The sequence below is a fragment of the Paraburkholderia sediminicola genome (assembly GCF_046027355.1).
GTDB lineage: Bacteria > Pseudomonadota > Gammaproteobacteria > Burkholderiales > Burkholderiaceae > Paraburkholderia > Paraburkholderia sediminicola_B.
The window spans coordinates 112,338-168,327 of sequence record NZ_JAQQEK010000018.1; the positions used below are offsets into that span (position 1 = coordinate 112,338).

56 protein-coding genes, 1 tRNA gene and 2 pseudogenes (1 of these 59 running past the window's edge) are annotated in these 55,990 nt (G+C 61.4%); 23 read left to right on the plus strand and 36 right to left on the minus strand.

Translation table 11 applies throughout. From position 1 onward, the window contains the following. Positions 1-826: the 3' portion of a site-specific integrase gene (locus tag PQR42_RS27660; RefSeq protein WP_408494028.1), read on the plus strand. Its footprint begins 164 nt before the window's first position; the window shows 826 of its 990 coding nt (coding positions 165-990); its start codon lies off the left edge, out of view; the stop codon is at positions 824-826. A 196-nt stretch (positions 827-1,022) separates the two neighbouring features. Here the strand turns inward: PQR42_RS27660 and PQR42_RS27665 are convergent, their stop codons facing one another. The 5 genes from PQR42_RS27665 to PQR42_RS27685 form a co-directional block, all read right to left on the minus strand. Next, complete coding sequence (locus tag PQR42_RS27665; RefSeq protein WP_408494030.1) at positions 1,023-1,199, minus strand: hypothetical protein; 177 nt, start codon at positions 1,197-1,199, stop codon at positions 1,023-1,025. Between the two features lie 32 nt (positions 1,200-1,231). Beyond that, the gene (locus PQR42_RS27670) at positions 1,232-1,795 is read right to left on the minus strand and encodes a hypothetical protein (protein WP_408494032.1); all 564 of its coding nucleotides are present in this window, start codon (positions 1,793-1,795) and stop codon (positions 1,232-1,234) included. Positions 1,796-1,806: 11 nt separating this feature from the next. Continuing rightward, positions 1,807-1,989 carry a hypothetical protein gene (locus tag PQR42_RS27675; protein ID WP_408494034.1) on the minus strand — a complete coding sequence of 61 codons (183 nt, stop codon included), beginning with the start codon at positions 1,987-1,989 and terminating at the stop codon, positions 1,807-1,809. Further along, positions 1,986-2,216 carry a hypothetical protein gene (locus PQR42_RS27680; RefSeq protein WP_408494036.1) on the minus strand — a complete coding sequence of 77 codons (231 nt, stop codon included), beginning with the start codon at positions 2,214-2,216 and terminating at the stop codon, positions 1,986-1,988. The genes PQR42_RS27675 and PQR42_RS27680 overlap by 4 nt, the downstream gene beginning before the upstream one ends. A 78-nt stretch (positions 2,217-2,294) precedes the next feature. Further along, the gene (locus tag PQR42_RS27685; protein ID WP_408494038.1) at positions 2,295-2,921 is read right to left on the minus strand and encodes a hypothetical protein; all 627 of its coding nucleotides are present in this window, start codon (positions 2,919-2,921) and stop codon (positions 2,295-2,297) included. A 140-nt stretch (positions 2,922-3,061) separates the two neighbouring features. Here PQR42_RS27685 and PQR42_RS27690 point away from each other — a divergent pair, with 140 nt between their 5' ends. The 4 genes from PQR42_RS27690 (at position 3,062) to PQR42_RS27705 (ending at position 5,815) form a co-directional block, all read left to right on the plus strand. Continuing rightward, positions 3,062-4,459 (plus strand): hypothetical protein, encoded by a 1,398-nt coding sequence (locus PQR42_RS27690; protein ID WP_408494040.1) that lies wholly within the window; start codon positions 3,062-3,064, stop codon positions 4,457-4,459. Next, positions 4,456-4,668, plus strand: coding sequence for a hypothetical protein (locus PQR42_RS27695; RefSeq protein ID WP_408494041.1), 213 nt, complete (start codon positions 4,456-4,458; stop codon positions 4,666-4,668). Before PQR42_RS27690 ends, PQR42_RS27695 begins: the two co-directional genes overlap by 4 nt. Positions 4,669-5,007: 339 nt before the next feature. Then, positions 5,008-5,319 (plus strand): hypothetical protein, encoded by a 312-nt coding sequence (locus PQR42_RS27700; protein WP_408494043.1) that lies wholly within the window; start codon positions 5,008-5,010, stop codon positions 5,317-5,319. Between the two features lie 193 nt (positions 5,320-5,512). After that, positions 5,513-5,815 carry a hypothetical protein gene (locus PQR42_RS27705; RefSeq protein WP_408494045.1) on the plus strand — a complete coding sequence of 101 codons (303 nt, stop codon included), beginning with the start codon at positions 5,513-5,515 and terminating at the stop codon, positions 5,813-5,815. Here PQR42_RS27705 and PQR42_RS27710 read toward each other — a convergent pair. Then, positions 5,802-6,221 carry a hypothetical protein gene (locus PQR42_RS27710; protein WP_408494047.1) on the minus strand — a complete coding sequence of 140 codons (420 nt, stop codon included), beginning with the start codon at positions 6,219-6,221 and terminating at the stop codon, positions 5,802-5,804. The two genes, PQR42_RS27705 and PQR42_RS27710, sit on opposite strands and share 14 nt — an antisense overlap. 300 nt (positions 6,222-6,521) lie before the next feature. Between PQR42_RS27710 and PQR42_RS27715 the strand changes: the two genes are divergently transcribed. After that, positions 6,522-6,779, plus strand: a complete 258-nt coding sequence (locus tag PQR42_RS27715; protein ID WP_408494049.1) for a YfhL family 4Fe-4S dicluster ferredoxin — start codon at positions 6,522-6,524, stop codon at positions 6,777-6,779. 74 nt (positions 6,780-6,853) lie between these two features. Here the strand turns inward: PQR42_RS27715 and hisC are convergent, their stop codons facing one another. The 8 genes from hisC to PQR42_RS27755 form a co-directional block, all read right to left on the minus strand. Continuing rightward, positions 6,854-7,933 (minus strand): histidinol-phosphate transaminase, encoded by a 1,080-nt coding sequence (gene hisC / locus PQR42_RS27720; RefSeq protein WP_408389053.1) that lies wholly within the window; start codon positions 7,931-7,933, stop codon positions 6,854-6,856. A gap of 154 nt (positions 7,934-8,087) precedes the next feature. After that, on the minus strand, positions 8,088-8,690 hold the full coding sequence (gene pth, locus PQR42_RS27725) for an aminoacyl-tRNA hydrolase (RefSeq protein WP_408213257.1): 603 nt from the start codon (positions 8,688-8,690) through the stop codon (positions 8,088-8,090). A gap of 148 nt (positions 8,691-8,838) precedes the next feature. Continuing rightward, complete coding sequence (locus PQR42_RS27730) at positions 8,839-9,462, minus strand: 50S ribosomal protein L25/general stress protein Ctc (protein ID WP_132376125.1); 624 nt, start codon at positions 9,460-9,462, stop codon at positions 8,839-8,841. A 163-nt stretch (positions 9,463-9,625) separates the two neighbouring features. After that, entirely contained in the window at positions 9,626-10,582 is a 957-nt protein-coding gene (locus PQR42_RS27735) for a ribose-phosphate pyrophosphokinase (RefSeq protein WP_025597839.1), read from the minus strand. A 46-nt stretch (positions 10,583-10,628) separates the two neighbouring features. Then, a tRNA-Gln gene (locus tag PQR42_RS27740) sits at positions 10,629-10,705 on the minus strand. 52 nt (positions 10,706-10,757) lie between these two features. Next, the gene (gene ispE, locus PQR42_RS27745; RefSeq protein ID WP_408389051.1) at positions 10,758-11,639 is read right to left on the minus strand and encodes a 4-(cytidine 5'-diphospho)-2-C-methyl-D-erythritol kinase; all 882 of its coding nucleotides are present in this window, start codon (positions 11,637-11,639) and stop codon (positions 10,758-10,760) included. A 78-nt stretch (positions 11,640-11,717) separates the two neighbouring features. After that, entirely contained in the window at positions 11,718-12,350 is a 633-nt protein-coding gene (gene lolB, locus PQR42_RS27750) for a lipoprotein insertase outer membrane protein LolB (RefSeq protein WP_408389049.1), read from the minus strand. After that, a complete protein-coding gene (locus PQR42_RS27755; RefSeq protein WP_408389047.1) occupies positions 12,350-14,191 on the minus strand; it encodes a tetratricopeptide repeat protein in 1,842 nt (613 codons plus the stop codon). The genes lolB and PQR42_RS27755 overlap by 1 nt, the downstream gene beginning before the upstream one ends. Before the next feature lie 87 nt (positions 14,192-14,278). Here PQR42_RS27755 and mutM point away from each other — a divergent pair, with 87 nt between their 5' ends. Both mutM and mutY read left to right on the plus strand, forming a co-directional pair. Further along, entirely contained in the window at positions 14,279-15,109 is an 831-nt protein-coding gene (gene mutM / locus PQR42_RS27760; protein ID WP_012431652.1) for a bifunctional DNA-formamidopyrimidine glycosylase/DNA-(apurinic or apyrimidinic site) lyase, read from the plus strand. 7 nt (positions 15,110-15,116) lie between these two features. Continuing rightward, a complete protein-coding gene (mutY, locus tag PQR42_RS27765) occupies positions 15,117-16,244 on the plus strand; it encodes an A/G-specific adenine glycosylase (protein ID WP_408389045.1) in 1,128 nt (375 codons plus the stop codon). Positions 16,245-16,270: 26 nt separating this feature from the next. Here the strand turns inward: mutY and PQR42_RS27770 are convergent, their stop codons facing one another. The 11 genes from PQR42_RS27770 to kdsD all read right to left on the minus strand — a co-directional run bounded on the left by PQR42_RS27770 (position 16,271) and on the right by kdsD (position 25,691). Next, positions 16,271-16,906, minus strand: coding sequence for an LON peptidase substrate-binding domain-containing protein (locus tag PQR42_RS27770; protein WP_408213239.1), 636 nt, complete (start codon positions 16,904-16,906; stop codon positions 16,271-16,273). 39 nt (positions 16,907-16,945) lie between these two features. Next, complete coding sequence (rapZ, locus tag PQR42_RS27775; RefSeq protein ID WP_132376119.1) at positions 16,946-17,839, minus strand: RNase adapter RapZ; 894 nt, start codon at positions 17,837-17,839, stop codon at positions 16,946-16,948. Between the two features lie 97 nt (positions 17,840-17,936). Next, positions 17,937-18,905 carry an HPr(Ser) kinase/phosphatase gene (gene hprK / locus PQR42_RS27780; protein WP_012431656.1) on the minus strand — a complete coding sequence of 323 codons (969 nt, stop codon included), beginning with the start codon at positions 18,903-18,905 and terminating at the stop codon, positions 17,937-17,939. A 127-nt stretch (positions 18,906-19,032) separates the two neighbouring features. Continuing rightward, positions 19,033-19,548 (minus strand): PTS sugar transporter subunit IIA, encoded by a 516-nt coding sequence (locus PQR42_RS27785; protein ID WP_074285509.1) that lies wholly within the window; start codon positions 19,546-19,548, stop codon positions 19,033-19,035. Positions 19,549-19,838: 290 nt separating this feature from the next. Next, positions 19,839-20,195, minus strand: a complete 357-nt coding sequence (hpf, locus tag PQR42_RS27790) for a ribosome hibernation-promoting factor, HPF/YfiA family (protein ID WP_106282113.1) — start codon at positions 20,193-20,195, stop codon at positions 19,839-19,841. A gap of 170 nt (positions 20,196-20,365) precedes the next feature. Next, positions 20,366-21,883, minus strand: coding sequence for an RNA polymerase factor sigma-54 (locus PQR42_RS27795; protein ID WP_408389042.1), 1,518 nt, complete (start codon positions 21,881-21,883; stop codon positions 20,366-20,368). A gap of 185 nt (positions 21,884-22,068) precedes the next feature. After that, positions 22,069-22,854, minus strand: coding sequence for an LPS export ABC transporter ATP-binding protein (gene lptB / locus PQR42_RS27800; RefSeq protein ID WP_408213229.1), 786 nt, complete (start codon positions 22,852-22,854; stop codon positions 22,069-22,071). Further along, complete coding sequence (lptA, locus tag PQR42_RS27805) at positions 22,851-23,522, minus strand: lipopolysaccharide transport periplasmic protein LptA (protein ID WP_408213226.1); 672 nt, start codon at positions 23,520-23,522, stop codon at positions 22,851-22,853. Before lptA ends, lptB begins: the two co-directional genes overlap by 4 nt. A 20-nt stretch (positions 23,523-23,542) precedes the next feature. Further along, a complete protein-coding gene (gene lptC / locus PQR42_RS27810) occupies positions 23,543-24,151 on the minus strand; it encodes an LPS export ABC transporter periplasmic protein LptC (protein WP_012431662.1) in 609 nt (202 codons plus the stop codon). Next, entirely contained in the window at positions 24,148-24,708 is a 561-nt protein-coding gene (locus tag PQR42_RS27815; RefSeq protein ID WP_132376114.1) for a KdsC family phosphatase, read from the minus strand. Before PQR42_RS27815 ends, lptC begins: the two co-directional genes overlap by 4 nt. Further along, positions 24,708-25,691: an arabinose 5-phosphate isomerase KdsD gene (kdsD, locus tag PQR42_RS27820; protein ID WP_408213222.1), complete on the minus strand. Its 984-nt coding sequence runs from the start codon at positions 25,689-25,691 to the stop codon at positions 24,708-24,710. The genes PQR42_RS27815 and kdsD overlap by 1 nt, the downstream gene beginning before the upstream one ends. A gap of 161 nt (positions 25,692-25,852) precedes the next feature. On the opposite strand from kdsD, the gene PQR42_RS27825 reads away from it, so the two are divergent. The 5 genes from PQR42_RS27825 to purU all read left to right on the plus strand — a co-directional run bounded on the left by PQR42_RS27825 (position 25,853) and on the right by purU (position 31,046). Then, a complete protein-coding gene (locus PQR42_RS27825) occupies positions 25,853-27,856 on the plus strand; it encodes a monovalent cation:proton antiporter family protein (protein ID WP_408389041.1) in 2,004 nt (667 codons plus the stop codon). Between the two features lie 85 nt (positions 27,857-27,941). Beyond that, entirely contained in the window at positions 27,942-28,508 is a 567-nt protein-coding gene (locus tag PQR42_RS27830) for an adenine phosphoribosyltransferase (RefSeq protein WP_168792510.1), read from the plus strand. Positions 28,509-28,563: 55 nt separating this feature from the next. Beyond that, positions 28,564-29,178 (plus strand): LysE family translocator, encoded by a 615-nt coding sequence (locus tag PQR42_RS27835; protein WP_106282098.1) that lies wholly within the window; start codon positions 28,564-28,566, stop codon positions 29,176-29,178. Between the two features lie 49 nt (positions 29,179-29,227). After that, a complete protein-coding gene (locus tag PQR42_RS27840) occupies positions 29,228-30,076 on the plus strand; it encodes an NUDIX hydrolase (protein ID WP_408389039.1) in 849 nt (282 codons plus the stop codon). A 100-nt stretch (positions 30,077-30,176) separates the two neighbouring features. After that, the gene (purU, locus tag PQR42_RS27845; protein WP_091796790.1) at positions 30,177-31,046 is read left to right on the plus strand and encodes a formyltetrahydrofolate deformylase; all 870 of its coding nucleotides are present in this window, start codon (positions 30,177-30,179) and stop codon (positions 31,044-31,046) included. Between the two features lie 76 nt (positions 31,047-31,122). Here the strand turns inward: purU and PQR42_RS27850 are convergent, their stop codons facing one another. Continuing rightward, a complete protein-coding gene (locus tag PQR42_RS27850; RefSeq protein WP_408389037.1) occupies positions 31,123-32,349 on the minus strand; it encodes a PepSY-associated TM helix domain-containing protein in 1,227 nt (408 codons plus the stop codon). Between the two features lie 373 nt (positions 32,350-32,722). On the opposite strand from PQR42_RS27850, the pseudogene PQR42_RS27855 reads away from it, so the two are divergent. Beyond that, positions 32,723-34,844 (plus strand): annotated as a pseudogene (locus PQR42_RS27855) (TonB-dependent siderophore receptor). 73 nt (positions 34,845-34,917) lie between these two features. Here the strand turns inward: PQR42_RS27855 and PQR42_RS27860 are convergent. Both PQR42_RS27860 and uvrA read right to left on the minus strand, forming a co-directional pair. Further along, a complete protein-coding gene (locus PQR42_RS27860) occupies positions 34,918-36,003 on the minus strand; it encodes an AI-2E family transporter (RefSeq protein WP_408213209.1) in 1,086 nt (361 codons plus the stop codon). 34 nt (positions 36,004-36,037) lie between these two features. After that, positions 36,038-38,911 carry an excinuclease ABC subunit UvrA gene (uvrA, locus tag PQR42_RS27865; RefSeq protein ID WP_408213206.1) on the minus strand — a complete coding sequence of 958 codons (2,874 nt, stop codon included), beginning with the start codon at positions 38,909-38,911 and terminating at the stop codon, positions 36,038-36,040. Positions 38,912-39,279: 368 nt separating this feature from the next. Here uvrA and PQR42_RS27870 point away from each other — a divergent pair. The 4 genes and pseudogenes from PQR42_RS27870 to PQR42_RS27885 form a co-directional block, all read left to right on the plus strand. Continuing rightward, positions 39,280-40,461, plus strand: a pseudogene (locus PQR42_RS27870) (MFS transporter); the annotation flags it as partial. Positions 40,462-40,602: 141 nt separating this feature from the next. Beyond that, positions 40,603-41,139 (plus strand): single-stranded DNA-binding protein, encoded by a 537-nt coding sequence (locus PQR42_RS27875; protein ID WP_106282086.1) that lies wholly within the window; start codon positions 40,603-40,605, stop codon positions 41,137-41,139. Between the two features lie 103 nt (positions 41,140-41,242). Beyond that, positions 41,243-41,494, plus strand: a complete 252-nt coding sequence (locus tag PQR42_RS27880) for a UTRA domain-containing protein (RefSeq protein WP_408389036.1) — start codon at positions 41,243-41,245, stop codon at positions 41,492-41,494. A 34-nt stretch (positions 41,495-41,528) separates the two neighbouring features. Next, entirely contained in the window at positions 41,529-42,341 is an 813-nt protein-coding gene (locus PQR42_RS27885) for an HpcH/HpaI aldolase/citrate lyase family protein (protein ID WP_408389035.1), read from the plus strand. A gap of 3 nt (positions 42,342-42,344) precedes the next feature. Here the strand turns inward: PQR42_RS27885 and PQR42_RS27890 are convergent, their stop codons facing one another. Then, positions 42,345-43,145, minus strand: coding sequence for a bestrophin-like domain (locus PQR42_RS27890; protein ID WP_408213193.1), 801 nt, complete (start codon positions 43,143-43,145; stop codon positions 42,345-42,347). 299 nt (positions 43,146-43,444) lie between these two features. Between PQR42_RS27890 and PQR42_RS27895 the strand changes: the two genes are divergently transcribed. Beyond that, positions 43,445-45,094: a methyl-accepting chemotaxis protein gene (locus tag PQR42_RS27895; protein ID WP_408389033.1), complete on the plus strand. Its 1,650-nt coding sequence runs from the start codon at positions 43,445-43,447 to the stop codon at positions 45,092-45,094. A gap of 162 nt (positions 45,095-45,256) precedes the next feature. On the opposite strand, the gene PQR42_RS27900 is transcribed toward PQR42_RS27895, so the two are convergent. The 7 genes from PQR42_RS27900 to PQR42_RS27930 all read right to left on the minus strand — a co-directional run bounded on the left by PQR42_RS27900 (position 45,257) and on the right by PQR42_RS27930 (position 51,927). Then, entirely contained in the window at positions 45,257-46,066 is an 810-nt protein-coding gene (locus PQR42_RS27900; protein ID WP_408213188.1) for a c-type cytochrome, read from the minus strand. Next, positions 46,063-47,688, minus strand: coding sequence for a b(o/a)3-type cytochrome-c oxidase subunit 1 (locus PQR42_RS27905; RefSeq protein ID WP_408389031.1), 1,626 nt, complete (start codon positions 47,686-47,688; stop codon positions 46,063-46,065). The genes PQR42_RS27900 and PQR42_RS27905 overlap by 4 nt, the downstream gene beginning before the upstream one ends. Further along, positions 47,675-48,247, minus strand: coding sequence for a cupredoxin domain-containing protein (locus PQR42_RS27910; protein WP_408213182.1), 573 nt, complete (start codon positions 48,245-48,247; stop codon positions 47,675-47,677). Before PQR42_RS27910 ends, PQR42_RS27905 begins: the two co-directional genes overlap by 14 nt. Before the next feature lie 2 nt (positions 48,248-48,249). After that, a complete protein-coding gene (locus tag PQR42_RS27915; protein ID WP_165923876.1) occupies positions 48,250-48,426 on the minus strand; it encodes a hypothetical protein in 177 nt (58 codons plus the stop codon). Positions 48,427-48,450: 24 nt separating this feature from the next. After that, on the minus strand, positions 48,451-49,839 hold the full coding sequence (locus PQR42_RS27920; RefSeq protein WP_408389029.1) for a c-type cytochrome: 1,389 nt from the start codon (positions 49,837-49,839) through the stop codon (positions 48,451-48,453). After that, positions 49,836-50,552 carry a c-type cytochrome gene (locus PQR42_RS27925; protein WP_408213176.1) on the minus strand — a complete coding sequence of 239 codons (717 nt, stop codon included), beginning with the start codon at positions 50,550-50,552 and terminating at the stop codon, positions 49,836-49,838. The genes PQR42_RS27920 and PQR42_RS27925 overlap by 4 nt, the downstream gene beginning before the upstream one ends. 487 nt (positions 50,553-51,039) lie before the next feature. Next, the gene (locus PQR42_RS27930) at positions 51,040-51,927 is read right to left on the minus strand and encodes a LysR family transcriptional regulator (RefSeq protein ID WP_408389027.1); all 888 of its coding nucleotides are present in this window, start codon (positions 51,925-51,927) and stop codon (positions 51,040-51,042) included. A 95-nt stretch (positions 51,928-52,022) separates the two neighbouring features. Between PQR42_RS27930 and PQR42_RS27935 the strand changes: the two genes are divergently transcribed. From PQR42_RS27935 to PQR42_RS27950, 4 genes are all read left to right on the plus strand, one after another. Next, complete coding sequence (locus tag PQR42_RS27935) at positions 52,023-53,339, plus strand: MFS transporter (RefSeq protein ID WP_408389025.1); 1,317 nt, start codon at positions 52,023-52,025, stop codon at positions 53,337-53,339. A 303-nt stretch (positions 53,340-53,642) separates the two neighbouring features. After that, positions 53,643-54,347 carry a response regulator gene (locus PQR42_RS27940; protein WP_408389137.1) on the plus strand — a complete coding sequence of 235 codons (705 nt, stop codon included), beginning with the start codon at positions 53,643-53,645 and terminating at the stop codon, positions 54,345-54,347. 141 nt (positions 54,348-54,488) lie between these two features. After that, complete coding sequence (locus PQR42_RS27945; RefSeq protein WP_408213168.1) at positions 54,489-55,178, plus strand: response regulator; 690 nt, start codon at positions 54,489-54,491, stop codon at positions 55,176-55,178. A 107-nt stretch (positions 55,179-55,285) separates the two neighbouring features. Then, positions 55,286-55,930, plus strand: a complete 645-nt coding sequence (locus PQR42_RS27950; protein ID WP_408389023.1) for a response regulator — start codon at positions 55,286-55,288, stop codon at positions 55,928-55,930. The last annotated feature ends 60 nt before the right edge of the window (positions 55,931-55,990 follow it).

The following is a 55,990-nucleotide window of genomic DNA, read 5'->3' on the forward strand; positions in this document are numbered from 1 at the left end:
ACGCAATCTGCTGTTTAAAGACCTTGTTGAACGCTTCCGTGAGGTCGAGATACCCAAACGCAATTACGACAACAAGAGCGAGTGGTATCGACTCGGCAAAATTGCTAACAACTGGATCGGCCAATACAGTGTCTATAATTTGACGCCACTTGTAATTGGCAAGTACCGTGACGAGCGTTTGAAAGAAGTTGGTCCTGCTACTGTTGCACGTGAGTTGATGAACATACAGGGCATCATTACGCACGCTTGCAAGGAATGGGGCTTGCAGATTGAGAATCCCGTTCCCAAGGTCAAAAAGCCCAAACTGCCTCCCGGTCGTGAACGTCTCTTGAACGACACAGAGCTTGCGCTATTACTGCATGAGTTAAATCCTGCTGCTCACGGCTTGCGTAGTCCGTATCTGTTGCCACTTGTAAAGCTTGCTCTTGAAACAGCAATGCGTCGTGGTGAGCTACTTGGTTTGACTTGGACTAATGTAAATCTGGAGGATCGCACAGCACGCTTGCCTATTACTAAGAATGGCAAAGCTCGTACGGTTCCGCTTAGTAGCAAAGCTGTTGAAGTGCTATCTGCAATGCCCCGTTTGGGGAAGCATGTATTCCCAATTACGCGCTTGGTTGTTGATAGCGCATGGTGGAGAGCTTGCAAACGCGCAGGTATTGAAGACTTCCGCTTCCACGACCTACGACACATGGCAACAACACGTCTCGCTAAAAAGCTGCCTAACGTGATCGAGTTGAGCCACGTAACAGGACACAGTAATCCCAAAATGCTCGCGCGCTATTACCACACCACACCGCAGGAACTAGCGTTGAAGATTGGCTAGTCGTAGAAAAGGGGAGCGCTGCTCCCCTTTATGACCCTGACGCCAGGATTCTGTGCAAGTCATCTACAGTCAGTAAACTCTGCTGTGTTAAGGTCCAAAACCACAGCCTAAAACCCAATCAGTAGACGCCCGCGTCAAATCTATTTAGCAGAAGAAAAGGCCGCTACATGCGGCCTTTTTGTTTGCTGCTGCGTGTTTAGTGCAGCACTTTGATCAGTGCGATCGTGATACCGAACACTGCTGACGCAAACGTAGCACCCCAGACAAAAGGCATCCACTGTCGCTCAGTGCGAAGCTTTGCTTGTTCTTCGATCAGCTTGGAGATCGTCGCCCGCTGCAACTCAAGGTCGGCCTCAAACTTGAGAATGTCCATTTGCTCCCTCACGGTGGTAGCTCCCTTATATGTTATAGCACAACCGTGGATGAACTTGCTGCTTGCGTCATCTCAGCAGCAGTGGGCCACTTCCAAGCTGTTTGCCGGGGATCGACAGCAGGTTGGGGCTTGGCAGCGGATTGAGCGACATACGTATCAACCTTGTTATCCGCGAGTGCTTGCTTGTAGCGTGCAAACAGCGCTTCGGACCAGCCTTCACCAAGCAATGCTGTTTGCTCCGATTCAGCTACTTCATCGTGTTTCAGGCGCTTTACGTCCGTACCTGCAAGCTTTTGGCCGTACAGCACAAGTGCAGCGTCCAGCGCACTGATCGGTTCCTGCTTAAAGCGGATAGCGCCTCCACGGCGACCGTAAAACTTCACAAGTACATCGCCGGTTAGCAAAATGCCCCACACTGAATCCTTTTTAGGCTTCGCATTGCCCTTGCCCTTGATGAACGCGTGACCAACTTTGAGTACTGTGAATTCTGGTTGCTGTGGAAGCTCCATTTGCTTTGCTAACTCAGCCATCTTTGCTTGTGCGCGGAGTTCGCGTTTCTTGATTGCGTCCGGGGTCATTGACAGTTCTTTGATCATTTCAGGTCTCCTTAGTAGCCAAGCAGGTTGCGTGCGTCTTGCAGCGTTGCGGGGATAACGTCAGAAATTACGTGTGCGTTTCCAAGAAAGTCGATTTCAACGGAAAAAACAGTTAGCGTGCGGTCGCTGTTGATCAGCGTTGGGTGCGGTCGATCGTGTGTGTCGATCCAGCGAGCGAGGTTGACGAGGTTCATAGCTGTTCCCTGCCATCTGTGTACTGGATGGTTTCGGTGAGTCGCAGTGCAGCGACTTTGGCGTACTCTGTTTTCCCGAACCAAATTACAAACTCACCGGGGTTTGCAGGGGAGCGCTGGACCTTACATTTCTTGCCAGCTTTGTGTGTGCGACCTGCACCAATGCCGATATATTTGCTATCGACTTGGACAAGCAGCTTTGCAGGACGGGGAATCTCGTAGGACACGTTTGGCACTCCTTTGTTGTTGGTATAACCAATGGTAAAACCATGGTTGCCACCATCAAGCGAAGAGTGACGCCGCCATCAGAAATTCGTTGTCTTTGCGAATGTTGGCTGAGAAATGGTCGTTGCCAAGTTTGCTGTGTCACTGGCAACAGACCAACCAAACGCTGCATTGGTGCCACTTGCTACAGAGTCGTAGTAGCTGTTCGTGTGGTTATCTTCTAGTAAGACTGTGATCGACATGCCGTTCGTTATTTTCTTCAACGTTACGGTGATGTAATTGGCCGTATATGCTGCTGTTGTCATGGCTACTGCATTCATGACAGCCGTACCTGCTGCTGTGTATGCAGAATATGCGAGCGAGGTCATTGAGCCATTACCACCTGCTTTTGTGCTACCACTACCACTGAAAACCATCGTTCCGAAGGCGGACAAGGTGCTATTCCAAGCGTTGTCTTGGGTCGTTGATGTTGTGGGATGCGCAAGCCTCAATGTCACATAACCACCAGTGTTAAAGAACGCTGATGCAGAGGCTTCTGAAGCCCATGTAAAGGACGCCACGCAAGTAATGCCCGTTGTGCCAGAACCCCATGCTGTAGCTCTGGTGATTGTTGTGTTGGTCGTTGGCGCGATAATAGTCTGGTTTGCAGCAGCAATCGTGAGCCGGTTTGTGCTGCATTGCGTTGCCAGAGTAGACAGCGTATTCACATCAGCAGCTTTGACTTGAACGGTCGTTGAGGTTGCTGGCACAGTTGGGACGCTACCGTAGATGTGACTATAACGGCAATCAGACAGCGTTCAATGCCGGTCACTTTGTTGGCAATACAGCGCTGTCAACAGCAGCAGCTATGGCAGCACCTGAAATCAAGGTTGCGCAGTCCGCACCTTGGTTGGCACGCGCTGCTGGTTTCATGGGTAATCAAGCAGTACAAGGTGGCACACAGGCAGCAGCTTCAACAGCATTGGACGGTGGTTCAGCTGGCGACATTGCAAAGGCAGCAGCATTAGGCGGTGCTACAAATATGGTGCTTGGTCCTGCTATGCACGGTGTAGCAAGCGCGACAAAGCCAGTTATCTCGCTGATGACAGGCACAGGCAAGAAGCTTGCAGCAGCAGATGCGGCAGCAGCTAACTCAGTTTCAGGAGCACCACTTTCTGATGCAGAGCAGGCAATGGCATCAAAGGTTGCGCAGAACATCAACTTAAACGGTGCAGATGCAAATACGGTAGCAGGAGAGTTGAAGGCAAACGCACAAAGCACAGTACCGGGCTATCAACGCACAGCAGCGGAAGCAACGCAGGATCCAACAGTTCAAGCGATTCAACAGGGCTTAGACAAGAGCGACAACAACGGCGGATTGGCAGCACGCGCCAACGCAAACTCTGATGCTAATACTCAGTTCTTGCGTGGTGCGTCAACTAGCGACGCCGATCTGCAAGCACAGAAAGATGCGTTCGCGCAGTCACAAGATGCACTTGCAGCAAAGGGCAACACTGAGCTTGGTGCTGTTACTCCGCAGCAGGATCAAGCGGTATTCAACACACCAGCAATGCAGAAGAACTTGGCGCGCGCCAATGTTGTTGCGCAGAACGAAGGCGATCCAGCAATCGCAAACGCGTTCAGCGAGCCAAACAACGACCTAGTTGCAGGTTGGAATGGTCTTGCAGGTAACGACGCAAAGACAGCGCTGTTGGAAGGTGAGCGCCACAACGTTACATCACCAATGTATCAAAACGTACTTGAGAATGCCGCGCCAATGCGTGTGCAAGGTGATCTGGAAGACTTGCTGAATACGCCAATCATGCAGAAGGCAGTTGATGCGGTCGGCGTAAACAAGGCAAACGCATTGAACGACGAGCCAGTTATCAAGAACGTGATGACCGGCAATAACACAGGCTATCAGGTGATTTCACCTGCTGACCTGCACATGGCGAAGATGTATTTGGACAACTACATGCAACGCATGGGTAATCCGTCCGACCTAGCATCAGCAGACAGATGGCAGCTTTCCAACTATGCAAGCATCCGCAACCGTCTAAACGGTATGCTGGAAAACAACGTTCATGGCTTTGCGGCTGTCAACAAGGAGTTTGCACAGCGATCCGACCAGATCGCGGAAAGCAAGTTCTTGACCGACCCACAAATGGTGAACGCGTTTGGCAAGCTCCTGCGGCAATGGCCCGTTCACCACGTGCTGGTAGAGGCGTCACGAATGCGATGCCAACTCCTGCACCGCTTCCAATGATGACGAATCCAGCGTCCTCGATCATGGCGATGCCGACAATGGGGACTTCTGCGTTGCCGACTTCGACGAGCAGCTATCAGACGCTTCTGAACAATATGCTTGCGAGCGAAAATTCGAACCCGATGAATGGTCTGGGCGGCGGCTCCAACTTTATGCCCGGTGCTGGCGGCACTATGAATCCTGGCATGATCATCCCCGGTATGTACTGATCGGTAAAACTTGCACGCATACGAAAATAACGCTGTAACTCGCTGATTTGAAACCACCTTTTTCCATCTCGGAAAAGGTGGTTTTTTATTTTAAAGTGATTATGTCGGGGAATAAAAATATTTTACGGAAAGGTGGTTTTCGTCGTTGACACTGATTATCCGCGTGATTAATAATCCGGTCATCGCTTCACGACGCAAGCGACGCCGATAGCAGCGGCAACCCCGATCTTTAAAAATTTAGCCGCGCAAGACTTAAGTCCCCGATCACGCTTTGAAGCGCTCGGGAAGTCCCCACACGGCTATAAAACATTACAATTATTTTCACTGAGGATTTAAAAAATGCAGGTACAGCTTTACAAGTGGTTCGAAGAAACCACAAACCAAAACCGATACGAAGTCGTAATGTTAGGACATAACAAGCGGAAATTAGCGAAATTCGCGCGGGCAGCTAAAGCGCAATTCGGCGACTCTAAGTACGTCAGTGTCAACTTCGGGCATATTGAGGTTCAGCGAACATTTATAGACCTAAAGACATTGAAGCTTGGGCCTTCGTGGCATGAGCAAAATTTTTACCGAGTCGAGGTCGATTTCTATATCAATGATCCTTCTGCGGCAGCAGCGGCAGTCAAGTTCAAGCTGACACATTTTTAAGTAACACCCGTAGTACCCCTGTATCCAGTCTTGGATACTTACAGCACATCAACCTTGGGATTTCAATCATGAAACACCCGCAAGCAGTAACACCGGATCGCTAGCAGAGCAGCGTGCCATATTGCCGTTTAAACGAGCGCCAATACGCCACGCTGTTCGCTAGCTCCTTCAACTCAAACTTCAAAGGAGCAGTATGAACACAGCACGATCACTAGAATGGAAATCTCTTCCCGGGGCGAATGTGTACTTTCCGTTCTGCGCGCAAACAGATAGCGAACAAATCGCGAAAGCTGCTTACACCGACGTCGTGGCGTGGGGCGACGATCAGCAATATGATAAGTCAGCAGGCATCGGTCGCTTTACGACCACTGAGGATTTACTCGATCTGAAGACTGGACAGTATGCGAATGGAACCGTCGTTTCGACGCTATACGCGGTGTATTTCTCGCTTAGAGATTCAGCAGCGGCTGTACAGTTCAAGCTTACATTCTGTTAGTGCGTCGGGTTTCAACCATCTTTTCAAACTGCGCGGGTTTCCGAGTCCATTTACTCTGGCTCGCGCTCATCTTATCCCGCGATGATTTGCTATGTGTCCGGCCAGTATTGGCTTGCGTAGCAGCGTCGCGAGTCTTCTGGCTTATTTTGCGCGGCTTTAGTTTGTTGCCAGTCCGCGCATTTTCAGCAACGGTGCAGCAGTAGATATTCCCAAGCTGATACGGACCGGTGTCGTTAAACCGCGCCATAACGTAGCAGTCTTTTGCTCGTCCGCGTTTGGGGTATTTGCCGGTTGCTTGCCACCAGTCGAACCATTCATCGAAAGTCAGGTTGAAGATAATGCTGCGCTGTTTGGCGTGGGATTTTTGGCTAGCGTATGCGCTGCGGTCTTTTTTGGTTATTGTCATTTTTGACCCTTATTATTTTTGTTATGGGGCCATAATACTGATGCAACGCTAGAATGTCGAAATTCACGTTTCGCTTGATGCCGTTCACCTGCCATGCTAGAAGATGGTTGCGCTGCGAGTGCAGCATGCGATAAGCGCTAGGTGTACAGTGTGTTTTGCACAACCTGGTGTGTTCGCAAGCTGTGCAAACGTGGTGCAACAGAGGTCGAGCATTTTGAGCGGATCGTCGGAAATCGTGACAAGTCACCGTCCGACAGACTTGGCTAAGTTGTTGAAAAGTAATGGAAAGTAGGTGGTAGAGTGGCGCTAATTATTACGTCTGAGTGCATCAATTGCGACGTATGCGAGCCCGAGTGCCCGAACGACGCAATTTCGATGGGCCCGGAAATCTATGTAATCGACCCGAAGAAATGTACCGAGTGCGTCGGGCATTTCGACGAGCCGCAGTGTATTCAGGTGTGCCCGGTCGAGTGTATTCCGCGCGACCCGGAGCATCTGGAGACGCCCGATGGTTTGATGGCGAAGTATCACGCGCTGCAGGCTGCGAAGGGCGCGTGAGGGACGAAGTCTAAAAAAAACGGCGAGGCTTTTTGGCCTCGCCGTTTTCTTTTGCGGCAACGTTTTGCGCCGTGCTAGCCGACGTACGCGCTGAAGATCTCGCGCAACGCGTCCAGCAGAATGTCGCATTCGGCGTCGGTGCCAACCGAGATACGCAGATGCTGATCGATGCGCGGCGCCTTGAAATGGCGCACGAAAATCTCCTTTTCCCTCAGTCGCAGCACGAGCGTTGCGGCGTCGTAGCCTTCGTGGCGAGCGAACAGCAGGTTCGCCGCCGACGGCACCACTTCGAAGCCCAACGCCGTCAGCCCCGAGGCCAGTCGCTCGCGGCTTGCAATGACCTTGGCGCAGGTGTCGCGAAACCACGCGTCGTCTTCGTATGCCGCCGCGGCCGCGACTTGCGCGAGGCGGTCCAGCGGATAGGAGTTGAAACTGTCCTTCACGCGATTCAGCGCGCCGATCAACTCCGGGTTGCCGAACGCGAAGCCGACGCGCATTCCAGCCAGCGAACGCGACTTCGACACGGTCTGAACGACCAGCAGATTCGGATAGCGGTCGATCAAACAGATGGCCGATTGGGCGCCGAAATCCACGTAGGCCTCGTCGATCACCACCACGGAATCGGGGTTGCCGGCCACCAGGCGCTCGATGTCGGCGAGCGGCAGCGGACGGCCGGTCGGCGCATTCGGGTTCGGGAACAGGATGCCGCCGTTCGGCGCCGCGTAATCGTCGACGTTGATCGTAAAGCTTTCGTCGAGCGGGATGGTCCGGTAGTCGACGTCGAAAAGCCGCGCATACGTCGGGTAGAAGCTGTAGGTGATGTCCGGGAACAGCAACGGCTTGTCGTGCTTGAGCAATGCCTGGAATGTGAGTGCAAGCACTTCGTCGGAGCCGTTGCCCGCGAAGACCTGCTCCGCGCGGATGCCGTGGTATGCGGCAACCGTTTCGCGGAGCTTTTGCGCCGTCGGATCGGGATAGCGCCGCAGCGAATCGGCCGTGTCGCCCAGTTCCTGCCGGATCGCCTCGAGCACGCGCGGCGACGGTGGATACGGATTCTCGTTGGTATTCAGCTTCACCGGATGTGCAACCGCGGGCTGTTCGCCCGGCACATACGGCGTCAGACGGTGGACGATGTCACTCCAATAGCGGCTCAATCAATTCTCCTGTGTCGATCGGAGTTAGCGCTTCAGCGCTTACTCCGGTCCCATGCAAGGCGGTCGATCGGAGTTAGCGCTTCAGCGCTTACTCCGATCCCATGCAGCATAGTTGCGCGAAGGCGGTACTGCATACACCTTCCAGCGGCGCAGCCTACGGATTGCGATGCAGTTGCATCATCGCGCGTTCCAGCTCGCCCTTAATGATTTGCGGCATGACGGCGAGCCCGCGCTCGATCGACGCATCGATCACGTCCTGCTCTTCCCGGCGCGGCGGTTTCAGCACGTAATTGGCGACGTCGGGCTTGGCGCCGGCGCGCGCACTCTCGGGAATCAGGTCTCGCGGATGGCCAATGCCGATCCGCAGCCGCCAATACTGCTGCGACGACAGATGCGCGGTGATGTCCTTGAGCCCATTATGGCCGCCGCTGCCGCCGCCGAGCTTCAGCTTGACGCTGCCGGGCGGCATATCAAGTTCGTCGTGCGCGACCAGGATTTCGTCGGGGAGAATCTTGAAGAACTGCGCAACTGCCACGACCGATTGCCCCGAGCGGTTCATATACGTCTGCGGTTCGAGCAGATGCACTTCCTCGCCGTGAAGCCGCGCTTTGGCATAGAAACCGTGGAAACGCCGCTCGTCGCGCAGCGTCGTGCCAGCTTCGCGCGCCAGTTGATCGACCAGCCAGAAGCCGGCGTTGTGGCGCGTCGCGGTGTATTCGGCGCCCGGATTGCCGAGGCCGACGATCAGCTTGATCATGATTGCGTAGGTCCATCTGGCCCGGAAGTCGAACGCAGCCGAGCCGAAAAAAACCGAAAAAAAACCCGCCGGGGCGAACCTCGGCGGGTCACATCGACCGTTTCATTGAAACGGATCGAGAGGATACTTGCTCAGTGCCTTGTGGCTCTTAAGCAGCCGGCGTTTCGCCTTCGCCTTCAGCAGCAGCGGCCTCGCCTTCAGCGATTGCGCCAGCCGGGATCGTTGCAGCTGCGACCACCGGGTTTTCTGCTTCGACGTGAGCAACCAGCGACACACCTGCCGGCAGCTTGATGTCCTTGGCGTGAACCGAGTGACCTGCTTCGATCGTCGCCAGATCAACTTCGAGGAATTCCGGCAGTGCCGACGGCAGGCACTCGATTTCGATTTCGTTGATGACGTGCGAGATCACCGCGCTCGACAGCTTCACTGCCGGGTTCGATTCCTGGTTCATGAAGTGCAGCGGCACCTTGGTGTGCAGCTTCTTCTTCGCGTCGACACGTTGGAAGTCCACGTGCAGCACGAGCTGACGGAACGGGTGGTATTGCACGTCGCGAAGCAGAACCTGTTGCGACTTGCCGGCCACTTCCAGATCGAGAATCGACGAGTGGAAAACTTCTTTCTTCAGCGCGTGCCACAGCGCGTTGTGGTCCAGTTCGACCAATTGCGTTTCAGCACCAGCGCCATATACGATGCCCGGGGTCTTGCCCGAGTTACGCAGGCGGCGGCTCGCACCCGTACCTTGCAAAGAACGCTCGAAAGCGACTACTTTCATTTTGAATCTCCAATGCACTGCCCGCGACCAGGCAGTAAAAACGGGGCCTCCAAGCCAGATGGCTGAGGCCCCAGAGCTGCGGCACGAACCTTCGTTCGTTCATGCCGATTGTGCAAAAGCGCAGTGTGCCGCGTGAAGCGGCGCGCTGCGCCTTCGCAAATGCTTAACTTTCAGCGAACAGCGACATCACCGAATCGCCGCGGCGAATCCGCGAGAACGTTTCGGCAAGCAGGCCGGCGCTGGTCAACGAACGGATCTTTGCGCACGAGCGGGCTTCGTCACCGAGCGGGATCGTGTCCGTCACAACGAGTTCGTCGAGTGCGGAAGCGGCGATACGCTCGCCTGCGCCGCCCGACAGAACCGGGTGCGTAGCGTAAGCGAATACCTGCTTCGCGCCACGTTCCTTCAAAACCTGTGCTGCCTTGCAGAGCGTGCCGGCGGTGTCGACCATGTCGTCCATGATCACGCAGGTACGGCCTTCGACTTCACCGATGATGTTCATCACTTCGGCAACGTTCGCCTTCGGGCGGCGTTTGTCGATGATCGCGAGATCGCAATTCAGTTGCTTGGCCAGAGCCCGGGCACGCACCACGCCGCCGACGTCCGGCGAAACGACCAGCAGGTTCTCGTAGTTCTGCTTGCGCAGATCGCCGAGCAACACGGGCGTCGCGTAGATGTTGTCGACCGGGATGTCGAAGAAGCCTTGAATCTGGTCGGCGTGCAGATCCATTGTAATGATCCGCTCGACGCCGGCGATTTCCAGCATGTTCGCCACGATCTTCGCCGAGATGGCGACACGCGCGGAACGCGGGCGACGATCTTGACGGGCATAACCGAAGTAGGGGATGGCTGCGGTGATCCGGCCGGCGGATGCGCGCTTGAGCGCATCGACCATGATCATCAGTTCCATCAGATTGTCGTTCGCCGGTGCGCACGTGGACTGCAGGACGAAGACATCCTTGCCACGCACGTTTTCCTGAATCTCGACCTGGATTTCACCGTCCGAGAAACGGCTAACCATTGCTTTGCCGAGGGGAATACCGAGGATTTTGACGACTTCCTGTGCAAGCGCGGGATTTGCGTTGCCAGTAAAAACCATCAGGCCGTCATGGCTGCTCATCGTGCACCTACTTCAGGCTGGGGGCGAGGGGAAATGCGAGAAATTTTGGCAGGGGAGAAAGGATTCGAACCTTTGCATGCCGGAATCAAAATCCGGTGCCTTAACCAGCTTGGCGACTCCCCTACACTAACTCTGAGCTCCGCCGAACGTGGAGTTTCGTTCGACGACGCAAAACTTATGACGCGAAAGTAAAGAGTGGATGCTGATCGAGACTTGCGGCCACTGCGCTGTTCCATTCGGCTGGTAGTTTGGCTTGCACCGCTTCTGCTTCAGCTTTACTAAGGAACGCTGCAAAAACACTTGCACCTGATCCAGACATCCGCGCTGGCGCGACGTTTTCAAACCATCGCAACACTTGCGCTACTTCCGTGTACTTTCCGACGACAACCTGCTGCATGTCATTCCGGCCAAAACTTTCTGGCCATTCAGTGTTGCAGCTAAGTTCTGCAGGAAAGTCCGTAATTGTGAGGGGTTTTGAATCTCTTGTCAACGCTTTTTCAGAGAAAATCGCTGCAGTCGGAACATGAACCCTCGGCGTCACTACTAGGAAATGGCGCGGCGGCAATTGTACAACGTCCAAAGCTTCTCCGACACCCTGGGCGAACGCATTTTTTCCGAACACAAAAAATGGCACATCCGCGCCGAGTTTCAACGCCAGCGCCTGCAATTCGAGGCGCGGCAAGTTGAGCTTCCACAGACGGTTCAGTGCTAGCAGTGTCGTCGCTGCATCAGAGCTGCCGCCGCCGAGGCCGGCGCCCATCGGCAGACGCTTGTCGATTTCAATATCGACGCCTTCAGGCGAGCCCGTATGCGTTTTGAGCAGCGTCGCGGCGCGCACGGTCAGGTCATGTTCCGGCGGCACGTCGGCGATCTCGGTGCTGCGCGTGATGAGCCCGTCGTCGCGTCGCGTGAAGTGCAGCGTGTCGCCCCAGTCGAGCAACTGGAAGACCGTTTGCAGCGTGTGATAGCCATCCGGCCGACGGCCGGTAATGTGCAGGAAGAGGTTGAGTTTCGCTGGCGCGAGGCAGTCGCGCAGCGAATCGGTCGTTTCAATCATGAGTCGAGGCTACATGCGCCAGATGGCGCCGAAGAAGCGGCAAGGTCGCGCGCGAAAAAGTGCGTGAAGCGGCGCGGGTTACTGATCCAGCACGAGCTTGATGTCGAGCGGCGGTTCCGAGCGGCTCAGGTTGACGCGCTTCACGCCGGTGGCCGGCGCGTCGGCATAAGCCAGATAGTCGATCGTCCAGCCGTCCTGCGTGATCTGCTTGAGCCGCGACGGTTGCTCCGGATCCTTCTCGGTCTTGGCGCGCGAAGTGGGCGCCGGCGACGGTTGCAGCCAATAACGCAGCCCTTCGACTGGCAGCGCGAAGCCGAGCGCATTCTGCATCAGCGTGGAGACGTTATCCGCGGTGAGCGGCTGGCGATTCGGCAGTTCCAGCGTGGCCGAAGCCGGCGACGACGTCACCACCGCCAGCGTCTGGCCGAGCGGATTGCGCAACTGCAGGGTCACGGTGTCGCCAGTTTCCTGCCACGTGAAGTTGCCGTACGCGTTGCGCTGCTGGCCGTTCTGATCGTTGTACTGGACCGCGAAACGGCCCTGGTAAGCACGGCTCGTCTGCGCGGTGACGGAGGTTGCGGCATTCGACGTGGACGGCCCTTGCGGTTTGACTGATGCACAACCGGCCAATGCGACGACCGCTGCCGCGGCGAATCCGAGCGCCGCGCCACGCGGCGCTCGGGGAAAGGAAATCAGACGGGAAAGACGCATCAAAGATCGTTCACCTGAAGACGTTGGAGCGTTTTGACAAGCGTGTCGTTGTCCGGTTCGAGCTTGCGCGCATCGCGGAAAGCGGCGCGTGCCTGATCCTGATTGCCGGTTTTCCACAACACTTCGCCGAGGTGCGCGCCGATTTCGGCGTTCGGCTGCATGTCGTACGCTTTGCGCAGCAGCTTGATCGCGTCCGACGTATCGCCCATCCGGTATTTGACCCAGCCGACGCTGTCCATGATGAACGCGTCGTTCGGCGCCAATGAGGATGCCTTCTCGACCAGCTTGTCCGCTTCGGCGAGGCGCTGATTGCGATCGGCCAGCGAGTAGCCGAGCGCGTTATACGCTTGCGGGTTGTCAGGCTGCGTCTGGATCAGCTTGCGCAACTGCGCTTCCATGACGTCGTAATGGCCGGTTTTTTCGGCGGACATTGCGTAGTCGTAGGTCAGATCGGGGTCGTCGGGGAACTGCGCCGTGGCTTGCTGCAGACGTGTTTCCGCCTCCGGGTAGCGCTTCGCGTCGAACAGGATCGCCGCGTCGGTGCGAGCGATCAGCGCCTGGTCGCGCGGGTCCGGCGCCGGCAGGTTAGCCAGCAGCTTGCGCGCGTCGTCGGTCTTGCCCTGCTTGGCGAGCAATTGCGCGCGTGTGATCTGCGCCGGCACATATTGCTGGCTCGACGGCGAGATCTTGTTCAGCCAGTCGCTCGCGGCCGCTTCGTTCTTCTGTTCGAGCGACAACTGCGCAAGGTAGATATACGCCTGGCCCGGATCGGCGCCCGGCGTTTTTTCGGCTTGCTGGGCGTACTGGGTCAAGTACGTTTGCGCGTCGTTGAAATTCTTCTGCTGGATCTTGATCAGCGCGAGCGCCATGAGCGGCGTCAGTTCGCTCGCGTTGTTCTTGTGCATGATCTCGAACTGCTTCTGCGCGTCGTCCAGACGGTCGCTCGCGAGATACATCTGCGCGAGCGCGAGACGCGCGTCATGCGATTTCGGATTCTGCTGCACGTACTTTTCGAGCGAGGCGATGCCTTCCTTGCGCTCTTCCGGGCCCATTTGCGACAGCATCAGCGCCGCCGGCAAATAGTCGGGCTTGAGCGTGAGAGCCTGTTCGAGCGACTTGCGTGCGCCCGGCGCGTCGTCCGACACGAGCTGCTGGCGTGCGATCGCCAGTTGCGCTTCGGGCCGGTTCAGGTCGTTCTTGAGCAGATCCTGCAGCACGTGCAGGCCGCCGATCCGGTTCGGGCCGCGCGAGATCAACAGCTGCAGCGCCAGAATCGCGCTGCCGCGATTGTCGGCGGGCACCCGTGCGAGTTCGCGGGCGAGGATCGGCGAAGCGTCGTCAGGTTTGCCGGACAGTACGAGCAGCGACGCGTCGAGTTGCGCGGCGCGTTCCGAGTTTGGCGCATACTGCTGCCACAATTGAGCGGCGGCCAAAGCGTCCGACGGGCTCTGCGCGGCCAGCGCGATCTCGGTGGCGCGCTGCGCCATGCGGGGATCGTGCGTATCGCGCGCGAGGGCGAGGTAGGTCTGATAGGCGGGCGCCGGTTGGTCGCGCTGCAACGCGACTTCGGCGGCGAGTACCTGGAATACGATCTGGCTCGACAGCGGCACGCCGGGCAGGGACTTCTGGTCTTCCGCCGAGGCCGGGCCGAGCGGGTCCGGCAGGGTGACCGAGGTGTCGTCCGAGTCCGGCGATGGGTCCTGCGCGTGGGCGGGCACGGCAGCCAGCGCCCAGACGGCGAGCGCTGCCGCACCGAGCATCCGGCGAGCGGACACGGCGTGCGGTACGCGGAATGCGCTAGCCGGGCGCTTCAAAAACAGCTTCACGAAGGACAAGTTCATGGAAATCCGTTCAATGTTTCGGACGATTGTAACGCGCTCGCTACAATACGCGCACAACCACTCACGCAAGTTGCAGACCAGTTAGACATGCCAGAGTTGCCAGAAGTTGAGGTTACCCGACGGGGAATCGAACCGTATGTGTCCGGGCGCAAGGTTGAACGCGTCGATGTGCGTACGCCCGCATTGCGCTGGCCGATTCCGGCCGACCTTGCGAAAACCTTGCGCGGGCACGTCGTGCGCAAGGTCGAGCGGCGCGGCAAGTATCTGTTGTTCGAGATCGACGCGGGCTGGTTCATCGTGCATCTTGGCATGACTGGGACGCTGCGGGTGCTGCGTCATGTGCCGCATCCGCCGGCCGCGGCGAAACACGATCACATCGACTGGATTTTCGACGAGTTCATTTTGCGCTATCGCGATCCGCGGCGCTTCGGCGCGGTGCTGTGGCATCCGCGCGAAGCCGGCGACGTGCTCGAACATCCCTTGCTCGCGAGCCTTGGCGTCGAACCGTTTTCGCCTGCGTTCTCCGGCGCATTGATGCACCGGCTCACGCGTGGGCGCAAAGTCTCGGTGAAGCAGGCGCTGCTGGCCGGTGAAATCGTGGTCGGCGTGGGCAATATCTACGCATCGGAGAGCCTGTTTCGCGCCGGCATCCGGCCGACTACCGCGGCGGGGCGCGTCTCGCTCGTGCGCTACGAACTGCTGGCGGACGCCGTGCGCGTGACGCTCGCCGCCGCGATCGAGAAGGGCGGCAGCACGCTGCGCGATTTCGTCGGCAGCAATGGCGAAAGCGGTTACTTCCAGCTCGACTATTTCGTCTATGATCGCGCCGGGCTGCCATGCCGCGTGTGTGGAACGCCGATCAAACAGATCGTGCAGGGGCAGCGTTCTACGTATTTCTGTCCCACCTGCCAGCGCTAAATCGTCAATGCCTTCTCGCTTAACTCCGCGTTCCACCTCGTCCGCCGCGCCTCAAGCGCCTGCTTTTCCGGTCATGTCTAATTTTTCCACGCGTCTGATCACGTGGCAGCGTCAGCATGGCCGGCATGATTTGCCGTGGCAGAACACGCGTGATCCTTATCGCATCTGGTTGTCGGAAATCATGCTGCAGCAGACGCAGGTGTCGACGGTGATTCCGTATTACGCGAAATTTCTCGCGCGCTTTCCGACCGTCGCCGCGCTTGCCGCCGCGCCGTCCGACGATGTGATGGCGTTGTGGGCCGGCCTTGGCTATTACACGCGTGCTCGCAATCTGCATCGCTGCGCGCAAGTCGTGGTCGAGCAGCATGGCGGCGCGTTTCCGGCATCGGTCGAGGAGCTGGCGGAGTTGCCGGGCATCGGCCGGTCGACGGCGGCGGCGATCGCGTCCTTCGCGTTCGGCGCGCGCGCGACGATTCTCGACGGCAATGTGAAGCGCGTGCTGGCGCGCGTGTTCGGCGTCGAAGGTTTCCCGGGCGAAAAGAAAGTCGAAAACGCGATGTGGACGTTGGCCGAGTCGCTGCTTCCGTCGAACGCATCGGATGCCGACGTCAGCGCGTACACGCAAGGCTTGATGGATCTCGGCGCGACCCTGTGCGTGCGCGGTAAGCCGGATTGCCTGCGCTGCCCGTTCGCAGCCGACTGCGTCGCCAACGTGACGGGACGTCAGCGCTTGCTGCCCACGGCGCGTCCGAAGAAGACCGTGCCGACGCGCCGCACGTGGATGCTGGTGCTGCGCGACGGCAACGCGGTGATGCTGGAGAAGCGCCCGCCGTCGGGTATCTGGGGCGGCTTGTGGAGCTTGCCCGAAGCCGCCGACGAAGCTGCGCTCGCCGACCGCGCGCGTGCTTTCGGCGGCGACGGTGCGGTCTCGCCGCTTGCGCCGCTCACGCATGTGTTCACGCATTTCAAACTGGACATCGAGCCGCGGCTCGCGGAACTGGATCGTGGCGTGGGCGTCTTGGCCGCTTTGGGCGACGCCGACACCGCGTGGGTCACGCTCAGCGAGCTCGATTCGTTCGGTGTGCCCGCGCCGGTGCGCAAACTGCTGGAAGGTTTGCAGGGCTCGCTGATCTGATCAATCGGGCGGCCGCGCGGCCGCTGTCACAGCAGTTGATGCTGCTGCATGTAGTGATGAACCACGTCGATCCGCGCGCCGGCGTCCTGCAACTCCATCAGTTTCTGGCGAGCACGTAGCGCAATCGGCAGCACTTCGGCAAGACGGTTCGACACCCATGACGGATCTTCGAGCCGGAACGGTTCCGCGAACGGCAGGCTTTCCGGATCGCGCTCGCGAATCGTCTCGATGATCCGTTCGAGCACTTCCGCGCATGCGCCGAACTTGGCCAACTGCTCGTTGCCTTCGAGCGGCATATCCTCGCCGAGTGGCTCCGCCATGCCGACCAGCAAACCGCTCGATTCGACGCGATGCGACAGCAGGCGAAAACGCCGCGTGCCGCGTGCGCGAATCAGCAGCATGCCGAAGGCTTCGACATCGCACTCGTCGATTTCAGCGAGACAGCCGATTGCTTCGGGCACCGAAGGCTCTTCTGCACGCGCCACTTCCGCGCCGCTTTTCAGCAGACACACGCCGAACGGCGTTTTTTCACGTAGACAGTCGCGCGCCATGTCGAGGTAGCGCGCTTCGAAAATCTTCAGCGGCAGCAGTCCATCGGGAAACAGCACCGTATGCAGCGGAAACAGCGGCACATCGGCAAGCACAGTAGAAGTAGAAGACATGGCGCAACGCTTCGAGTTGAGGCCGCGCGATGCGGCCGGTTAAGCCACTAACTTCGATGATTCGCCGGCTTCGACCGGCGCATCGCGGTGCCGCACAATGACATTCGCCGACGATGCGAGACGCGCGGCGAGCGTCTCCGCAATGAATACCGAGCGATGCTGGCCGCCCGTGCAACCGATCGCGACGGTCAGATAGCTGCGGTTGTCGTCGCGGAAATGCGGGAGCCACTTGGCGAGGAAGTTCTCGATGTCGTCGATCATTTCATGCACGACCGGCAGCGCATCGAGAAAATCGATCACCGGTTTGTCCAGGCCCGTGAGCGGCCGCAATTCATGATCGTAGTACGGGTTCGGCAAGGTGCGGACGTCGAACACGAAATCCGCGTCGAGCGGCACACCGCGCTTGAAACCGAACGACTCGAACATCAGCACGAGCCCGGAATCTTTCTGCTCGATGAAGCGTTTGACCCAGGCGCGCAGCACGTTCGCGCGCAGATTGCTGGTGTCGATCTGATGGCCGAATTCGGCCAGCCCGGCCACGAGTTCACGTTCGCGTTCGATCGCTTCGGCGAGCGAGGTGAGCAGGCCGACGTCGGCGTCGTGCGAGGTGGAACCGGACAGCGGATGGCGGCGGCGCGTTTCGGAGAAGCGTTGAATCAGCGACTGCGTGCTCGCATTCAGGAACAGCACGCGCACGTCGTGGGCGCGCGACAGGTCGCGGATCATGGCGGGCATTTCGTCGAGCGAGGCGCTCGAGCGCGCGTCGATCGCGACCGCGAGGCGGTCTTGCCCGTCCTCGGCGAGGTAGGAAGCCAGTTGCGGCAAGAAGCGCGGCGGCAAGTTGTCGACGCAGTAATAGCCTGCGTCTTCAAGCGCGTTCAGGGCAACTGATTTGCCGGAGCCGGATATACCGGTGATCAGGATTATGCGCATGGAGTCGTCAAAACCGTACAGTTCATCATAGCATCTGGTCCCCGTGCGTGTACCCGCGGCCTGCCGTCGGCTGCGGGCACGGCATGGTCTTGCGGACTCAGATCAGTTTGCCGGGAAACTGGCTGTCGGGATCTTGCATCGCCAGGCGCTGGCGATCCATGAAGTCGCGCAGCGTGTCGATGCCGCGCAGTTGCAGGATCGTGTTGCGCACGGCGGCTTCGACCAGCACGGCGAGATTTCGGCCGGCAGCCACCTGAATCGTGACCTTGCTAATCGGCAGGCCGAGCACGTCGACGGTCTGGCTTTCCAGCGGCAGTCGCTGGAACTCGCCATCAGGACGGCGGACCAGTTGCACGATCAGCTTGAGCTTCATTTTCCGGCGTACCGCGGTTTCACCGAAAATCGTCTTGATATCGAGCAGGCCGAGGCCGCGCACTTCCAGCAGGTTTTGCAGCAGCGGCGGACAACGTCCTTCGACGAAGTCAGGACCGAGGCGCACGAAATCCACCGCGTCGTCGGCCACGAGGCCGTGGCCGCGGCTGATCAGTTCCAGCCCGAGTTCGCTCTTGCCGAGGCCCGAGTCGCCGGTGAGCAGCACGCCCATGCCGAGGATGTCGAGAAACACGCCGTGCAGCGTGGCGCGCGGCGCGAGAATGCGCGACATGTAGAGACGCAGGCTGTCGATCACCGCGGCGGCGGACATCGGCGTGGTGAATAGCGGTGTGGACGAGCGCGTGCAGCGCAGGACCAGTTCCGGCGGCGCGGCGACGCCGCCCGCCACCACCAGAAACGGCGGTTCCAACGCGATCAGCTCGGCCATGTGGCGCGAGCGGTCTTCGTCGGTTTGGCGTTTGTAGTAGTCGATTTCGGCGTCGCCGAGCACCTGGATCCGGTTCGGGTGGATCAGGTTCAAGTGGCCGACGAGGTCGGCGCTCGACGTGGCATTGGCGACCGATTCCGAAGAAAAGCCGCGCTCCCAGCCTTCATGCCCCGTCAGCCAGCTGAGCTTCAGCATGGCGGCGTTATCGTCGAAAATGCTTTGGGCGTTGATGCTGGACGTATCCATGAGTCAGTGACTCCAGTGTGGGCCGCTTGCCGGACAAAGCAACGGCCGCGCTAGCGCGAGCCGCTTACCTTGCCAGACGGTATCCGCACGCGGGCGGATCACCGGCGTGCGGATAACCGCCGATACATCAAGGTTGCCACTGAGTGAGCAGGCGATGCAATGATTCGCGGTCTTCTTCCGTGTGCAGGCGCTCGCGTGCTTCGCGATCGGACAGCAACTGGGCGATTTCCGAAAGGATTTCGAGGTGCTGTTGAGTGGCCTGTTCGGGCACGAGCAGGAAGATGAGCAGCGAGACCGGCTGACCGTCGGGCGATTCGAAGGGGATGGGTTCGGCAAGACGGACGAATGCGGCGAGCGGCTGCTTCAAGCCTTTGATCCGGCCATGCGGAATCGCCACGCCTTCACCAAGGCCAGTCGATCCGAGGCGCTCGCGCGCGAACAGATTGTCAGTGACCGTGCTACGGGCGATGCCGTTCTGGTTCTCGAAGATCAGGCCCGCTTGCTCGAACACGCGTTTCTTGCTGGTGACCGATAGTCCGACGACGACGTTCTCGAGGGGAAGAAATTTGGCTAAACGATTCATGTTGACAGGCGAAAACGTGGCCTGGGTTCTCCTCGCTGGGGCGTTTGAGTGGTGTTCCATTCGTTTGATGCTCGCGGCGACGTGCGTTGGAGTCCGAAAGCGCTGGACTCCGGCCGACCGACTTCCGCTTGAGCTTACCTGACCCCGATGGTAACCGGAACATTATAGAACAGGGTAGCCACGGATGGTGCGGCGCGCCATCAATGCGTATTGAGTTCGTTTAAAGCCGCCGGAACATGCTGCGCCGCCGCGCGAGAAGCGGTGTCCGGAAACAAAAAACCGCCCGGTTCCGGGCGGTTTCGCTGGTAAGAGAAAACGAAGATCTAACGAAGAAAACCCTCTAATTTCCCCTATTGCGGCGGCACATCTAGTTGCGGCGCCGGTTGATACTTGATCGCCTCATGCGCATGGCCTTGCAGGCGGTCCTTATGGCGGATGACTTGCCGGTCAAGCTTGTCGATCATCAGATCGATCGCAGCGTACAGGTCGCTGTCACAGCTCTCGACAAAGATGTCCTTGCCCTTGAGATGCAGGTTGATTTCAACCTTTTGACGCTTTTCCTTTTCCTTGTGGTTGTCGACCGAGAGGACCACACTGCCGTCGATTACCTGATCGAAATGTCTTAGCACCCTATCCAGTTTGGTGATCACGTATTCGCGCAACGCAGGCGTTACTTCGAGGTGGTGTCCACTGATCTGCAGATTCATAGTGCTTCTCCAAGCTAATGGCCGCTTGGTCCGCACGATGACGAAGGTCCGGTCGATCTGTCGGCTTGCCTGAGTCGCCCCCCGGTGACTGACTTCTGGCAGGTCGCATCGGCCGGCCTGTCCGCCAACTGCGGAGCGGCCGGTAAATGCCCGCCACGGAAGGCGACGGGCTACAGAGACTTGCGCAGGTTGACTGCCGGGATCTTGAGCGCTTCACGGTACTTCGCAACGGTACGCCGTGCGACCACGAAGCCCTGTTCCGCCAGCAGTTCGGCTATGCGACTGTCTGAAAGAGGAGATTTCGGGTTTTCCGCTCCTATCAGTTGCTTGATGAGCGCGCGGATCGCCGTTGAAGACGCCGCGCCGCCCGTGTCAGTCGAAACGTGTGATCCGAAGAAGTACTTAAATTCAAGCGTCCCGAATGGGGTCAGCATGTATTTACCGGTTGTCACACGCGAGACAGTTGACTCGTGTAGGCCCAGCGTATCAGCAATTTCCCGCAAAACCAAGGGGCGCATGGCAATTTCGCCGTGCACAAAAAAGCTCTTTTGACGCTCGACAATAGCCTGCGCCACGCGGAGGATGGTCTCGAAACGTTGCTGGATATTTTTGATCAGCCAGCGCGCTTCCTGCAGTTGCTGGCGCAACGAACCACTGCCCGGATCGCCCCGGTTATTACGCAGAATATTCGCGTATAGATGGTTAATACGCAGCTTCGGCACGACTTCCGGGTTCAGCTCGGCCTGCCAGCCCTGTGCCGTTTTGCGCACCATGATGTCCGGCACGACGTAGTCCGCTTCGGCCTTGCCGTAGGCGGCGCCGGGAAACGGCTCGAGCGAGCGGATCAGCACATGCGCATCGCGCAGGTCGTCGTCGTTGGCCTTCAGATGCTTGCGCAGACGCGTGAAATCGCGCGCCGCAAGCAGTTCCAGATGGTGTGCGACGATGTCCAGCGCGAGTGTGCGCGTCGGTGAGGCATCAAGCCGCAGCAATTGCAGCTTGAGACATTCCGACGCGGAGCGTGCGCCGACTCCGGCCGGGTCGAAGCTATGCAGCAGCGCAAGCGCGGCGTTCATTTCGTCGAGGTCGACTTCGAGCTCTTCGGGCAGATCGGCCAGCACTTCTTCGAGCGTGGCGGCCAGGTAGCCGTCGTCGTCGAGCGATTCGATCAGGAAGGTGATCAGCGCCCGGTCGCGCTGACCCGCCTGGGTGACGCGCAATTGCGCCATCAGGTGGTCGCGCAGCGAGGTGCTCGATTCATGGATTTGCAGCGGCGGCAGATCGTCGTCGTCCGAGGCGTTGCCCGAGCGGCCGTAATCGTCGAGATTCCATTGCGCCGCGTCGCCGTTACCGTCGCCGGCCAGCCCGTTGTATTCGTCCACGCCCTGCGGCTCGCCGTTTTCGGCGCGCTCGCTGCTGCTGCTCGACGAGGACGACGTATTGCCGCCCATCTGGTCGGGCGGCGCGGAAGAGTTGGGCGCCTGGGCGATCAGCGAGCCGTCGGCCGCCACGCGCAACGGGCTCGCGATCCAGTCGTCCTCGTTTTCGAGGAGCGGATTCTGCGAGATCGCCATTGCGACTTCCTGCTGCAATTCGAGCGTAGACAACTGAAGCAGCCGGATGGACTGCTGCAGTTGCGGCGTCAGCGCAAGATGCTGCGATAGGCGGAGTTGGAGGCTGGCTTTCATGGCAAGTTGAGATTCATTGTAGAGAGTTTGCCACGACCGCGATACCTTGCGACATTCGCAATTACGCGTGCGCCTGTTTTAGGCGGCGATGGGCGCGAGACGGCCCAGGTCAAAAAACCGGGTGTGCGGTTGCCGCATAGGGGCCGGCGGGTGCGCGCTCGCACTGCCGGTAATCCCTCATGCACTTACATGCGGAAGTGCTCGCCCAGATAGACGCGCCGCACGCTTTCGTTTTCGATGATGTCGCTCGGTGCGCCGGCGGCCAGCACGCTGCCGTCGCTGATGATGTAGGCGTGATCGCAGATGCCGAGCGTTTCGCGCACGTTGTGGTCGGTGATCAGCACGCCGATATTGCGCTGCTTCAGAAATTTAACGATCTTCTGAATTTCCAGCACGGCGATCGGGTCGACGCCGGCGAACGGTTCGTCGAGCAGAATAAAGCTTGGATTGGTGGCCAGCGCCCGGGCGATCTCAACCCGGCGGCGCTCGCCGCCCGACAGCGACAGCGCCGGATTCTCACGCAAGTGCGCAATCTGCAACTCGTCGAGCAAGGCTTCCGTGCGGTTCGTGATGGTGTCCTTGCTGAGCCGCTTGCCGTTGTCTTCGTGCTGCAATTCCAGCACCGCACGAATGTTTTCTTCGACGCTGAGCTTGCGGAATACCGAAGCTTCCTGCGGCAGATACGACAAACCCAGCGAAGCGCGCTTGTGGATCGGCAGCAGGCTGATCGACTTGCCGTCCAGGTCGATTTCACCCGCGTCGAGCGGCACGAGGCCGACGATCATATAGAACGAGGTGGTCTTGCCCGCGCCGTTGGGGCCGAGCAGACCGACCACTTCGCCGCTTTTCACGTCGAGCGACACGTCTTTGACGACCGTGCGCGAACCGTAACGCTTCTTCAGGTTGCGCACCGCCAGCGAACTGCTGGTGCCGGCCGGCTTGCGATTGGGGAGGGACGCTGAGGTGCTCACTGGTTCGGCGCTCCGGGAATCGTCGTGGACGGCGCGAGCGTGGCCGACGCGCCGTTCAGCGGCGCGGCGCCGCCGTTGCGCGGCGCCAGCATGGCGCGCACGCGGCCAGTCGGGTTGCCCGGGCCGGCGACGTCCTTGCCTGCCTTCGCGGTGTAGAAGTCGTTCTGGCCGTCATACGTAATGACGCTGCCGTGCACCTGGTCCATCACCGCGGAGAGGCCTTGCAGGCGCTTCACGGTGGCGTTGGTGGTGAGTGTGGTCAGATCCTGCTTGCCGTCGTAGTCGATCCGGATGGCCGTGCCTTCAATGTATTCGTCGAGGCCTTCGCGCTTCTGGCGGAAATACGACAGATTGCCGCCGCTCGAGGTGCCGGTGGCGTACTGATAGCCCTGCGGGTCTTGCGTCACTTCGACACGGTCGGCCTTGATCACGATCGTGCCTTTGGTGGCGACCACATGGCCGGTAAAGATGTTGACCTGCTTGAGGTCGTCGTAAGTCATGTTGTCCGCTTCGATGTTCAGCGGCTTGTCCTTGTCGGCACGATCCGCGTGCGCGAGCGGCGCGAAGCCGGCGAGCGGCAACGCGACGATCAGCGCAGCGAGTCCGGCGCGGCACGCGGACAGGGTGCGCGCGCGGCCGGTATCAAAACGGGGGAACGATTCGTTCATGCAGTCACGCCTGGAATGGATTACCCGGGTTGCTTGGGCGAGCTGCCGCCTGCTTCGGACGGGGCAATGTTGCCTTTCACGTTGCCGAACAGCTGCATCACCCGGGTGACGTTGTTGTAGTTCATGCCGCTGGCAGTCATCACCGACATGCCGCGCTGAAGTTTAACCGGCTTTTCGGTCTCGATCACATCGTCGTTGACCAGCACCCTAAAATGCTGCGAATCCGCTTGCATCTGCGGATCTCCGTAGCCTGGCGCCCGCACGATGCGCGCGTTGTCGTACAGATCGACGATGGATGCGTCGCCGTTCACCTTGCCGGTGTCGCCGGTGGCGGTGACGATCGGCTTGCCCGGCTGGAACGCGCGCATGGCCGGCTTGACCAGGTCGCTCAACTCGTCGTCTTCGTAATGGATCAGCGACTGGGCGGTCAGCCGGTATTGCGTGGAGCCCGACTGATCGAGTTCGGACACCGAGAAGTTGTCGGCGAAGTAATCCGGCGTGTGTTCCTTGGGACGCACCACGCCTTCGTTCTGCCGGGGCAGGGTGGCTTGCAGCAGCCACCACGTGATACCGGCGAGCGCGGCCATCGCGACCAGCGGAATCAGTGAAGTCAGGCGAAACTGATTCATCCGACGAGGCCCCGCTGTTCGCCGCTACAGGCGGCCGCGAGCAGCGCCTCGTACTTGTGCTGCGCGCGCAGCAGGGTGTCGCAGACTTCGCGCGCCGCGCCGTGGCCGCCGCGCGCCTCGCTGACCCAGTGGGCCCGCGCGATCACTTCAGGATGCGAATTGGCCGGCGCCGCCGCGAAGCCGACCTTCAGCATCACGCCGAGATCGACCCAGTCGTCGCCCATGTAGCCGCATTCTTCGGCCGTCATGCCGGTTTGCTGCAGCAGGTCCGCGAACGCCTGGGGTTTGTCCTGCACGCCCTGATAGACGTGCGTGATGTTCATTTCCTTCGCCCGCGCCGCCACGATGCCCGACTTGCGCCCGGTGATGATCGCTGTTTCGATGCCGGCCTGGCGCAGCAGCTTCATGCCGTGGCCGTCCATCGAGTTGAAGCCCTTCATCGTGTCGCCTTCCGCCGTGAACAGCAGACCGCCGTCGGTCAGCACGCCGTCGACGTCGAAAATCATCAGCTTGACGCGGCTTGCGCGTTCGGTCGCGGTGGGAGGAGCGATGGCCATCAGATCACCTTCTTCGAGAACAGGTCGTGCATGTTGAGTGCGCCGATCAGCTTGCCTGCTTCGTCGACGACCAGCATCTGATTGATGCGGTAGCGCTCCATCAGTTCCACGGCTTCGACCGCGAGTTGATCCGGACCGATGGTGCGCGGGCCGGCGGTCATGACCGAGGCGATCGACAGTTCGCGGAAATCGCCATCGCGTTCGAGCACGCGGCGCAAGTCGCCGTCGGTGAAGATGCCGGTCACGCGCTCGTCCTGATCGACGATCGCGGTCATGCCCATGCGCTTGGCGGTCAACTGGAACAGCGCGTCGCGCACGGTGGCGTCGGGCGTGACCTTCGGCACTTGATCGCCGGTGCGCATCACGTCGCGTACATAAGTGAGCAGGCGCCGGCCGAGCGCGCCACCCGGATGCGAGCGGGCGAAGTCGTCGCGGCCGAAGCCACGCGCGTCGAGCACCGCGACCGCGAGCGCGTCGCCGAGCGCGAGCGCGGCGGTGGTGCTGGCGGTGGGCGCAAGATTCATCGGGCAGGCTTCTTTCGACACGCCGGAATTCAGGTGCACGTCGGCCAGTTGTGCGAGACTCGATGACGGACGGCCCGTCATGGCGATCAGCTTCGCGCCGAGCCGCTTGATGAGCGGCAGGATCGCCACGAGTTCTTCGGTTTCACCGGAATTCGACAGCGCGAGGAACACGTCGTCGGCGGTGACCATGCCGAGGTCGCCATGACTGGCTTCCGCGGGATGCACGAAGAACGCCGGCGTGCCGGTGCTGGCGAGCGTGGCCGCGAGCTTGCGGGCCACATGGCCGGATTTGCCGATGCCGGAAACGACCACGCGCCCACGGCAACCCAGGATGAAGTCGACCGCCCCGACGAAACCATCGTCGAGTTGATCGCGAAGCGCGCGCACGGCGTCCGCTTCGATGTCGAGCACGTCGCGAGCGAGCGCGAGTGCCCGGTCGCCATTGATTTTCGCTATCATTCGCGAAGTATAGCAAAGGCGCTTGTTCGCCGCGCCGGGCCTGCTGTGCCAAGCCGCTGCCTCTATCGCTGCCTTTACCGGCCCCTCAACCTTGTCGCACGGCGTTTCGCGTGCGCGGTTCCGCTGACGAACGAGGACGCTTTGCCGATGCGTTTTTGCCGATGATTTCCCCCCTCGAAATGACGCTGTTCCTGCTGCTGGCATCGGTAGCGGGTGTGGTGGTCTTTCGCTTTCTGAATCTTCCGCCGATGCTCGGCTATCTGACGGTGGGCATCGTCGTTGGTCCGCATGCGTTCGGTCTGATTCCCGACTCGGCGGGCGCGCAGAACCTCGCCGAGTTCGGCGTGGTGTTCCTGATGTTTTCGATCGGCCTGGAGTTTTCGCTCGCCAAGCTGCGCTCAATGCGCCGTCTCGTGTTCGGCCTCGGTCTGTTGCAGGTGATCGGCACGATCGCGGTGGCGGTCACGCTCGGCTTCGTGCTGGAGCGCTGGGTGCACATCAGGTGGCAAGCGAGTGTGGCGCTGGGCGGTGCGCTCGCCATGTCGTCGACGGCGATCGTCAGCAAGATGCTGGCGGAGCGGCTCGAGATCGAGACGGAGCATGGCCGCAATATCTTCGGCGTGCTGCTGTTCCAGGATCTGGCGGTGGTGCCGCTGCTCATCATCATCGCTGCGCTGGGCGGCAACTCCGAAGATCTCGTCAGCTCGCTCGGCGTGGCGGCCATCAAGATCGTCGTGGCGCTGTCGCTGCTATTGATCGTGGGTCAGCGCTTCATGACGCGCTGGTTCAACGTGGTGGCTCGGCGCCGCTCGCAGGAACTGTTCATTCTCAATCTGTTGCTGGTGACGCTGGGTTGCGCGTTCATCACGGACAAATTCGGGTTGTCGCTCGCGCTCGGCGCGTTCATCGCCGGCATGTTGATCGCCGAGACGCCTTATCGGCATCAGGTTGAAGAGGACATCAAGCCGTTTCGCGACGTGCTGCTCGGGCTCTTCTTCATCACCACCGGCATGTTGCTCAATCCGCGGGTGATCTGGGAGCATCCGCTGATCGTGCTCGGCTTTCTGGTCGGGCCGATTCTGCTGAAGGCGATCATGGTGACCGGTCTTTCGCGCCTGTTCGGCGCGTCGCCGGGCGTCGCGATGCGCACCGGTATCGGCCTCGCGCAAGCGGGCGAGTTCGGCTTCGTGCTGCTGAACCTGATTCTCGACAAACATCTCGTCGACGCCACCATGCTGCAGGCGATTCTCGCGGCCATGCTGCTGTCGATGCTCGCTGCGCCGTTCATGATCCAGAACGCGGACCGGATCGTGCTGCGGCTGTCGTCGACTGAATGGATGATGCAGTCGTTGCAGATGACGCGCATCGCCACGCAGAGCCTGAAACAAAGCGGCCACGTGATCATTTGCGGCTATGGCCGGGCCGGGCAGAATCTGGCGCGCATGCTGGAGCATGAAGGTTTGTCGTATGTCGCGCTCGACCTCGATCCCGACCGTGTCGCGGCGGCCGCGGCGGCGGGCGAGTCGGTGGTGTTCGGCGATGCCGGGCGGCGCGAGTCGCTGCTTGCCGCCGGTATCCATCGCGCGGCCACGATTGCGATCACTTATGCGAATACGCCGTCGGCATTGCGCGTGTTGCACAACATTCACGAGCTGGAACCTACGCTGCCGGTCATCGTTCGTACCGTCGACGACTCCGATCTGGAAAAGCTGCTGGCAGCGGGCGCGACCGAGGTGATTCCGGAAATCGTCGAAGGCAGTCTGATGCTTGCCTCGCACACGCTCGTGGTGATGGGCGTGCCGATGCGGCGCGTGGTGCGCCGGGTCGAGGAAATGCGCGATGAACGCTACGCGCTGCTGCGCGGCTATTTCCACGGCGCCGACGACGTGGATGACGACGACGGCCACGAACAGGTGCGGCTACAATCGGTGCCGGTCGACGAAAACGCGGACGCGGTGGGCCGTACCCTCGCGGAACTCGGTCTGTTCGATGTGGGCGTCGAAGTGACGGCGATTCGCCGGCACGGCATTCGCGGCGTCGAGCCGGATCCGTCCACCAAGCTGCGCGCGAGCGACATCGTGGTGCTGCGCGGTCTGCCCGAACAGTTGGCGGAGGCTGAGGAGCGGCTCTCGAAGCACCGGCGCGCGGGCGCCGCCGCGGCCTGACGCCTGCGCCCGGCCAGGCGCGCGCCTTGCGCGCTGCGCTGGTTTAGTTTTTCATCGGACCTGTCGAGGTCCATCCGGAGACATCATGTCCAACGCGCTCGCGAGCGCGCCGCTCGATGCGGCCGATTACATCAAAAGCCACATTCGCACGGTGCCGGATTGGCCGCAGCCGGGCGTGCAGTTTCGCGATATCACGCCGCTCCTGCAGGAGCCGAAGTCATTGCGCGTGCTGATCGATCTGTTCGTGCAGCGTTATATCGACGCCAAGCTCGACTACATTGCCGGCCTGGACGCGCGCGGTTTCATCATCGGGCCGATTCTCGCGTATGAGCTGAACCTCGGCTTCATTCCGATCCGCAAGGCGGGCAAGCTGCCCTACAAGCGGGTCGCGCAATCGTATGAGCTCGAGTATGGCACCGCGACCGTCGAGATTCACGAGGACGCCTGCAAGCCGGGCGACCGCGTCGTGATCATCGACGATCTGATCGCGACTGGCGGCACGATGATGGCCGGCAAGATTCTGCTCGAGCGTCTCGGCGCGGTCGTGGTGGAAGGCGCGGCGATCATCGATCTGCCCGAACTCGGCGGCTCGAAGCTGCTGCGCGAGGGTGGCCTGGCGCTCTATACGGTGACGGGATTCGACGGTCACTGATCACTTGCAGCCAAGCCGCTGTGAACTTCTTTCTGGTCACAAGAAGGTAAGAACGATGCCCAACTTCCTGCTGTTTCTCGCCACCTCGATCGCCATCACCATGGCGCCTGGCCCGGACAATCTGCAAGTGCTCGCGCGCGGTATCTCGCAGGGCCGCGCGGCGGGGCTTGTCGCGGCGCTCGGCTTTGCAGCGGGCATCACGTTTCACACGACCTTGGCCGCGCTCGGTGTGGCCGCGTTGCTGCGCTCGTCGCCGGTGGCCTTTGAAGTGATCAAACTTGCCGGTGCCGCGTATCTGATCTGGATCGGCATCAAGGCGCTGCGCAGCCAGGGTCTCGCGACCGCGCACGAACGCGCGCCGCAGCCGTTGATGGCGGTGTTTCGCCAGAGCGTGCTCGGCAATCTGCTGAACCCGAAGGTGACGTTGTTCTTCGTCGTGTTCCTGCCGCAGTTCGTGCAGCCGCACGGCACGCAAAGCGTCACGCTGCAGATGCTCGAACTCGGCGTGCTGTTCATGCTGCAGACGGTGGTGGTGTTTTCGCTGTTCGGCGTCTGCGCGGGGATGATCGGCGGTTGGTTGAAACGCCGGCCGCGCGTGGGTGTATGGCTCGATCGCCTGGCTGGTGCTACGTTCATCGCAATCGGGATTCGTGTCGCGTTACGTGATTGATTGGATTCGATTGGGGCAGCGACCGCCGACAGTTAGTTTGGAGCTTTAAATGACTTTGCCATGCATCACCGCCGCGCGCCGCTTCGACGTGCAGGCGCATGTGCCGTTCTGGATCGACGCCGAACAGGTCGGCTGGATCCGCGTGAGCGATGTGCCGCTGCTCGCGCGCTGGCCCGATGTGTTCGACATCGACAGCGCCCGTGTGACGCTGGCGGCCCCGTTCAACACCGTGGATTTGCGCAGCGCCGCGCTCGGTTCCGTGATCGGCGCGCTGGCCGCCGAAGACCGCATTCCGGGCTGGCGCAACGAGACCTACGCGATCCGCAATGCGTTCGATGCGCCGCCGCTCGCGTATATCGAACGCGCGGCGTCGCGCTTCTTCGGCACGATGACCTACGCGGTGCATCTGAACGGCGTCGTAGAATACGCGGATCGCGCGCCGCAATTGTGGATCGCGCGCCGCAGCGACACCAAGGCGACCGACCCGGGCATGCTCGACAATGTCGTCGCAGGCGGCATCGGCTGGGGTTTCGGCATCGAGGCGACGCTCATCAAGGAGTGCTGGGAAGAAGCCGGCATTCCCGAGGAGATCGCCGCCCACGCCGTAGCGGGCCGCACCGCGCATGTGCTGCAATCGTTGCCGGAAGGCACGCAGGCCGAACAGATTTTCATCTACGACCTCGCGCTGCCGGCCGATTTCGCGCCGCGCAATCAGGACGGCGAAGTGGGTGAACACCGGCTCGCGCGCATCGACGAAGCGGCGCGCTGGATCGAGGAGGGCGTCATGACCGTCGATGCGAGCCTGGCCACGCTGGATTGCCTGCTGCGCCGCCGCTGGATCGATGAAGACGCGTGTGCGGGCATCGAGGCCTTGTTCGTGCCGCCGGTATTCGCCTGAGCGCCGTACCGGTGCGCGTGCAACGACCATGCCGAAACACGCTGCACCGAACCAGACACACCGAACAAACCACGCATTGAAGAAGGGAGTCACCCAGGTCATGTCGACCGATCACAGCTTTATCCTCAAACTGTCGTGCGCCGACCGGCCCGGCATCGTTCACGCCGTGTCGGGCTTTCTGTTCGAGCGTGGCAGCAATATTCTCGACTCCGCGCAGTTCGGCGACAGCCGCACCGGCGAGTTCTTCATGCGCGTGCATTTCCAGCAGGTAGGCGGCGATCCGGGTCTGGAAGCGCTGCGCACGTCGTTCGCGACGCTCGCCGAGCAGTTCGGCATGCGTTGGGAGTTGCACGATGCGTCGGTGAAGCCGCGCGTGGTGATCATGGTGTCGAAGATCGGCCATTGCCTGAACGATCTGCTGTTCCGCTACCGCACCGGCCAGTTGGGCATCGAGATTCCGGCGATCATCTCGAACCACAAGGAGTTCTACCAGCTCGCCGCCAGCTACGACATTCCGTTCCATCATTTCCCGCTGCTGGGCGCCACGCCCGACGCGAAGGCCGCGCAAGAAGCGCGCGTGCTGGAAGTGATCGACGAACATCAAGCCGACCTGGTGGTGCTCGCGCGCTACATGCAGATTCTGTCGCCGAAGCTGTGCGAAGCGCTGGCGGGCCGCGCGATCAACATTCACCACTCGTTCCTGCCGAGCTTCAAGGGCGCGAAGCCGTATTACCAGGCGTTCGACCGGGGCGTGAAGCTGATCGGCGCGACCGCCCATTACGTGACGACGGATCTCGACGAAGGTCCGATCATCGAGCAGGAAGTGGAGCGTGTCGACCACAGCATGACGCCGGAGCAGCTCACGGCGATCGGCCGCGACGTCGAATGCGTGACGCTGGCGCGTGCGGTGAAGTGGCACGTGGAGCATCGCGTCGTGTTGAACGGCAGCAAGACGGTGGTGTTTCGCTAAGAGCCGTTGCTAGCAGGCTTGCAGTAGAAGGCGGTGCCCGGATGATTCCGGCGCCGCCTTTTTTGTTTATTTATGTCTATGAGCGCGCCGCGGACTGGCCCGCGTCACGCGCGACATTGGCGTTTTGCGCCGAACGGCGGCGCGCGTTCAGCTTCTTCAGCCAGATCAGCAGCCCCGTCGCGCTCAGCACCGCGACCGCGATGCCGACTGCGCTGATCAGAATCCGTCCGCCGAGACCGAGGATGCGGCCCGAATGCAGCGGGAATTGCACCTGCACGAAGATGTCGCCCGCCGTGCCCTTGCCGGGAATCTGCGCGCCGAGCTGCTTGCCGGTGGCCGCGTCCCAATACATCCACGGATTGCCGAGGCCGAAATCGCCGTGATCGTTGCCGGTCGCGTAGAAACCGACGCCGTAGGCATGCAGGAATTCCGCGTAGTAGATACCGCCAGGCGCGACGCTGAGGTTGCGTGCCTTGCCGGCCTGCTCGGCCAGTTGCACGATGCGTTCACGGCTCAACACCGTATCGCCCGGTTGCGGGGCGCGCAGGATTTCAGGATTGTTGATCGGGTCCGGCGTGAGCTTGGAGAACAGCGACACGATCGGGCGCACCACCGGCGCTGACAGATTCATCGACACCGACGTCAGCGCGGCGATCATCAGCAAGCCCCAGATCCATACGCCACCTGAGCGGTGCAAATCGAATGTGAGCGCATAGCCGCCACGCCCGAGGCGGAACGCGAACGACTTGCGCCAAGCCTTGAAACTCGGAAACGACAGCCACAGCGCGATCACGCTGTCGAACAGCCAGATGATGCCGACGATCCCCATCAACCATGTGCCGATGTCGACACCGCCCGTGAACGGCAGTTGCAGCGTGTAGTGGAGCTTGTAGATGAAGGGGATCAGATTGAGCCGCGCGAGCGAGACGACGCCCCATTCGCGGCGTCCCTGGATCTCGCCGGTGGCGGGGTCGACGGCGATCTGATTGAAATCGAGCGGGTAGGGCTTCTGCGTGGCGGGGTTGGTCCGCGGCAGCACCATCATTTGCAGCGTATGGCCGGGCTCGGCCGCCAGCGGCAGATACGTCACCTGGAGACGCGGATCGGCGGCTTCCACGCGGCGCGCGAGTTCCAGGCCGGACAACGCCGGGCCGGCGGTGCGAGCGTTGAAGAAGGATGGGTTCAACGCCGCGTCGAGCTCATGGTCCCACGCGATAATCGCGCCCGTCAGGCCGGCGACGAACAGAAACAGCGCCGTGGCGACACCGAACCAACGGTGCAGACGGACGAGCTGGCGCCTCATGGGCGGGCCATCGCGACGGAGCAGGACTTCGAATGGGGTGTCACGACAGAGGCTTAGCGTAAATGGGAATTGTTCGCATCTTAAGGAATCATGCCACGCGCCGCAAGTTTGTCGTAAGTGTGGCGTGGAACCGCAATAGCCGCATGTCTGCGCGCGCTCCCGAGAGCCCTAGCCAGCAAGGTTTACAGCCGGGCTAAGCGCGGCTCATGCGACAAAATGTCGCATCTCAAAGCTTACAATTCGCATAAATCTTCGGCATCATCGCGGCCGTGTTAAATGGGAATCATTCTCATTTGGCGGGGCAAATCAGAAACTGCGGAATCAGACGATGAACGTAAGAAACGGGGTAGCAGAGCCGAAGAAAAAACCGGCGATGCGGCCGCTGCATTTGGCGGTGTGTCTGGCGTTGGCAACGAGTCACGCGGCGTGGGCACAGCAGGCGTCGGCCACGGCAGCGTCAACGGATAACAGCGAAAAAGCGCTGCCGGCCGTCAAGGTCACGGCGGCGCAAGACACCGAGCAGCATCTGAAGGAAGACGTCAGCAGCGGCGCGCTCGGCACACGCTCGCAACTCGACACGCCGTTCTCGACCACCGTGGTCACGAGCGAAGAGCTGCAGGATCGCCAGCCGTCCAAACTCGGCGACGTGTTCGCCACCGACGCCTCCGTCTCCGACAACGGCAACGCCTACAACGCATGGGCCACCTATCTGACGGTGCGCGGTATGCAGCTCGACTGGCAGTCGGGTTTCAAGATCGACGGCATGCCGTTTAACAGCTACGGCATCACGATGCCGTACGAGCAACTCGAGAAAGTGGAATTGCTCAAGGGGCTGACCGGTTTCATGTACGGCTTCGGCGCGCCGGGCGGCGTGGTCAACTACGTGACGAAAAAGCCGCCGGTCTCGACGACGCCCGTGCGCAGCGTCGACATCGGCTACTACACCGACGGCGTGTGGGCCGAGCATGCGGATCTCGGCGGCCGGGTCGGTCCGAACGGCATGTTCGGCTATCGCCTGAACGCCACGCACGAAGAAGGCAAGACCTATAACGACGGCAACGTGCGACGCGACTCGGTGTCGGTCGCGCTCGATGCGCGCATCACCCGCGACCTCAAGGCTACGTTCGCCGCGCTGTATCAGGAGCGCCATTCGAGCGGCATCACCGGCGCGATCTCGACGGCGGAATATCCGGGCACGGTGTTGCCGCCTACGATGAGCGGCGGCACCGGCAACCTCTCCGGTCCCGACCAGCATCTGAACACGAACCTCCAGCTCTACACTGCGGGCGTGCAGTACAACCTCGGCCCGGACTGGACGCTGAACGCGACCTACAGCTACAGCAAAAGCTCGCGCGATCGCAACGAGAGCACCTACTACCTGCAGAACAGCGCCGGCGATTACACCGACAGCCGCTTTGCCGGTAAGGAAGGGCATCAGTTGAGTTTGTGGCAGGTGTCGGCGGAAGGCAGTGTGAAGACGGGGCCGTTGCAGCACCAGTTCGTGATCGGCGCGGCGTATCAGCGTCAAACGAACGACTACGGCGCGAACAGTTTCTTCGGCCAGATCGGTACCGGCAACCTACCAGCCGAACACCAACACGTTCTACAGCGCATCGAACTACTACACCTACCGCGACAGCGATATCACGCAAAAAGCGTTGTTCGCGAACGATACGATCCAGTTGACGCAGCGCTGGTCGGTACTCGGCGGCGTGCGTTACACGAACTACGAGCAGCACGGCTACTCGACCACCGGCGCGACCACGTCGACCTATAGCCAGAACGGCGTCGTGACGCCGACGGTGGCGCTGATGTTCAAGCTCGCCCCAACCACGACGCTGTACGCGAGCTACGTCGAGTCGCTCGAAGCGGGCACCGTAGTGGGCGACACCTACGCGAACCGCGGCGAACTGCTCAAGCCGTTGCGCAGCAAGCAGTACGAAGTCGGGATCAAGAGCGAGCATGAGCGCTGGAGCGCGACGGCCGCGTTGTTCCGGATCGAGCGAGGCTCGGCCTACGCGAATAGCGCGAACGTCTACACGCAGGACGGCGAGTCGATTTTCCAGGGCGTGGAGTTCGGCGGCGACGTTCGTCTGGGCGCGAGCTGGAACGTCGGCGGCGACCTCATGTGGATCAACACGAAGTACGAGAAGGGCGCGGCCAATAACGGCAACCGCGTGGCCGGAGCGCCGCAGTTCGTCGTGGCGGGCCATGCGACGTACTCGGTGCCGTATGTGCCGGGGCTGCGCATCGGCGCCGACGCGAAGTTCACGGGCAATACGGGAGTGCGCCCATCCGGCAATCTGGATGCGCCGGGCTACATGCTGGTCAATCTCGGCGTGAGCTATGCGACGCGCATAGTCGGCTACGATGTGACGTTCCGCGCGGCGATCGACAACCTGCTCAACCGCCGCTACTGGGAGTATCAGTACGCGGACTATGTGACGCCGGGCGACCCGCGCACGTTGTCACTGAACGCACGCATCGACTTCTAAGCATGAAAAAAGCGGCACCGAGGTGCCGCTTTTCCGTTCCTGCCTATCTGCTTTCGGGCCGCTCGCCACAGCCTCAAACCAACCGCAAATAAATCAATTCACGCTTGATGTACGCATAAAAAATCGGCGCCGCGATCACACCGGGAAGACCGAACGCGGCTTCCATGATGAGCATGGCGATCAGCAATTCCCACGCGCGCGCCTCGATCTGTCCGCCGACGATGCGCGCGTTCAGGAAGTACTCGAGCTTGTGAATCAGGATCAGGAACACGAGCGACATGACCGCCGCCGGAAAGCTCACCGAGAGCGCCACCGCGACGATGATCGTGTTCGAGATCAGATTGCCGATCACCGGCAGCAAGCCGACGATGAACGTGACCAGCACCAGCGTCTTCGACAACGGCAGCGTGTCGTGGAAGATCGGCAGGACCACCAGCAGGAAGATGCCCGTGAAGACCGCGTTGATCGCGGAAATCTTCACCTGGGCGAACACGATGCGGCGAAACGCGTCGGCGAAACGTGTCACCCGTGTGACGAATGCCGTGGACAGCGGCAGCCGCTGCATATGCTTTTGCGCGCCGACCGCGATGATCGCGCCAATGATCATGCCGATCAGGATATGCGTGAAAGCGCGCGCCGCGGTCTTGCCGCTTTGCTGCAGCATGTTGGCGTGCGTCTGCATCAACTCGGCTGCCTTGGTCTTCATCTGTTCGGTGTCGACCGGCAGATAGTTGGCGACGAATTGCGGAATCCGGCCGCGCGCCTGGTCGATCAGCTGCATGGCCTGGTCGAGCAGCTTCTGCACGCTCGGCACGTCGTTCTCGAAATGCTCGATGATGCCGAGCGTGAGCCCCGTCAGCGCGCCCACGATCACCGTGGCCAGGATCACCACCGCGAGCCAGCGCGCCCGCTTGCTCGACATGTGGCGCTCGATGCGCGGCGCGATCGTGTGGACCAGTTGGAACACCAGCAGCCCGGCGAGCAACGCGCCGAGCAGCCGCAGTTCGATCACCGCCCACATGCCGAACAGCGTCACGATATAACTGCCGATTTCGACCGCCGACAGCTTCGGCAGGCTCATGTCGCTCGTCAGCCTGACCGGGCGTGGGCGTAGGTCCTGCACTTGCCCGTCGTCGCGCGCCTGATTCCGCTTGGCCATGGCTTATTCCGTCCCCAACCCGAGTTGTGCAGCGTTACTTTTTACTGGCCGCGCGTTTCAGCAGAGGCGCCAGGTACTTACCGGTAAAACTTGCCTTCGACTTCGCTACCTGCTCCGGCGTGCCCTGGGCAATGATCTGCCCACCGCCGGCTCCGCCTTCCGGACCAAGGTCGATGACCCAGTCCGCAGTTTTTATTACATCGAGATTATGCTCGATGATCACGACGGTATTACCCTGGTCGCGTAATCGATGAATCACTTCGAGCAACAAAGCGATGTCATGAAAGTGCAGGCCGGTGGTCGGCTCGTCAAGTATGTATAGCGTGCGACCCGTGTCACGCTTGCTCAGTTCCAAAGATAGTTTGACGCGCTGTGCCTCGCCGCCCGACAGCGTGGTGGCCGACTGACCCAGGCGGATGTAGCCCAGACCCACGTCCAGCAAGGTTTTCAGCTTGCGCGCGACGACCGGCACCGGCTTGAAGAACTCATAGGCGTTCTCCACCGTCATGTCGAGCACTTCGCTGATGTTCTTGCCTTTGTACTGCACGTCCAGCGTTTCGCGGTTGTAGCGCTTGCCGTGACAGACGTCGCATGGCACGTAGACGTCCGGCAAGAAGTGCATCTCGACCTTCAGCACGCCGTCGCCCTGACAGGATTCGCAGCGGCCGCCCTTCACGTTGAACGAGAAGCGGCCGGCTTCGTAGCCGCGTTCTTTCGCCGCGGGTACGCCCGCGAACAGCTCGCGGATCGGCGTGAAGAGGCCGGTGTAGGTGGCCGGGTTCGAGCGCGGCGTGCGGCCGATCGGCGACTGGTCGACGTTGATGACCTTGTCGAAGTGCTCGAGGCCCTCGATCGATTCGTACGGCGCCGGCTCCGTGGCCGAGCCGTACAGGTGATGCGCGACCGCGTGGTACAGCGTGTCGTTGATGAGCGTGGACTTGCCCGAACCGGACACGCCGGTCACGCAGGTGAGCAAGCCGACCGGCAGATCCAGCGACACGTGCTGCAGATTGTTGCCGTACGCCTCGACGATACGCAGGCGCTTATCGTCGGGCTCCTTGCGTTCGTCCGGGAACTCGATGTTGCGCGCGCCGGACATGTACTGCCCGGTCATCGACGCCGCGTTCGCCTGCACCTGTTTGGGCGTGCCCTCGGCGATCACCATGCCGCCGTGTTCGCCCGCGCCCGGCCCCATGTCGACCACGTAGTCGGCCATGCGGATCATGTCTTCGTCGTGTTCGACGACGATCACCGAGTTGCCGAGATCGCGCAGATGCTTGAGCGTGGCGATCAGCCGGTCGTTATCGCGTTGATGCAGGCCGATGGACGGCTCGTCCAGCACGTACATCACGCCGGTCAGGCCCGAGCCGATTTGCGACGCGAGGCGAATCCGCTGCGCCTCGCCGCCGGACAGCGTCTCCGCGCTGCGCTCCAGCGACAGATAGTCCAGCCCGACGTTATTCAGGAACATCAGCCGCGCGACGATTTCCTTGACTACCTTGTCGGCGATCTCGCGCTTCGAGCCTTCCAGGCGCAGCGTCTGGAAATAACCGAGCGCGTCGCGCAGCGGCCAGCCGCTGATTTCGAAGATGCCGCGCGCGTCGCCGTCCGTGCCGATCCGCACGAAGCGCGCCTCGCGGCGCAGTCGCGTGCCGGCGCAGGCCGGGCAGGGCTGGTTGTTCTGATACTTGGCGAGTTCTTCGCGCACCGCGACCGAATCGGTTTCGCGGTAACGCCTCTCCAGATTCGGGATGATCCCTTCGAATACATGCTCGCGCACCGAAGTGCGGCCACGTTCGTTGATGTACGAGAACGGGATCTCCTGCTTGCCCGAGCCGAACAGCAGGATCTTGCGAACCTTCTCCGGCAGGTCTTCGACCGCGGTGTCGATGTCGAACTCGTAGAACGCCGCGAGACTCTGCAGCATCTGGAAGTAGAACTGATTGCGCCGGTCCCAGCCCTTCACCGCGCCGGCCGCGAGCGACAGCGACGGATGCGCGACCACCCGCTTCGGATCGAAGAAAGTGATCTGGCCGAGGCCGTCGCATTCCGGGCACGCGCCCATCGGATTGTTGAACGAGAAGAGGCGCGGCTCCAGTTCCTGCAGCGAGTACGAGCAGATCGGGCAAGCGAACTTCGAGCTGAACAGATGCTCCTTGTCCGTGTCCATTTCGAGCGCGATCGCGCGGCCGTCGGCGAGACGCAGTGCCGTTTCGAACGATTCGGCGAGACGCTGCTTCATGTCGGGGCGCACTTTCAGACGGTCCACGACCACGTCGATGGTGTGCTTGTCGTTCTTCTTCAGCTTCGGCAGCGAATCGACTTCATAGATCTTCGCCACGCCTTCATTGGCGGTGCCGCCGCCCGAGCACACGCGGAAGCGGATAAAGCCTTGCGCCTGCATTTCCTCGAACAGTTCGACGTGTTCGCCCTTGCGGTTCGCCACCACGGGCGCGAGGATCATCAGCTTGGTTTCTTCCGGCAGGGCGAGCGCCGCGTCGACCATCTGCGAGACGCTTTGCGCTTCCAGCGGAATTTCGTGGTCCGGACAGTAAGGCGTGCCGACCCGTGCGAACAATAGCCGCAGGTAGTCGTGAATCTCGGTGACGGTGCCGACCGTGGAACGCGGATTGTGCGAGGTCGCCTTCTGTTCGATCGAGATTGCCGGCGACAGCCCTTCGATCAGATCGACGTCCGGTTTTTCCATCAATTGCAGGAACTGGCGAGCGTAGGCGGAGAGACTTTCGACGTAGCGCCGTTGTCCTTCCGCATAAAGCGTGTCGAACGCCAGCGACGATTTGCCCGAGCCTGAAAGGCCCGTGATGACAACGAGCTTGTGACGGGGTAAGTCGAGGTTGACGTTCTTCAGGTTGTGGGTGCGAGCCCCACGAATACGGATTTGTTCCACGGATTTATTCCATGAACTGGCGGAAAGAGGAAGAGGCTAAACCTGCTACTATAACGACTTTTCAAGACCGCCGTTACGGCTTCCTGACAGCCTGAAGAGGCGTTGAGGCGTGCTGTAAGGCAGCAGTCCAGCGCCGCGGGGAAGAGGTCTAACTGGGGCCGTTTTCCGCGAGTACAAGGCAACCGCGAGGCAACCGCGAGGCAACCGCGAGGCACCGCGAGGCGCCAACGGGCATGCAGCAAGGCCGTCGGCTCGAACGCCGCGCCGCCTGCCGGCCCGCTGTCTTGCGGTAAGCCGCGCGGTCGTGGCCGCTCCGCTGCTGTGCCCGCCCGCGGTGTGCCGCCCAGCTCAATCAAAGAACGCTCCCGATGTCCAATCCGTCCGCCACCTCCACACGCATGAGCGCGCCTGAACTGCGCGCGACCGTGTCGCTTGCCGCCATCTTCGCGCTGCGCATGCTCGGTCTCTTCATGATCATGCCGGTGTTCTCGATCTACGCGAAGACCATCCCGGGCGGCGACAACGTGCTGCTGGTGGGTATCGCACTCGGCGCGTACGGCGTGACGCAGTCCATGCTGTACATCTTCTACGGCTGGGTCTCCGACAAGGTCGGCCGCAAACCGGTCATTGCGACCGGTCTGCTGATTTTCGCGCTCGGCAGCTTCGTGGCGGCAGGCGCGCACGACATGACGTGGATCATCGTCGGCCGGGTGATTCAGGGCATGGGCGCGGTGTCGTCGGCGGTGATCGCGTTTATCGCCGACCTGACCGCCGAGGAACATCGCACCAAGGCCATGGCGATGGTGGGCGGCAGCATCGGTGTCTCGTTCGCGGTGGCGATTGTCGGTGCGCCGATCGTGTTCCAGTGGGTCGGCATGAGCGGGCTGTTTACGCTGGTCGGCATCTTCTCGATTCTGGCGATCGGCGTGGTGCTGTGGATCGTGCCCGATGCGCCGAAGCCGGTGCATGTACGCGCGCCATTCGCCGAAGTGCTGCACAACGTCGAACTGCTGCGTCTGAACTTCGGCGTGCTCGTGCTGCATGCCACGCAGACCGCACTGTTCCTCGTCGTGCCGCGTATTCTCGAAGCGGGCGGCCTGCCGGTCGCGTCGCATTGGAAGGTGTATTTGCCGGTCATGGGCCTCTCATTCGTGATGATGGTGCCCGCTATCATCGCCGCCGAAAAGCGCGGCAGGATGAAAATCGTGCTGCTGTCCGCGATCGGTCTTATCCTGATCGGACAGTTGTTATTGGGCGTCGCTCCGCATACGATTCTGAGTGTGGCGGCGATCCTCTTTGTGTACTTTTTGGGCTTCAATATTCTTGAGGCTTCGCAGCCTTCGCTGGTGTCGAAACTGGCGCCCGGCACCCGCAAGGGCGCGGCCGCCGGCGTCTACAACACCACGCAGTCGATCGGTCTTGCGCTGGGCGGAGTGGTCGGCGGTTGGCTGCTGAAAGTGGACGGTCAGAGCGCGGTATTTTTCACTTGCTCGGGGCTTGTCTTTTGCTGGCTTATAATCGCCGCAAAGATGAAACAGCCGCCGCGCAAGCGTAATACGGCGCATCCCGAACTTACCCAGAACTCACCCGGCGGCGGGCAGAGGCGCAGTTCCGGTCTCGGGCCTGCCGGCCCTGAAACGCGAAAACGTGTATTGCCGCGCCGCCCGTAACGGAATCAACAGGAGAAACTCATGGCATCCGTGAACAAGGTCATTCTCGTCGGCAATCTCGGAGCCGATCCGGAAGTCCGTTATCTTCCGAGCGGCGACGCAGTGGCGAACATCCGCCTTGCAACGACGGATCGGTACAAGGACAAGGCGTCCGGCGAAATGAAGGAAGCGACCGAGTGGCACCGCGTGTCGTTCTTCGGCCGCCTCGCGGAAATCGTGTCCGAATATCTGAAGAAGGGCTCATCGGTGTACCTGGAAGGGCGCATCCGTACCCGTAAGTGGCAGGCGCAAGACGGCACCGACCGTTACTCGACGGAAATCGTCGCCGAGCAGATGCAAATGCTGGGTGGCCGCGGCGGTTCGATGGGTGGCGGTGGTGACGAAGGCGGCTACAGCCGTGGCGAGCCGTCGGAGCGTAGCGGCGGCGGTGGTGGCGGCCGCGCGGTGTCGGGTGGTGGTGCGCGTGGCGGCAGCGGTGGTGGCGGTGGCGGTGCAAGCCGTCCGAGCGCGCCGGCCGGCGGCGGGTTTGATGAGATGGATGACGATATTCCGTTCTAAATCGTCCGCACTCGCACCGAATCGATGCAAGGAACCCCGCTCAACCAGCGGGGTTTTTTTATTGGCGCGTTGATAAGACAGGGGCCTGAGCGGCCGGACGCACGTGCCGATCTACACGATGATCGAAAAGCAGTTCGGTGAGCAGATCGCCGAGGTGCAGCAGGAAATCCGCGCGGTCGCGCTGCCGGCGAAGCTGGCGCAGCGTTTGAATGCGAAGCCGCGTTCGCCCGCGCTGTGGTTGTGCCGCCGCTATCTGAACCGGCGCGCGCAGGTGGTCGAGCTGACGATCAGCGTGCATCCGGCGGATCGCTACAGTTATTCCGAAACGTTTCAACGCGACTGGCACGCGAACTAGCAACACGGCGCCGCGTGCCGTTCAGGAGAAGAACATGGACGCACGCAGTTATCTGTTCGTGCCGGGCGACCGCCCCGAGCGCTTCACAAAGGCGCTCGACACCGGCGCCGACGCGGTGGTGATCGATCTCGAGGACGCGGTCGCGCCGGCGGCGAAGCAAGCCGCGCGCGAGGGCCTGCAACGCTGGCTGTCGACGGCGGACCTTACGCGGCTGATCGTCCGCGTGAATGCGGTGGGCACGCCTTGGCATGTCGATGACGTCGACATGGTGCGCGCGTCCGGCGTTTCCGTGATGATGCTGCCGAAGTCGGACAGCGCGCAGCAACTCGCCGATGTCGCCGCGCGGCTGCCGTCGCGGATGCGAATCGTGGCGCTCATTGAAACCGTAGCGGGCGTGGTGGCGATGCGGGAAATTGCCGGCGCGCCGTCGGTTATGCGGCTCGCCTTCGGCACGGTGGATTTTTGCGGCGATGCCGGCATCGAAGGGCTCGGCGTCGAACTGGATTACGTGCGCTCGCAGATGGTGATCGAATCGCGCTATGCGGGTCTCGCCGCGCCGATTGACGGGGTGACGCTGGAGCTCGATAACCTCGCGCGCCTGACGGAGCATGTGGCCACTGCGCGACGCTTCGGCTTCGGCGGCAAGCTGTGCATTCACCCGCGACAGGTGGACCCGGTCAACAGCGGCTTCGCACCGAGCGAGGACGAGCGGCGCTGGGCGTCACGCGTTCTGGCGGCCTGTGCCGAACTTCCGGAGGGCGCGTTCGCGGTCGATGGCAAATTGGTCGACCGGCCGGTCATCGAGCGGGCGCGAAGGATCGCGGAGTTCGACGCGCTCATCCCGTGACGCTCACCGCCTCAAATGATCCAACGCGTCTCTCATCGGTGCACTGGAGATAACAATCGGCCCCGTGAACGGCGTATCCAGATCGACAATGACATAGATCGCCGAAGCAATCGACACCGCGCCCAGCGAAATCGTGACCAACGCCAGCGCATTGCGCGGCGCGATCAAGCCGAAACTCAGAAAGATCACGCCCAGCCAGAACGTCAATGTCGTGAGGAAAGGTTGGGAAATGGAACTGTGCGCTTCCTCGATGAGCTTCCACCGCGCATCCACGACGCGGCGGTATTGCTTCAACCCATCGTCGAGCGCGCGCTGTTGTAACGGGTCGCGCGTCCGCAGCGTCCGCAACTCTCGGCCCACGGCGGTCAGCATGTCGCCGAGCCGCACGCTCTCCAGTTTCTGCGAGTTGTCCTGCGTGCCGATGTCTTTCGGATAGTCGCCGCTCGGCGGCGTTTCGGCGGGCCACGTCGAGGCGATCGCCGCCGCGGTGTACTGACGCAACAACTGCCGGGCCGGCTCGGTATCCGTGCCGTATTCGCGCAGGGTCGTGTCGAACTCGATCAGATCGGCCGCGTAGGTGCGCAAATCATTCGAGGCGGTGTCGAAGCTGGATTTCGCGGACGCCGTCATCAAGCCGAGTACCAGCGCGGCGAACGTCACCAGCATGCCGATCACCAGCTGGATCAACTGCACGGTCTCATGCGCCTTGTGCTCCTCGGGCAGGAGTGGGCGCACGCACACACCGATTCCGGTCACGACGAGCAGGAGAACGAAAACCACCAGCGCCGAGCCTATTTCCGACATCGCAATGCTCCGTAGACACATCCTCGTCACTTTCCATCAACCGCCGCCCGCCGAGAACCCGGGTAGTCCCGCAACGCCCGGCGCGCATCGCCCTTCATATGCGCTCGTATGTTGATGTATCGCAAGCACATGCGCCATCTACCATAAAGTTTTTCGTTATTGAGCCGTAGTCCTTATATGTGGCGTTCGCTTAAATTTAGACAAGAGTTGCGAACCTGGCCGAACGGGCTTGGGCGCAGCACGCGTGGCCGAGGCTTTTACTGAACATTCGGTCAGGCAGCCCAACGGAGACAAGCCCGATGTTGAAAAATCTGTCGATTCGCACCTGCCTTACCCTGATGATCGTATTCTTCGGCGTCGTGCTGCTGTTCGGCGCCGCCGCCGGCTTGCTGTCGCTACGCTCGAGCAACGCCTCGCTGCAGCAGATGTACACCGTCGACACGCCGGCTGTCGCCGACCTCGAAGGCAGCGCCGGACAGTTGCTGCGCCTGCGTCTCGCGCTGGCGACGTACGCATCGCTCGTCGACTTGAACGATCAGGACGGCGCGAATGCCGTGCTCAAGCGTTTTGATCAGTACCAGAAAGCTTCCAACGACCGTCTTGCCCACTATGTGAGCCGCGCGAGCACGGACGCCGACGAACAGCGCCTCATCAAGGACATGCAGGACAAGCGCGACACCTTCCTGCACGAAGGCGTCGATCCGGCTCTCGCCGCGCTCAAGTCCGGCGACAAGACGACCTTCCAGCAATTGCAGGCGCACAAGCTGCCGTCGCTCTACAGCGCGTACGAAAAGGCGATGCTCACGCTCGAACAGTTGCAGCTCGATCACGGCGCGCAACGCTACCAAGACGCGCAGGACCTGTTCTATGCAATCTGTATCGCGGTGGCGATCGGCATGGTCGCGTCGCTGCTGGGTGCGTGGATCGGCCGCGCGGTGCTGGTGCGCGCGATCGTCCGTCCGGTCGACGCCACCATCGCGCAGTTTCAGCGGATCGCCAACGGCGACCTGACTGGCCAGATCGTCGTGGCCAGCAATAACGAAATGGGCCGTCTCGCGGCCGCGTTGCGCAAGATGCAGGAATCGCTGATCACGACGGTGAACTCGGTGCGTCAAGGCACGGAATCCATCGATACCGGCGTGAGCGAGATTGCCGCGGGCAATACCGATCTGTCGCAACGTACAGAGGAACAGGCCGCGTCGCTCGAGGAAACGGCGGCAAGCATCGAACAGCTCACCTCGACGGTCAAGCAGACAGCGGACAACGCGAAACAGGCCAGCTCGCTCGCGCAGGGCGCATCCACGCTGGCCGCGCAAGGCGGCGATCTCACCGAGCAGGTGGTGGGCACGATGCATGGCATCGTCGACGACTCGCGGCGGATTGCCGACATTGTCGGCGTGATCGAAGGGATCGCGTTTCAGACCAACATCCTGGCGCTGAACGCCGCGGTCGAAGCCGCGCGCGCCGGCGAGCAGGGACGCGGCTTCGCGGTGGTGGCGAGCGAGGTGCGCTCGCTCGCGCAACGCAGCGCGGCAGCGGCCAAGGAGATCAAGGGTTTGATCGACGAATCGACAGCGCGGGTGCAGGCCGGCTCGCAACTGGTTCAACGCTCGGGCTCGACGATGACCGAGATCGTCGACGCGATTGCGCGTGTGAGTTCGATCATGGGTGAGATTGCGGCAGCCGCAACCGAACAGAGTACCGGCATCGATCAGGTCAATCTCGCGGTCGCGCAGATGGACGAGGTGACGCAGCAGAATGCCGCGCTGGTGGAGCAGGCTGCGGCTGCCGCGAGTTCGCTGGAAGAGCAGGCGCGGCGGTTGACGTCGGCTGTGTCGGTGTTCCAGACCGGGAGCGGGGCGGCGTCTTCGTCTTCGTTTGCCGGGCGGCGCGGCGGTTCGGCTGCTACGCCGAAGACGGCCGATGCAGGCCAGTTTGCGACGGCTTAGCATCAGCGGTTGTTTTACGCTGCGGCGTGTTATGTCTTCGGGACAAGCCGCACCGAGGATGGCAGATGTAAGCGAGTTCGCGACGGCTTAACGTCGGTGTTGTTTTGCGCGACGGCGTGCTGAGTCTTCGCGACAAACCGCGTCTCGCGGACAAAGCGACCGTTACTGGATGGCCGCATAGTATTTCGCCACGCTGTCGATCTCCGCCGGCGTCATTTGCCGCGCCACGTTGCGCATCTGTTCATTGATGTCGTTGTGCCGCGCGCCGGAAGCGAAGGCGCGCATCTGCGCCGCGAGATAAATCGACGACTGTCCGCCCAGCCACGGCGCCGCGCCCTTGCGATCGAGCTGCCCGTGGCACGCGGCGCAAGGCGCGATATTGCGCTGCGGATCGCCCTGCATGGCAAGTTTCACCGCGTTCGCATCCGGTCCCACGCCGGTGGGCAGTGTCTCCGCCGCGGGCGCTCTCGGCAGCGACGCGTAGTAAGCCGCCAGATCGTGCAGATCCTGGTCGCTGCGCGCGGCGATAATCGGTTGCATGATCGCGTTCTGGCGCACGCCGTTCTGGTAGTCGCGCAACTCTTTGTAGACCACATCGGCATATTGCCCAGCCAACGCCGGCGCCGTCACCTGTACCGTGCCGAGCACGCCATGACACATCGAGCAATTTTGCGTCGCGATCGTGGCGCCGCGGCCGATCGAATTGGCGTCGGCCCGCACGCGCCTCAATGGCGGCAAGACCACGACGTCGCTAGGCGCCGGGCCAGTGAGATTGGCGCCGCCGTACCAGCTCGACGGCGCACCCGCGGCGCTGCAGATCGTCGCCCATAAGCCGCGCCCGCTGAACGCGCTGTTCGCCGAAGGCAGCCAGATGAAGCCGATCAGTATCCCCACGACGGCAATCGCAACCGTGCCGCCCACGCTCACCGTGAACCACGGGTTACGCAAGCTGAAGACGCGTTCCTGATTCATCGCTGCGCTCCGACGACGACTGCCGGCACGGAGGTCTGCGGCAATCTGAGCAACTGCACGATCGGCACACTGTAGTTGACGACCGTGAGTCCGATCATCAGCGCCACCCACAAGCCGAAGCTATTGAGCGCGGCCGGCACGTGCTCCACCGGATGCGCCGCGCTCGCAAAGCGAAAGCCTTGCTGCTGAACCACCGGGCCGAATTGCGACTTCGCGAGGATGTAGATGAACAGCACGCCGGACACCACGAGGATCAATCCGCCGACCGCCGACATGCCGACCCAGAACGCCTGCGACTGCATGCCCGGCATGTTGTAGTCGTAATAGGCCATGCGGCGCGGCGCGCCGAGCAGGCCGACGTAGTGCCACGGCAGCGTCACCACCATCATGCCGATGAACCACAGCCACAGTTGCGTGCGCACCAGCTTCACCGACGCGATCGCGCGGCCGGTCAGTTGCGGCCACAGTTCATAGGCGATCGCGAAGTACATGATGACGATCGCGCCGCCGAAGATCAGATGAAAGTGCCCGGTTACCCACTGCGTGTTGTGCACGGTCGAATTCAACTGATAGCTCATGTTGATCAACCCGCCCGCGCCGCCGAGACCAAGCATCACGAACGAAAACGCGATCACGAGCATCATCGGATTCTGCCAGGGCAGAGCGGTGAGCCAGCCGAACGCGCCCTTGCCGCCGCGCAGTCTGCCGGCGATTTCGACCGACGCGCAAATCGTGAACACCGTCAGCAGCGTCGGCACCGACACCATGCCGGTGAACACCGCATGCAGGAACTTGAAGCCGGAGCCGACCTGCGGATCGGCGAACAGATGGTGGATGCCGATCGGCATCGCGAAGACGAGGAACAGGATGAACGACACGCGCGCCATCGAGTCGCTATAGAGTCGTCCGCCGATCGCGCGCGGCACCAGCGTGTAGTAGGCGATATACGCGGGAATCAACCAGAAGTAGACGATCGCGTGCAGCGTCCAGGAGAACAGGATGCGCGAGAGGCCGGCGTCGATCGTGTTGGTGAGGCCGAACGCGACCGGCAGGATCTGGAACAGGATCTCCAGCGCCGCGCCGACGGCGGTCCATGCCCACAGATACGCGCCCGCCACGTTGGCGAACATCGCGAGCGGCACCGGCTTGCCGGGGTTGGCGCGCTTCCAGATGCGCAGATTGACGTGCATCAGCGCGACCCAGATCCACGAGCCGACCACCACCAGCACCACGCCGAGATAATAGAACGGACTACCGATCATGGGCGGATAGAAGGTGTAGAGCACCGAGGCCTGGCCGAGCGCCACCGGCACCATCGCCATCACGGCGCCGACCGCCAGCATGATGAACGCGGTCCACGCCCATTTGAGACCCACTAGGCGCTGCGCGAGCGCGAGTTCGACGATCGCGTAGCCGAAGCCCATCGACACCAGCGTCGGCAGCACGTACGCCATCACCGAGCCGTGCGCGGTCACCGAACGATAGTAGAGCTCGGGGTCGCCGACCCACGGCACGAGCGGGCTGCGCACCAGCATCTGCCAGGCGCCGAGCAGCAGCGCGATCAGAAACGCAATGAAGGCGAGCCAGAAATGCGCGAGAACGAGTCGCTTAGCGTGAAACACAGCTCAGCCTCCGTGATTGTCGGGCTTGCTCGAAGAAGGTGGCTTTGTCGATGACTTTCACGTGCGCCCACATGGTCTGGTGGCCGAAGCCGCAGAACTCATGACACGGCATGGTGTGATCGGCTGGCGTGTCGAAGCGCGTGTTCAGCGTGGCGACGTAGCCGGGCACGACCATCGTGTTGATGTTGGTGTCGGTGACGAGCAGGCCGTGCACGACATCGGCGCTGGTGGTGCGGATCGTGATCGGCGTGTCGGCGGGCACCAGCAGACATTGCGGCGTGAACGAGTACTGCTGCGCGATGAAGCGTACGACCACCGAACCGTCCGGTTCGACCGCGCTACCGAGGTTGTCTTCGACGAATTCGCCGGACAGTTGCAGGCGTGACGGATCGATCGTCTCGACGCGCGACGGCGGCATCATTGCCCAATGCAGTCCCGAGAATACGATGACCGCCAGCATCAGCACGATCAGCGCGACGGCGAAGATGGCCCAGCGACGCTCGGCGCGTAAGGCGACCGCGTGGCCGCCGCCCGGTTGATGATTGGAATCGGTCGACATGATCAGTGAACGACGCCGCGCGGCAGAAACACAACGAAGTAGAAGCCGAACCAGATCGCCATCACGATCAGCGTGGCGACGCCGGCCACGGCGATCGCGCCATGCGGGCCGGCTGCGACGACGCGTTCCACTTCGTCATCCGTAGGCGGTGTCGCGCTGCGGGTATCGTTCGCTTCCATCTAGAGTTTCTCCGGTGCGGCGCTTCAGTGCAGCGGCGCCTTGCGCAACTCGTTGACCTCGCGGGACGTCACGGGCTGGCCGTGATTGCCCCACGCAGTGCGGATATAGGTGACCACGGCAGCGGCGTCGGTGTCGTTCAGTTCCTGGCCGAAAGGCGGCATGCCGTACGGTTCCGGATTACGCCTCGTGCCCGGCGGGAATCCGCCGTTGAGCACGATGCGGATCGGATTGACCGCGGAGTCCATCTCGATCGACTGGTTGCCGGCGAGAGGCGGGTAATGCTGCAACTGTCCTTCGCCCTTCGCGCCGTGGCAGAGCGCGCACTTGTCGGCGTAGATTTTTTCGCCGAGCGCGAACACGTTGGTGTTGGTCGGCGCCGACGGCCCGGACTTGCGGCCGCTCTTGTCCGGCAAGGTCTTGAGATAAACGGCCATCGCCTTGATGTCTTCTTCCGTCATGTACTGCAGGCTGTGATACGTGACTTCGGCCATTGGACCGTACACGGCGCCGCGATCGGAAATGCCTGCTTGCAGCAGGTCGACGATGTCCTTGATGCTCCAGTCGCCGAGGCCGCCGTCCTTGTCCGAGGTCAGCGACGGCGCGTACCAGTTCTGCACCGGAATCAGGCCGCCCGCGAACTGTTCGCTCTGCGACGAGCCGCCCAGCATGTTGATCTTGGTGTGGCACATCGTGCAGTGCCCGAGTCCTTCGACCAGATACGCGCCGCGGTTCCATTCGACCGATTTGGTCGGATCGGGCTGGAACTCGCCCTCGCGGAAATACAGCGTGCGCCAGCCGTACAGCAGCTTGCGCTGGTTGAACGGGAAGCGCAGCGTGTGCTTGTGGTTCGGTACGCGTACCGGCGCGACCGTCTTCAGATAGGCGAAGATCGCATCCGAGTCTTCGCGCGTGACCTTGGTGTATTGCGCGATCGGCATCGCCGGGTAGATCAGCGTGCCGTCCGGCGTGCGGCCGGTGCGCATCATCTTGAAGAACGCGTCCTGACTCCAGGTGCCGATGCCGTACTGTGCGTCGGGTGTGATGTTCGGCGAATACAGTGTGCCGAACGGCGTTTCCATCGCTAGGCCGCCGGCGAACAGTTTGCCGCGCGGCGCGGTATGGCACGCGACGCAGTCGCCGGCGCGCGCCAGATATTCGCCGCGTTTGACGATATCGGGACGCGTGTCGGCGTTGCCGCCCGGCGCGGCTGCTGGCGTGGTTTCGGCGGCGCGTCCTTCGGCGATCAGCGGCGTGTGCGATGCGCGCAGAAGCGCGGCGCTGCCGGCTACGATCAGGCCGCCAACCAGCAGACTGGATACGAGCGACGCCGGCGCGCAACGGCGCTTCATCGTGATGATCAAAGCGGCGCGCACTGCGCGGAAGGAGCCCAAAGAGCGCAGTGTCGGCTTCATTGCGGTTGGCTCCCGCAGGCGAGAGGCAGGCGCTCCGCGGACGACGGTGCGGGCCGCGGATCGGCGGGACGCGGCTGGCGCGCGAGCCAGCTCGACACCGCGGTGATGTCCTTGTCGGTCAGTTTGACCGCGATCGAATGCATGCAGTCCGGCGCGAGCGCGTGCCGCGTGCCCGAGCGCCAGGTGCCCATCTGCCCGGCGATATAACTCGCGTGCAGACCGAGCAGGCCGGGAATGCCCGGCTGCATGCCGGTCATGCGCGCGCCGTGGCACGCAATGCACGCCGGTATCTTGCGGGCCGGGTCGCCCTGTGTGACGAGGCGCTGTCCGGCGGCGAGCACGGCGGGCGCGACGTCGCTGTGATCGGCGTTGGGGTAGGGCGGTTGCAGATCGGCGAAATACTGGCTGATCTTGCGCAGATAGTCGTCAGGCAGGAAGGCGAGCAGATAGCCCATCGGCGGATAGGTGCGGCCGCCGTCACGGAACGCGGTCAACTGATTGAACAGATAGTCGGCCGGTTTGCCGGCAATGCGCGGGAAGTAATCGTTGTTCAGACCTTGGCCCTGCACGCCATGACACGAGGTGCAAGCGCGCACGCGCTCGTCCATGGCCGAGGGCATGGCGCTCGACGCGTCGGTGGCGGCTAGCGCCACGCCGCTCCACACGACGTAAAGCACAAACAGAATCGACGATCCGATAGTTCGACGATGCACGCCAGGCCTCGATTAGGGAACGTTCTTTGTTCTCGATTATCTCTCGCGCATTCGCACGTGGATTCGCTTATGAAGCCGACGGTTGACGCATGTCAACTCTGCCGGTTTTTCTCGTATAACGACCGCAAGAACAGCAAATCGAAACGGACTTATTCTGGATGGCGAGTGGTGATTCGCTACGGCGATGCGATTGCTTTATAAAAACAATGATCGGCCTGAATGCGCCGGTGGGTGGCGGCTTTCGGGCTGCGGGAATTAACGCTTGAAACGTTCAGCAGCGTGTACGAGGTTGCAGGAATTTAGTCGACGCGTCAATAGCAAACAAAAGCTCATTCGGCGGGACACCTGATCATGATAGGCGTCGATTAGGGGGCTTTCAATATTTCCATTGAGAATCGTCTCGCGCGCCGACGTTATCGCGCGAATGTGATCGTTTGATGATGAGTCACGGGCTTTGGCGAGGCGGCGTGAGCCCATCATCCGTGAATCAACTGAAGAGCCGCATCAAGGCCGTGCGAGCGTTGCTGACAAGTTCGGTTTCGCCGATTCGCCCGGGCAACAAATGAAACTCGACAGCAGGCAACGCGGGCAAACCCACGCTCGCCGGACAAGCCACGACACCGCCGCCAATCGACGATTCGTTCAGACAGGAAATGCCGAGCCCCGCCTTCAGCGCGAGTTGCAATCCGGCGACGCCGGAAGCGGAGTGCGACACCACATATGGCACCTTGTGCTCGTCCAGCAGCTTCACGACGAAACGCTGCAACTGGCAGCTCGACGGCAGCAATACGAGCGGATAGGGCGTGGCCGGCCGCGGACCTGAATCGGCCGCGCTGACCCACAGCAGTTTCTCGCGGCGCACAACCGTGCTTTGCGCGCCGGTGCGCCGGCTCGCGGCGCGCGTGTTGTCGGTGACGAGCCGCAGCGAGAGACCGATGTCGAACGACGCATCGTCGCCCGCATTGCTGTCGATCACCGCGCTCGGCTGCACGGTGACGTGCAGCTTCAGGCGTGGGTGCTGTTCCGAGAACGTTTTGAGAATGCGCGCGATGTCGTGCGGACGATAGTAGTCCGTGATGGCGATGCGCAACTCGCCGTCGAGCGAGCGGCCTTGCAGGTCTTCGAACGCGGCTTCGCTCATTGCGATGATGCGCCGCGCGTGGTCGAGCAGCCGGCTGCCGGCGGGCGTGGCGCTCACGCCCTGCTTGCTGCGAACGAAGAGCGGCTGGCCGGCGCGCTCCTCGAGTTTCTTCAACTGTTCGCTGACCGAGGACTGCGACAGGAACACACGCTCCGCGCCCGCCGAGACGCTGCCCGATTCGGCGACGGCGACAAAGGTCCGCAACTGCGTCAGGTCAAATCCACGTTGGCTCATGATTCGGTATATCCGATGGAAGTCATCTGAATTTCCGGCTTTTCCGATGGAAGCCTCAGCCGTAGGATACCCCCAGATTCTTTGCGGAGGGTGTCATGGGAAGCGAATCAATTACGGGCTTAGGGTTATCCAGCGGTCGAACGGCAAGCCATCGGTGGAAGGTGTTGGGCGTCGGGTTCGCCGCCAACGCGAGCTTCTCGGCGGCGTTCTCGGGGATTCCGACGACGGCGGTGTTCTTACGCTCGGGCTATCACCTGGGCAATGACGGGCTGGGCCTCGTACTCGGCATGCTCGGCCTCGGCATCGCGGTCAGCGAATTGCCGTGGGGGCTGCTGACCGACCGCTGGGGCGACCGGCGCGTCTTGCTGCTCGGGCTGCTTTCGACCGCGGCCGCGCTGGCCGGCTTGGCGCTGTTCGTCGTGCCGTCCGGTGCGCACGTGCCGAGCGTGACGATGCTCGCGCTCGGCCTGTTGCTGGTCGGACTGCTCGGCGGCAGCGTCAACGGATCGAGCGGCCGCGCAGTGATGGCCTGGTTTCGCGAGGGTGAGCGCGGGCTGGCCATGAGTATTCGCCAGACCGCGGTGCCCGCCGGCGGAGGCCTTGGCGCATTGCTGCTGCCGGTGCTCGCGTCCCGTTTCGGCTTTGCGAGCGCCTATACCGTGCTGGCGCTCGCCTGCGCGATCACGGCGGCGTTCGCATGGCGCTGGCTGCACGAACCTTCTCATACCGAGGCGGACGACGCGCGTGAAGTCCGCGACACGGCGGCGGCGAGCGGCGTGCCCGCCAGGGTTTCGCCGTTGCGCGACATCGGTATCTGGCGCGTGGCGCTCGGCGCCGGCGCGCTGTGCGTGCCGCAACTCGCCGTTGTGACGTTCGGCACGGTGTTTCTTCACGATTTCAGCCGCGCCGGCGTGCTGGCGATCAGCGTGACGATGGCCGCGGTGCAAACGGGCGCCGCGATCGCGCGGGTCTGGAGCGGCGGTTGGACCGACCGGCGTGGCAATCGCCGGGCTTACATGCGCGCCTGTAGTCTGCTGACGGCGGTGCTGTTCGCTTCGCTCGCACTGCTGACGGGTCTCGCCGGCATGCATCACGCGGCGATGACAGCGGTATTCGCGTTGATGGTCGTGCTGGGCGGCGTGAGCGCGTCGGCATGGCACGGCGTGGCCTTCACGGAACTGGCCACGCTGGCAGGGACGAGCCGCGCGGGCACGGCGCTGGCGATCGGCAACACCTGTGTGTTTCTTACGCTGTTCCTGACGCCGCTCGCGATTCCGCCGCTGTTGTCGGTCGGTTCGTGGCCGATGGTGTGGGCCGTGGCCAGCGTGTGCGCATTGATCGCGTTGCCGGTGTTTCCGCGCGCCGCGCGTGAGGGCAAGGTGAGCGCGGCGCGCGCTTGTGATGCAACTTGATATGGATCACGGTGCCCGTTGCTAACAATGCTGCGGGCGCCGCGTCGGAACTTCTGCGACGAATGGTCGAGTCGCTGAGTTTCCGCCGAAAATGCGCTGTTCGAGAAACTCGAAAATATCCATTCCGCGTAATTATATTTTCTATTTCTAATCAATCCGCAATGGACTATTAGTTTCTCTGCAGGATTCGGAGCGCTCCGATTTTCGTGAGGTTGTGGCGGTGATTTTATGGGCGCCTTGGCACATTGAACGTTGCCGAGGGGCCGTTAAAGCATGCGCAGAGTGGTTCAGATTTTTCTGCGTATGCGCATTCACTCCTACAACAAACGAGAGAAAATCCCGGTGAATCTTCGAATTATCCTGGCGGACGATCATCCATTCGTTATCCTTGGCGTCCGCGCCGCGCTGGAAATGCACGCCGGCGTCACTGTCGTCGATGAGGCGACGAATCCCGTTTCGCTGATTGAACGCCTGCACAGCACGCCCTGCGATGTGCTCGTCACCGACCTCGCGATGCCGGAACGTTCTGGCGCGATCGAGGACGGTCTTAACCTCGTCCGACGCATCCGAATTGGCTGGCCGCAATTGCGCGTCGTGGTGATGACAACTCTGGCAAACGCCGCGATTCTTCGCGCGCTTGTGTCGGACGGCGCCGTGAGCATGGTCGGCAAGGCGGAGTCGATGGACGAACTGTGGCAGGCGATCGACGCAGCTCGGCACGGTGAAATCTACTTCGGCCGTTCCATCATCGAAGCGCTGGCGCATCCGCAGGATCCCGACTGCGAACGGCCGCCGGCACCGCGTTTAACAGGCAAACAAGCTGAAGTCATCAGGCTGCTGGTAAGTGGCCGGTCGATCTCGGACATTGCGGCGGCGCTCGGCTGCGATCGCCGCACGGTCACGCGGCAAAAACGCGAAGCGATGGCCAAACTCGGTGTCACCAACGATCCCGGTCTTTTCTCTTACGTGCGGGCTTATGGAATTCTTAATTTTGAATCGTATATCTAAGCAATTTACTTTTTGAATTGGCTGAGGTTGTTTCGGAGCGATCTTATGTTTATTCTCGCGAAAATATTTAATCATCGCGATAGGAGCAGGGTTGACGGAAAAATGGCGGCAATCATTCAAGGTACGGAGGAGAAATAGAAGATGCGCGACACCGCTGAGGTAAGCACCCCCGTTCGCGCGATTATCGCGGACGATCATCCGCTCGTGCTGCTGGCGATCGAAAACCTGATGAGCGGCTATCCGAATATGGAGATCGTCGGCCGTGCAGCCGACGCCACCGAGCTCTTCGCGGAAGTCGATCGCGGTTCATGCGACCTGGTGCTCATGGACCTCTATATGCCGGGCGGTTCGGATGGCAGCGGACTGGAAGTCGTCAGGCAGTTCAAGACGCGCTACCCCGACATCGCGCTCGTCGTGCTCACCATGGAAACCGAGGCGGCCGAACTTCAGAAGGTCATTTCGCTCGGCGTCGAGGGACTGGTGAGCAAGCGGGACCGGATCGACCTGATTCATGTGGCCGTCATCACGGCGCTGGCACGCGAGTGCTATGTCGGGCCGGCGGTGCGCGCATTGATCGCCGACGCAACGGCGACCCAGCGGCTCGATTATGTCCGGAAGATTCTCTCGCGCCGCGAACTTGAGGTGTTCACCCAGTATGCGTCAGGATACGGCGTGACCGAGATCGCTGCGCGTCTGGAACGCAGCGTCAAAACGATCAGCGCACAGAAGTGCACAGCCATGCGCAAGCTCGCGCTGCACAGCGACGCGGAACTGTTTCGTTTCGCCGTCGAGTACGGTGTGATTCCTGAGGAGCGCATACCGAAGCGGTGATGAGCCGGCGACGCGTCGCGCCGTCGCGCGACGAATAGAAGATGTATTGGCACCGCCCGGGGAAGCACACCGTGTGCAGGGCATACCAATCGATAAGACAACAGAAAATGAGACAGAAGATCCGCGTCATCATCGCAGACGATCACGACTGCGTTCGCGTCGGCATCAAGCGCCTGTTGCAATCCGCGCCGCACATCGAATGTGTCGGCGAGGCGGCCGACACCCACGGACTGGCGGAACTACTCGACGCCTGCGCGTGCGACGTCGTCGTTTCCGATATCAATATGCCGGGCATTCATGGCGGCAGCAACGCGGTGTCGTTTCTGCGCCGCCTGTTGCGAGGGCAGTCGCGTCCTTGCGTCGTCGTCCTCACCATGATCTGCCATGCCCACATGCTCTCCGGTCTTCTGCATATCGGCGTGGGCGGAATCGTCGATAAACGTGAGACCGTCACGGCGTTGATCGACGCGATCGAGGCCGCTTTTGCCGGGCGCGTCTATCTGTCGCAACACGCGCGTGTCGCGATGGAGGCGGCCGACACGCCGCTGCAGTTGCGTGCCGGCATGCTGAGCGCGCGCGAGTGGGAAGTCTTCCAGCTTTATGTGCAAGGTCTTGCCGTCCATGAAATCGCGGCGCGTTTGCAGCGCAGCGGCAAGACGATCAGTACCCAGAAACGTAGTGCGATGCGCAAGCTCGGGCTGGAAACGGAAGCTGACCTGATCGACTATGCGCGGCAGATCGGATTGGCTTGATCTGACAGCCGATGGACATATTGCATTGCGCCGTCGGTAGATGACTTTGAAGAACTAGGA

Bases quoted from the DNA above. Each gene is read 5' to 3' on its own strand.
- PQR42_RS27665 (WP_408494030.1), bottom strand. From the start codon at position 1,199: ATGGACATTCTCAAGTTTGAGGCCGACCTTGAGTTGCAGCGGGCGACG.
- PQR42_RS27670 (WP_408494032.1), bottom strand. From the start codon at position 1,795: ATGATCAAAGAACTGTCAATGACCCCGGACGCAATCAAGAAACGCGAA.
- PQR42_RS27675 (WP_408494034.1), bottom strand. From the start codon at position 1,989: ATGAACCTCGTCAACCTCGCTCGCTGGATCGACACACACGATCGACCG.
- PQR42_RS27690 (WP_408494040.1), top strand. From the start codon at position 3,062: ATGGCAGCACCTGAAATCAAGGTTGCGCAGTCCGCACCTTGGTTGGCA.
- PQR42_RS27695 (WP_408494041.1), top strand. From the start codon at position 4,456: ATGATGACGAATCCAGCGTCCTCGATCATGGCGATGCCGACAATGGGG.
- PQR42_RS27700 (WP_408494043.1), top strand. From the start codon at position 5,008: ATGCAGGTACAGCTTTACAAGTGGTTCGAAGAAACCACAAACCAAAAC.
- PQR42_RS27705 (WP_408494045.1), top strand. From the start codon at position 5,513: ATGAACACAGCACGATCACTAGAATGGAAATCTCTTCCCGGGGCGAAT.
- PQR42_RS27710 (WP_408494047.1), bottom strand. From the start codon at position 6,221: ATGACAATAACCAAAAAAGACCGCAGCGCATACGCTAGCCAAAAATCC.
- pth (WP_408213257.1), bottom strand. From the start codon at position 8,690: ATGATCAAGCTGATCGTCGGCCTCGGCAATCCGGGCGCCGAATACACC.
- PQR42_RS27730 (WP_132376125.1), bottom strand. From the start codon at position 9,462: ATGAAAGTAGTCGCTTTCGAGCGTTCTTTGCAAGGTACGGGTGCGAGC.
- PQR42_RS27735 (WP_025597839.1), bottom strand. From the start codon at position 10,582: ATGAGCAGCCATGACGGCCTGATGGTTTTTACTGGCAACGCAAATCCC.
- ispE (WP_408389051.1), bottom strand. From the start codon at position 11,639: ATGATTGAAACGACCGATTCGCTGCGCGACTGCCTCGCGCCAGCGAAA.
- lolB (WP_408389049.1), bottom strand. From the start codon at position 12,350: ATGCGTCTTTCCCGTCTGATTTCCTTTCCCCGAGCGCCGCGTGGCGCG.
- PQR42_RS27755 (WP_408389047.1), bottom strand. From the start codon at position 14,191: ATGAACTTGTCCTTCGTGAAGCTGTTTTTGAAGCGCCCGGCTAGCGCA.
- mutM (WP_012431652.1), top strand. From the start codon at position 14,279: ATGCCAGAGTTGCCAGAAGTTGAGGTTACCCGACGGGGAATCGAACCG.
- mutY (WP_408389045.1), top strand. From the start codon at position 15,117: ATGCCTTCTCGCTTAACTCCGCGTTCCACCTCGTCCGCCGCGCCTCAA.
- PQR42_RS27770 (WP_408213239.1), bottom strand. From the start codon at position 16,906: ATGTCTTCTACTTCTACTGTGCTTGCCGATGTGCCGCTGTTTCCGCTG.
- rapZ (WP_132376119.1), bottom strand. From the start codon at position 17,839: ATGCGCATAATCCTGATCACCGGTATATCCGGCTCCGGCAAATCAGTT.
- hprK (WP_012431656.1), bottom strand. From the start codon at position 18,905: ATGGATACGTCCAGCATCAACGCCCAAAGCATTTTCGACGATAACGCC.
- PQR42_RS27785 (WP_074285509.1), bottom strand. From the start codon at position 19,548: ATGGAACACCACTCAAACGCCCCAGCGAGGAGAACCCAGGCCACGTTT.
- hpf (WP_106282113.1), bottom strand. From the start codon at position 20,195: ATGAATCTGCAGATCAGTGGACACCACCTCGAAGTAACGCCTGCGTTG.
- PQR42_RS27795 (WP_408389042.1), bottom strand. From the start codon at position 21,883: ATGAAAGCCAGCCTCCAACTCCGCCTATCGCAGCATCTTGCGCTGACG.
- lptA (WP_408213226.1), bottom strand. From the start codon at position 23,522: ATGAACGAATCGTTCCCCCGTTTTGATACCGGCCGCGCGCGCACCCTG.
- lptC (WP_012431662.1), bottom strand. From the start codon at position 24,151: ATGAATCAGTTTCGCCTGACTTCACTGATTCCGCTGGTCGCGATGGCC.
- PQR42_RS27815 (WP_132376114.1), bottom strand. From the start codon at position 24,708: ATGGCCATCGCTCCTCCCACCGCGACCGAACGCGCAAGCCGCGTCAAG.
- kdsD (WP_408213222.1), bottom strand. From the start codon at position 25,691: ATGATAGCGAAAATCAATGGCGACCGGGCACTCGCGCTCGCTCGCGAC.
- PQR42_RS27825 (WP_408389041.1), top strand. From the start codon at position 25,853: ATGATTTCCCCCCTCGAAATGACGCTGTTCCTGCTGCTGGCATCGGTA.
- PQR42_RS27830 (WP_168792510.1), top strand. From the start codon at position 27,942: ATGTCCAACGCGCTCGCGAGCGCGCCGCTCGATGCGGCCGATTACATC.
- PQR42_RS27835 (WP_106282098.1), top strand. From the start codon at position 28,564: ATGCCCAACTTCCTGCTGTTTCTCGCCACCTCGATCGCCATCACCATG.
- PQR42_RS27840 (WP_408389039.1), top strand. From the start codon at position 29,228: ATGACTTTGCCATGCATCACCGCCGCGCGCCGCTTCGACGTGCAGGCG.
- purU (WP_091796790.1), top strand. From the start codon at position 30,177: ATGTCGACCGATCACAGCTTTATCCTCAAACTGTCGTGCGCCGACCGG.
- PQR42_RS27850 (WP_408389037.1), bottom strand. From the start codon at position 32,349: ATGAGGCGCCAGCTCGTCCGTCTGCACCGTTGGTTCGGTGTCGCCACG.
- PQR42_RS27860 (WP_408213209.1), bottom strand. From the start codon at position 36,003: ATGGCCAAGCGGAATCAGGCGCGCGACGACGGGCAAGTGCAGGACCTA.
- PQR42_RS27875 (WP_106282086.1), top strand. From the start codon at position 40,603: ATGGCATCCGTGAACAAGGTCATTCTCGTCGGCAATCTCGGAGCCGAT.
- PQR42_RS27885 (WP_408389035.1), top strand. From the start codon at position 41,529: ATGGACGCACGCAGTTATCTGTTCGTGCCGGGCGACCGCCCCGAGCGC.
- PQR42_RS27890 (WP_408213193.1), bottom strand. From the start codon at position 43,145: ATGTCGGAAATAGGCTCGGCGCTGGTGGTTTTCGTTCTCCTGCTCGTC.
- PQR42_RS27895 (WP_408389033.1), top strand. From the start codon at position 43,445: ATGTTGAAAAATCTGTCGATTCGCACCTGCCTTACCCTGATGATCGTA.
- PQR42_RS27900 (WP_408213188.1), bottom strand. From the start codon at position 46,066: ATGAATCAGGAACGCGTCTTCAGCTTGCGTAACCCGTGGTTCACGGTG.
- PQR42_RS27910 (WP_408213182.1), bottom strand. From the start codon at position 48,247: ATGTCGACCGATTCCAATCATCAACCGGGCGGCGGCCACGCGGTCGCC.
- PQR42_RS27915 (WP_165923876.1), bottom strand. From the start codon at position 48,426: ATGGAAGCGAACGATACCCGCAGCGCGACACCGCCTACGGATGACGAA.
- PQR42_RS27920 (WP_408389029.1), bottom strand. From the start codon at position 49,839: ATGAAGCCGACACTGCGCTCTTTGGGCTCCTTCCGCGCAGTGCGCGCC.
- PQR42_RS27930 (WP_408389027.1), bottom strand. From the start codon at position 51,927: ATGAGCCAACGTGGATTTGACCTGACGCAGTTGCGGACCTTTGTCGCC.
- PQR42_RS27935 (WP_408389025.1), top strand. From the start codon at position 52,023: ATGGGAAGCGAATCAATTACGGGCTTAGGGTTATCCAGCGGTCGAACG.
- PQR42_RS27940 (WP_408389137.1), top strand. From the start codon at position 53,643: ATGCGCATTCACTCCTACAACAAACGAGAGAAAATCCCGGTGAATCTT.
- PQR42_RS27945 (WP_408213168.1), top strand. From the start codon at position 54,489: ATGCGCGACACCGCTGAGGTAAGCACCCCCGTTCGCGCGATTATCGCG.
- PQR42_RS27950 (WP_408389023.1), top strand. From the start codon at position 55,286: ATGAGACAGAAGATCCGCGTCATCATCGCAGACGATCACGACTGCGTT.